The sequence below is a fragment of the Picrophilus oshimae DSM 9789 genome (assembly GCF_900176435.1).
GTDB lineage: Archaea > Thermoplasmatota > Thermoplasmata > Thermoplasmatales > Thermoplasmataceae > Picrophilus > Picrophilus oshimae.
Genome location: NZ_FWYE01000002.1, coordinates 230686 through 288356 on the forward strand (window position 1 = coordinate 230686; position 57671 = coordinate 288356).

60 protein-coding genes and 1 tRNA gene (1 of these 61 running past the window's edge) are annotated in these 57671 nt (G+C 35.2%); 25 read left to right on the forward strand and 36 right to left on the reverse strand.

All coding sequences use genetic code 11. The features are described from left to right. The 3 genes in view from B8780_RS04725 to B8780_RS04730 are tightly spaced (at most 9 nt apart) and all read right to left on the reverse strand, a layout consistent with a single transcriptional unit that may run on beyond the window. A protein-coding gene (locus B8780_RS04725) for a sulfocyanin (RefSeq protein WP_236719390.1) crosses the window boundary here: on the reverse strand, nt 1-37 show its start. It extends 575 nt beyond the left edge of the window; only the first 37 of its 612 coding nucleotides appear in the window; it begins with the start codon at nt 35-37; the stop codon falls past the left edge of the window. Beyond that, the gene (locus tag B8780_RS08115; RefSeq protein WP_153274219.1) at nt 25-246 is read right to left on the reverse strand and encodes a hypothetical protein; all 222 of its coding nucleotides are present in this window, start codon (nt 244-246) and stop codon (nt 25-27) included. Before B8780_RS08115 ends, B8780_RS04725 begins: the two co-directional genes overlap by 13 nt. 9 nt (nt 247-255) lie before the next feature. After that, nucleotides 256-2781 (reverse strand): cytochrome c oxidase subunit I, encoded by a 2526-nt coding sequence (locus B8780_RS04730; protein WP_084272837.1) that lies wholly within the window; start codon nt 2779-2781, stop codon nt 256-258. 324 nt (nt 2782-3105) lie between these two features. Here B8780_RS04730 and B8780_RS04735 point away from each other — a divergent pair, with 324 nt between their 5' ends. After that, the gene (locus B8780_RS04735; protein WP_084272838.1) at nt 3106-3858 is read left to right on the forward strand and encodes a DUF929 domain-containing protein; all 753 of its coding nucleotides are present in this window, start codon (nt 3106-3108) and stop codon (nt 3856-3858) included. 13 nt (nt 3859-3871) lie between these two features. Here B8780_RS04735 and B8780_RS04740 read toward each other — a convergent pair whose 3' ends face one another. Continuing rightward, a complete protein-coding gene (locus B8780_RS04740) occupies nt 3872-4054 on the reverse strand; it encodes a hypothetical protein (protein ID WP_084272839.1) in 183 nt (60 codons plus the stop codon). A gap of 103 nt (nt 4055-4157) precedes the next feature. Here B8780_RS04740 and B8780_RS04745 point away from each other — a divergent pair, with 103 nt between their 5' ends. Then, nucleotides 4158-4376: a hypothetical protein gene (locus B8780_RS04745; protein ID WP_153274141.1), complete on the forward strand. Its 219-nt coding sequence runs from the start codon at nt 4158-4160 to the stop codon at nt 4374-4376. 2 nt (nt 4377-4378) lie between these two features. On the opposite strand, the gene B8780_RS04750 is transcribed toward B8780_RS04745, so the two are convergent. From B8780_RS04750 to B8780_RS04760, 3 genes are read right to left on the reverse strand one after another with little or no spacing between them, the layout of a single operon-like run. Beyond that, the gene (locus B8780_RS04750; RefSeq protein ID WP_084272840.1) at nt 4379-5554 is read right to left on the reverse strand and encodes an MFS transporter; all 1176 of its coding nucleotides are present in this window, start codon (nt 5552-5554) and stop codon (nt 4379-4381) included. A gap of 1 nt (nt 5555) precedes the next feature. Next, nucleotides 5556-6341, reverse strand: a complete 786-nt coding sequence (locus tag B8780_RS04755; RefSeq protein ID WP_011178101.1) for a hypothetical protein — start codon at nt 6339-6341, stop codon at nt 5556-5558. Between the two features lie 9 nt (nt 6342-6350). Next, nucleotides 6351-8537 carry a 4Fe-4S binding protein gene (locus B8780_RS04760; RefSeq protein WP_011178100.1) on the reverse strand — a complete coding sequence of 729 codons (2187 nt, stop codon included), beginning with the start codon at nt 8535-8537 and terminating at the stop codon, nt 6351-6353. 91 nt (nt 8538-8628) lie between these two features. On the opposite strand from B8780_RS04760, the gene B8780_RS04765 reads away from it, so the two are divergent. Beyond that, the gene (locus tag B8780_RS04765; RefSeq protein WP_084272841.1) at nt 8629-10122 is read left to right on the forward strand and encodes a hypothetical protein; all 1494 of its coding nucleotides are present in this window, start codon (nt 8629-8631) and stop codon (nt 10120-10122) included. An 11-nt stretch (nt 10123-10133) separates the two neighbouring features. Here B8780_RS04765 and B8780_RS08120 read toward each other — a convergent pair whose 3' ends face one another. Then, nucleotides 10134-10286, reverse strand: a complete 153-nt coding sequence (locus B8780_RS08120; RefSeq protein ID WP_153274140.1) for a hypothetical protein — start codon at nt 10284-10286, stop codon at nt 10134-10136. 97 nt (nt 10287-10383) lie between these two features. Here B8780_RS08120 and B8780_RS04770 point away from each other — a divergent pair, with 97 nt between their 5' ends. Further along, nucleotides 10384-11310, forward strand: coding sequence for a pyridoxal phosphate-dependent aminotransferase (locus B8780_RS04770; RefSeq protein ID WP_084272842.1), 927 nt, complete (start codon nt 10384-10386; stop codon nt 11308-11310). Nucleotides 11311-11355: 45 nt separating this feature from the next. Continuing rightward, nucleotides 11356-11907: a Rossmann-fold NAD(P)-binding domain-containing protein gene (locus tag B8780_RS04775; RefSeq protein WP_011178097.1), complete on the forward strand. Its 552-nt coding sequence runs from the start codon at nt 11356-11358 to the stop codon at nt 11905-11907. On the opposite strand, the gene B8780_RS04780 is transcribed toward B8780_RS04775, so the two are convergent. Beyond that, nucleotides 11902-14262, reverse strand: a complete 2361-nt coding sequence (locus tag B8780_RS04780) for a M1 family metallopeptidase (RefSeq protein WP_084272843.1) — start codon at nt 14260-14262, stop codon at nt 11902-11904. The genes B8780_RS04775 and B8780_RS04780 overlap by 6 nt on opposite strands. Before the next feature lie 73 nt (nt 14263-14335). Between B8780_RS04780 and B8780_RS04785 the strand changes: the two genes are divergently transcribed. Next, nucleotides 14336-14722, forward strand: a complete 387-nt coding sequence (locus B8780_RS04785) for a hypothetical protein (RefSeq protein ID WP_084272844.1) — start codon at nt 14336-14338, stop codon at nt 14720-14722. On the opposite strand, the gene mobA is transcribed toward B8780_RS04785, so the two are convergent. The 3 genes from mobA to B8780_RS04800 are packed head-to-tail and all read right to left on the reverse strand — an operon-like array spanning nt 14719 to nt 18181. Beyond that, nucleotides 14719-15261, reverse strand: coding sequence for a molybdenum cofactor guanylyltransferase (mobA, locus tag B8780_RS04790; RefSeq protein ID WP_084272845.1), 543 nt, complete (start codon nt 15259-15261; stop codon nt 14719-14721). The genes B8780_RS04785 and mobA overlap by 4 nt on opposite strands. Further along, a complete protein-coding gene (locus B8780_RS04795; protein WP_084272846.1) occupies nt 15258-16973 on the reverse strand; it encodes a molybdopterin molybdotransferase MoeA in 1716 nt (571 codons plus the stop codon). The genes mobA and B8780_RS04795 overlap by 4 nt, the downstream gene beginning before the upstream one ends. Beyond that, nucleotides 16964-18181: a molybdopterin molybdotransferase MoeA gene (locus B8780_RS04800; protein ID WP_084272847.1), complete on the reverse strand. Its 1218-nt coding sequence runs from the start codon at nt 18179-18181 to the stop codon at nt 16964-16966. The genes B8780_RS04795 and B8780_RS04800 overlap by 10 nt, the downstream gene beginning before the upstream one ends. Nucleotides 18182-18281: 100 nt before the next feature. On the opposite strand from B8780_RS04800, the gene thiD reads away from it, so the two are divergent. The 6 genes from thiD (at nt 18282) to B8780_RS04830 (ending at nt 22928) form a co-directional block, all read left to right on the forward strand. Continuing rightward, complete coding sequence (gene thiD / locus B8780_RS04805; RefSeq protein ID WP_084272848.1) at nt 18282-19052, forward strand: bifunctional hydroxymethylpyrimidine kinase/phosphomethylpyrimidine kinase; 771 nt, start codon at nt 18282-18284, stop codon at nt 19050-19052. After that, entirely contained in the window at nt 19049-20053 is a 1005-nt protein-coding gene (locus B8780_RS04810; RefSeq protein WP_011178090.1) for an AIR synthase family protein, read from the forward strand. The genes thiD and B8780_RS04810 overlap by 4 nt, the downstream gene beginning before the upstream one ends. Further along, nucleotides 20050-20664, forward strand: coding sequence for a thiamine phosphate synthase (gene thiE, locus B8780_RS04815; protein ID WP_084272849.1), 615 nt, complete (start codon nt 20050-20052; stop codon nt 20662-20664). Before B8780_RS04810 ends, thiE begins: the two co-directional genes overlap by 4 nt. A gap of 21 nt (nt 20665-20685) precedes the next feature. Next, nucleotides 20686-21459, forward strand: coding sequence for a DUF7839 domain-containing protein (locus tag B8780_RS04820; protein ID WP_084272850.1), 774 nt, complete (start codon nt 20686-20688; stop codon nt 21457-21459). Between the two features lie 168 nt (nt 21460-21627). After that, the gene (gene speD / locus B8780_RS04825; protein WP_011178087.1) at nt 21628-22020 is read left to right on the forward strand and encodes an adenosylmethionine decarboxylase; all 393 of its coding nucleotides are present in this window, start codon (nt 21628-21630) and stop codon (nt 22018-22020) included. A gap of 89 nt (nt 22021-22109) precedes the next feature. Next, the gene (locus B8780_RS04830; protein WP_161939679.1) at nt 22110-22928 is read left to right on the forward strand and encodes a hypothetical protein; all 819 of its coding nucleotides are present in this window, start codon (nt 22110-22112) and stop codon (nt 22926-22928) included. On the opposite strand, the gene infB is transcribed toward B8780_RS04830, so the two are convergent. The 7 genes from infB to B8780_RS04865 form a co-directional block, all read right to left on the reverse strand. Further along, on the reverse strand, nt 22910-24652 hold the full coding sequence (gene infB, locus B8780_RS04835) for a translation initiation factor IF-2 (RefSeq protein WP_084272851.1): 1743 nt from the start codon (nt 24650-24652) through the stop codon (nt 22910-22912). The genes B8780_RS04830 and infB overlap by 19 nt on opposite strands. A 2-nt stretch (nt 24653-24654) precedes the next feature. Further along, nucleotides 24655-25077, reverse strand: a complete 423-nt coding sequence (gene ndk, locus B8780_RS04840) for a nucleoside-diphosphate kinase (RefSeq protein ID WP_011178084.1) — start codon at nt 25075-25077, stop codon at nt 24655-24657. Continuing rightward, nucleotides 25074-25274: a 50S ribosomal protein L24e gene (locus B8780_RS04845; protein WP_011178083.1), complete on the reverse strand. Its 201-nt coding sequence runs from the start codon at nt 25272-25274 to the stop codon at nt 25074-25076. Before B8780_RS04845 ends, ndk begins: the two co-directional genes overlap by 4 nt. 4 nt (nt 25275-25278) lie before the next feature. Beyond that, on the reverse strand, nt 25279-25488 hold the full coding sequence (locus tag B8780_RS04850; protein WP_011178082.1) for a 30S ribosomal protein S28e: 210 nt from the start codon (nt 25486-25488) through the stop codon (nt 25279-25281). Between the two features lie 5 nt (nt 25489-25493). Continuing rightward, nucleotides 25494-25883 carry a 50S ribosomal protein L7Ae gene (gene rpl7ae, locus B8780_RS04855; protein WP_192805736.1) on the reverse strand — a complete coding sequence of 130 codons (390 nt, stop codon included), beginning with the start codon at nt 25881-25883 and terminating at the stop codon, nt 25494-25496. A gap of 66 nt (nt 25884-25949) precedes the next feature. Next, nucleotides 25950-26774 (reverse strand): dihydrodipicolinate synthase family protein, encoded by an 825-nt coding sequence (locus tag B8780_RS04860; protein ID WP_048059513.1) that lies wholly within the window; start codon nt 26772-26774, stop codon nt 25950-25952. Nucleotides 26775-26813: 39 nt separating this feature from the next. After that, nucleotides 26814-27980: an MFS transporter gene (locus B8780_RS04865; RefSeq protein ID WP_011178079.1), complete on the reverse strand. Its 1167-nt coding sequence runs from the start codon at nt 27978-27980 to the stop codon at nt 26814-26816. 114 nt (nt 27981-28094) lie between these two features. Here B8780_RS04865 and B8780_RS04870 point away from each other — a divergent pair, with 114 nt between their 5' ends. Together B8780_RS04870 and B8780_RS04875 are read left to right on the forward strand one after the other, a co-directional pair. After that, nucleotides 28095-28880 (forward strand): NAD-dependent epimerase/dehydratase family protein, encoded by a 786-nt coding sequence (locus B8780_RS04870; protein WP_084272852.1) that lies wholly within the window; start codon nt 28095-28097, stop codon nt 28878-28880. Between the two features lie 4 nt (nt 28881-28884). Beyond that, complete coding sequence (locus tag B8780_RS04875; RefSeq protein WP_011178077.1) at nt 28885-29397, forward strand: hypothetical protein; 513 nt, start codon at nt 28885-28887, stop codon at nt 29395-29397. Here the strand turns inward: B8780_RS04875 and B8780_RS04880 are convergent. Together B8780_RS04880 and B8780_RS04885 are read right to left on the reverse strand one after the other, a co-directional pair. Further along, entirely contained in the window at nt 29387-29848 is a 462-nt protein-coding gene (locus tag B8780_RS04880) for a hypothetical protein (RefSeq protein WP_011178076.1), read from the reverse strand. The genes B8780_RS04875 and B8780_RS04880 overlap by 11 nt on opposite strands. A 57-nt stretch (nt 29849-29905) precedes the next feature. Next, nucleotides 29906-30193 (reverse strand): YunC family protein, encoded by a 288-nt coding sequence (locus B8780_RS04885; RefSeq protein WP_084272853.1) that lies wholly within the window; start codon nt 30191-30193, stop codon nt 29906-29908. A 69-nt stretch (nt 30194-30262) separates the two neighbouring features. Here B8780_RS04885 and rnz point away from each other — a divergent pair, with 69 nt between their 5' ends. Beyond that, nucleotides 30263-31192 carry a ribonuclease Z gene (gene rnz, locus B8780_RS04890; RefSeq protein WP_084272854.1) on the forward strand — a complete coding sequence of 310 codons (930 nt, stop codon included), beginning with the start codon at nt 30263-30265 and terminating at the stop codon, nt 31190-31192. Here the strand turns inward: rnz and B8780_RS04895 are convergent. The 4 genes from B8780_RS04895 to B8780_RS04910 are packed head-to-tail and all read right to left on the reverse strand — an operon-like array spanning nt 31189 to nt 35917. Continuing rightward, entirely contained in the window at nt 31189-31575 is a 387-nt protein-coding gene (locus B8780_RS04895; RefSeq protein WP_048059512.1) for an SRPBCC family protein, read from the reverse strand. The two genes, rnz and B8780_RS04895, sit on opposite strands and share 4 nt — an antisense overlap. Nucleotides 31576-31604: 29 nt before the next feature. Next, nucleotides 31605-32813, reverse strand: a complete 1209-nt coding sequence (locus B8780_RS04900) for a 2,3-bisphosphoglycerate-independent phosphoglycerate mutase (protein WP_084272855.1) — start codon at nt 32811-32813, stop codon at nt 31605-31607. Nucleotides 32814-32843: 30 nt separating this feature from the next. After that, entirely contained in the window at nt 32844-34070 is a 1227-nt protein-coding gene (locus B8780_RS04905; protein ID WP_084272856.1) for an adenosylhomocysteinase, read from the reverse strand. A gap of 32 nt (nt 34071-34102) precedes the next feature. Further along, entirely contained in the window at nt 34103-35917 is a 1815-nt protein-coding gene (locus tag B8780_RS04910) for a CBS domain-containing protein (RefSeq protein ID WP_084272857.1), read from the reverse strand. A 113-nt stretch (nt 35918-36030) separates the two neighbouring features. Between B8780_RS04910 and B8780_RS04915 the strand changes: the two genes are divergently transcribed. From B8780_RS04915 to B8780_RS04930, 4 genes are all read left to right on the forward strand, one after another. Further along, nucleotides 36031-36348 carry a hypothetical protein gene (locus B8780_RS04915; protein WP_084272858.1) on the forward strand — a complete coding sequence of 106 codons (318 nt, stop codon included), beginning with the start codon at nt 36031-36033 and terminating at the stop codon, nt 36346-36348. A 46-nt stretch (nt 36349-36394) separates the two neighbouring features. Then, nucleotides 36395-37624, forward strand: a complete 1230-nt coding sequence (locus B8780_RS04920; protein WP_084272859.1) for an MFS transporter — start codon at nt 36395-36397, stop codon at nt 37622-37624. 27 nt (nt 37625-37651) lie between these two features. Further along, nucleotides 37652-38149, forward strand: coding sequence for a DUF2250 domain-containing protein (locus tag B8780_RS04925; RefSeq protein WP_011178067.1), 498 nt, complete (start codon nt 37652-37654; stop codon nt 38147-38149). Between the two features lie 12 nt (nt 38150-38161). Next, nucleotides 38162-38234 (forward strand) — tRNA-Gly (locus tag B8780_RS04930). A gap of 18 nt (nt 38235-38252) precedes the next feature. On the opposite strand, the gene B8780_RS08125 is transcribed toward B8780_RS04930, so the two are convergent. Then, on the reverse strand, nt 38253-38426 hold the full coding sequence (locus B8780_RS08125) for a hypothetical protein (RefSeq protein WP_153274138.1): 174 nt from the start codon (nt 38424-38426) through the stop codon (nt 38253-38255). Between the two features lie 89 nt (nt 38427-38515). Here B8780_RS08125 and B8780_RS04935 point away from each other — a divergent pair, with 89 nt between their 5' ends. Beyond that, nucleotides 38516-39076 carry a zinc ribbon domain-containing protein gene (locus B8780_RS04935; RefSeq protein ID WP_011178066.1) on the forward strand — a complete coding sequence of 187 codons (561 nt, stop codon included), beginning with the start codon at nt 38516-38518 and terminating at the stop codon, nt 39074-39076. Here the strand turns inward: B8780_RS04935 and B8780_RS04940 are convergent. The 3 genes from B8780_RS04940 to B8780_RS04950 form a co-directional block, all read right to left on the reverse strand. After that, a complete protein-coding gene (locus B8780_RS04940) occupies nt 39061-39990 on the reverse strand; it encodes a hypothetical protein (RefSeq protein ID WP_011178065.1) in 930 nt (309 codons plus the stop codon). The genes B8780_RS04935 and B8780_RS04940 overlap by 16 nt on opposite strands. 64 nt (nt 39991-40054) lie before the next feature. Beyond that, nucleotides 40055-40654 (reverse strand): ribonuclease HII, encoded by a 600-nt coding sequence (rnhB, locus tag B8780_RS04945; RefSeq protein ID WP_011178064.1) that lies wholly within the window; start codon nt 40652-40654, stop codon nt 40055-40057. A gap of 1 nt (nt 40655) precedes the next feature. Beyond that, on the reverse strand, nt 40656-41120 hold the full coding sequence (locus tag B8780_RS04950) for a hypothetical protein (protein ID WP_084272860.1): 465 nt from the start codon (nt 41118-41120) through the stop codon (nt 40656-40658). A gap of 141 nt (nt 41121-41261) precedes the next feature. Between B8780_RS04950 and B8780_RS04955 the strand changes: the two genes are divergently transcribed. Further along, complete coding sequence (locus B8780_RS04955) at nt 41262-42809, forward strand: aldehyde dehydrogenase family protein (RefSeq protein ID WP_084272861.1); 1548 nt, start codon at nt 41262-41264, stop codon at nt 42807-42809. Here the strand turns inward: B8780_RS04955 and lipB are convergent. After that, complete coding sequence (gene lipB / locus B8780_RS04960; RefSeq protein WP_048059636.1) at nt 42777-43433, reverse strand: lipoyl(octanoyl) transferase LipB; 657 nt, start codon at nt 43431-43433, stop codon at nt 42777-42779. The two genes, B8780_RS04955 and lipB, sit on opposite strands and share 33 nt — an antisense overlap. Nucleotides 43434-43472: 39 nt before the next feature. Here lipB and B8780_RS04965 point away from each other — a divergent pair, with 39 nt between their 5' ends. After that, a complete protein-coding gene (locus B8780_RS04965) occupies nt 43473-44834 on the forward strand; it encodes a family 1 glycosylhydrolase (RefSeq protein ID WP_011178060.1) in 1362 nt (453 codons plus the stop codon). A gap of 30 nt (nt 44835-44864) precedes the next feature. Continuing rightward, nucleotides 44865-45494 carry a TenA family protein gene (locus B8780_RS04970; RefSeq protein WP_084272862.1) on the forward strand — a complete coding sequence of 210 codons (630 nt, stop codon included), beginning with the start codon at nt 44865-44867 and terminating at the stop codon, nt 45492-45494. Here B8780_RS04970 and B8780_RS04975 read toward each other — a convergent pair. Together B8780_RS04975 and B8780_RS04980 are read right to left on the reverse strand one after the other, a co-directional pair. Continuing rightward, nucleotides 45479-46705, reverse strand: a complete 1227-nt coding sequence (locus B8780_RS04975) for an ORC1-type DNA replication protein (RefSeq protein WP_011178058.1) — start codon at nt 46703-46705, stop codon at nt 45479-45481. The genes B8780_RS04970 and B8780_RS04975 overlap by 16 nt on opposite strands. Nucleotides 46706-46752: 47 nt before the next feature. Then, entirely contained in the window at nt 46753-48060 is a 1308-nt protein-coding gene (locus B8780_RS04980; protein WP_084272863.1) for a bifunctional folylpolyglutamate synthase/dihydrofolate synthase, read from the reverse strand. Between the two features lie 79 nt (nt 48061-48139). Here B8780_RS04980 and B8780_RS04985 point away from each other — a divergent pair, with 79 nt between their 5' ends. Beyond that, nucleotides 48140-49045 (forward strand): YrhK family protein, encoded by a 906-nt coding sequence (locus B8780_RS04985; RefSeq protein ID WP_084272864.1) that lies wholly within the window; start codon nt 48140-48142, stop codon nt 49043-49045. A gap of 34 nt (nt 49046-49079) precedes the next feature. Here the strand turns inward: B8780_RS04985 and B8780_RS04990 are convergent, their stop codons facing one another. Together B8780_RS04990 and B8780_RS04995 are read right to left on the reverse strand one after the other, a co-directional pair. Next, nucleotides 49080-49925: a hypothetical protein gene (locus tag B8780_RS04990; RefSeq protein ID WP_153274220.1), complete on the reverse strand. Its 846-nt coding sequence runs from the start codon at nt 49923-49925 to the stop codon at nt 49080-49082. A 32-nt stretch (nt 49926-49957) separates the two neighbouring features. Further along, nucleotides 49958-51874 carry a 4Fe-4S binding protein gene (locus tag B8780_RS04995; protein ID WP_084272866.1) on the reverse strand — a complete coding sequence of 639 codons (1917 nt, stop codon included), beginning with the start codon at nt 51872-51874 and terminating at the stop codon, nt 49958-49960. A gap of 130 nt (nt 51875-52004) precedes the next feature. On the opposite strand from B8780_RS04995, the gene B8780_RS05000 reads away from it, so the two are divergent. Then, nucleotides 52005-52940 carry a deoxyhypusine synthase gene (locus tag B8780_RS05000; protein WP_011178053.1) on the forward strand — a complete coding sequence of 312 codons (936 nt, stop codon included), beginning with the start codon at nt 52005-52007 and terminating at the stop codon, nt 52938-52940. 11 nt (nt 52941-52951) lie between these two features. Here B8780_RS05000 and B8780_RS05005 read toward each other — a convergent pair whose 3' ends face one another. Then, entirely contained in the window at nt 52952-54274 is a 1323-nt protein-coding gene (locus tag B8780_RS05005; protein WP_084272867.1) for an MFS transporter, read from the reverse strand. A gap of 42 nt (nt 54275-54316) precedes the next feature. Beyond that, nucleotides 54317-57637 (reverse strand): hypothetical protein, encoded by a 3321-nt coding sequence (locus B8780_RS05010; RefSeq protein ID WP_153274221.1) that lies wholly within the window; start codon nt 57635-57637, stop codon nt 54317-54319. Between the last annotated feature and the right edge of the window lie 34 nt (nt 57638-57671).

Sequence of the window (57671 nt, forward strand, 5' to 3'; positions counted from 1 at the left end):
CTATTGCAGCCTTTTTTACATTGCTTATGAGAACCACCTCCCCATAAAGACGTTCATGAAGAGCCAGAGCGAGAACCATATTGCTATGATTATAATTGCCATGGCATATGGATTCTTCCATATGCCAATTTCTCTGTACTCTATGTCATCCTCGTCAAGATATTCGTCTATGTTCTCCTCGACGTATTTTACATTCTCTATCTTTTTATTTACATTCTCAACATTCATATTGTTATTCTCTGTCATTTTATCACCTCAAACAAATATATATCCTATGCCTGTAAACACAGCCGTAAGAAATATCATTGCAAGGAACCACATTGCTATGTCTATGCCTGTTGCCGTTCTGCCCCAGAGAACCCTGTCGCGTTTTGTTACCTGAAGTGCATACTTTACAAGAACTGCAACTATGCCTATCATGAAGGCTATCTGTATGAATGTTATTATATAGTACATTGCTGAAACAGGGTTGTTATGAACTGATGAGAAGTTTACTGATGTATATGGCCCAAGATACAGTAATGATAATATAGTTGTTATTATGAATATTATCGATAGTATTATTGATATAACCATGTTTGTTCCGCTCTTTGTTCTGCTCTTTGATATTGCACCCCTTAGGGACATCCAGGCGAAGAGTGCCGCAAGGCCTATCGCTATTATTGATATTATTAAGTATATCGTTGATGTTGACGGGAAGAACCATGTAACAGGATCTGGTGAATAACCGCCTGAAACATAAGGTGATACAGACTGTAATTTTAACCATTCAACGACACCGAACATTGTGGCAATGAATATCATGTTTCCTGCAAGGAACATTAGCATGCCAAGCCTCATGTTGTTTAGACCCTTCATAACCGGCTCGTCCTTGAATGTTGGTGATATTGTTGGAACCTTTATCTTGTAGTCATCGTATAACCAGCCTACTCCACCCCAGGCAAATACTGCTATGCCAACGGCTATTATTACGAATCCGAGGTATCTATATAACGTGCCAAATGCGTATGGTGGATAGCCCATTAATGCAACGACTGCACCAAATATGCCTATGAATGAACCTATTGTTAATAACAGTGGTCTTGATGATAGCAATGGCTTCTCTATCTTTGTTGGCTTGTTCTTGTCTAAAAGCAGATCCCTCATATCACTGCCGCCAACATATGGCTCATAATCAAAGTTGTAGTATTTGGGCGGGTTTGATGTAAACCATACAAAACCTGCGCTTGCTCTGTATGGATTATCATCCTTGAGTTTTTCTCCATACTTTAATGACCATGCAAAGTTGGCAAACATTATCAGGAATGATAAACCGAATATGAATGCACCAGCGGTTGCTATCTCATTGAATATTGTGTAACCGAAGCCTGACTGATATGTATATACCCTTCTTGGCAGATCATACAGGAAGAACATCGGGAAGTATAGTATATTCACTCCTGGATATGCAAATGCCCAGTGGATTCTGCCAAGCTTTTCACTGTACATTCTTCCAGTAAACTTTGGGAAGTAATAGTATAGATTGCCCATTAATCCCATTACCGCGACTCCGACCATGAAGTAGTGGAAGTGTGCAACCACATAGTAATCTCCATGGACTATTGTATCTATTGCCAGCGATGACTGTGTAACTCCAGAAACACCGCCTATCATAAAGGACGTTGATGCGGCCAGAGCGAATAGTATCGGTGTCTGGAATTTGTGCCTGCCGCCTATCATTGTTGCTATCAAACCGACTATAAGCATGGATGTTGGTATTGATATCGTTTCAGTGAATATGCTATCTGCCATTAACCATGCAAAGACTATACCGGTCATGAATGTGTGGTGCAGGAAAACCATGACACTATCAACGGATATTGCACCCATTGCAGCTATCATCCATTTCTTAAGATATGGTGGCCTGTGGTTTAGATTTGATAAATAATCGAACATTGCCCCTGTTCCAGGTAATAGCAATAGGTAAACCTCTGGATGGCCAAAGTACCAGAACAGGTTTTCCCACATTAATGCACCACCATAGTTTGATATATAGTATGATGCATGCATTAGGTTTCCAACCAGTAACAGGAAGAATAAACCTGTTATCTCAGGGAATACAAACCAGGATATTGCAGCAACCCAGAAGACAGCCCATACAAATAATGGTAAGTTCATCATTCTGTAGCCTTTTGCCCTGGCCTTGAATATTGTTGCAAGTATCTCCGTTGAGGCTATTATTGTACCGATACCTCTTAAAACAACTGCTGCGGCAGCTGTGTCAGCCCCAAGATATGGTGTGAATTTAAATGAGCTTAATGGCTCATAGACTGTCCAGCCTGTATCAAGGTTTCCACCAGGTAAGAAGAATCCAGACCATAGCATGATACCGCTGAAAAGGAAAAGCCAGTAACCAAGAGCATTCATTCTTGGATATATCATATCCCTGGATCCTATAGCCAGCGGTATTAAATATATACCAAAACCTGTACCTAGAGGCCCAAGAAACCATATAAGCATGGTTAATCCGTGTATTGTAACCAGCTGATTGTACTGAAGTGCATCGAGAAATCTTCCTGAAAAGATGCTGTATTTCACAAGATCATATCTTGGTATCGCAAGCTGCACCCTCATGAGCAGTGCCATTACACCGCCGCCTATGAAGAAGAACAGAGAGGTAAGTATGTAAAGAAGGCCTATCTGCTTGTGGTTTGTTGTAAAGATCCAGCCCTTCACTGAATTATAGATACGGTTGTATTCCTCATACTTACCGTTCGGATTTTCAGAAGTTTCCATACTCATTTAATTTCATATTAATACTTTAATGTAATTGTAGAAAATATTCTATTTTTAACATTTTTAACAAAATTCGAAGATATTGTAATATATTAATACATATAATTAATGAATATAAATATTTTATATCGTTTTAATTTATTTAATAAACTATTTCTGAATAAATTATATATATTTATTTTTAAACGATTCATACTTTTATAAGATAACCGGTGAAATTAACGATTTCAAAAATTGAATAATTATTTAAAAGATGATAATTTAATATCATTAATTGAAGGATTTAGAAATTAATAATAATTAAATATTAATTTTATATAATCTAATAAAATGGCAAATATCAATTATAAACTCCTCGTGTTGTTCATAGCCGTTTTTGTTGTGATAGCGTTTTTTGCTGTGGATTATGACCTTTACCATGCATCTAAACCAGAGTGCATTGAGATAAACAACTACTGCAAGGTCTCGGATAATGATCTTCTAAAAAATGGTTCCAATGCAATATATTTTATAACATGGGATAAAAGCCCAATAGGTGCGGCAGACTCCTGGGCCATGTATGAACTATTGCTAAGACATGGCATTAACATAAATAATCCATACTTTGATAATTCAACCTCACTCTTACAGTGGCCTGGAACGCCGGCACTGATATTTAATTCAAGTTACACATTTACATACGATAAGATAAAGGTTGAATTTTATCCTGAGTACATTTACAATGATATATCGAATAATAGCAATTGCATAAGTTCAGGGTTAAACAGGTTAAAGTCCATGGTTCCTGAATCAATATACAATGTTGTAAAGACATATACAACAGATGTACTTATTTCAGGAACACATTACACAAGTGCAAATTTCAGTGCAATACCGCATATAAACACGGTAATAATTATAACAGGGAAATATGGTTCTTACATATACAATGGATACATAATAGATCCGGATGATTTTATAAACAGCACATCACATTCCACTTATTCTCCGGAATATGTATTTAATCTCACAAGAAACAATGATTTTGAGGCAGCAAATGTTGCAACGGCAAGCATACAAAGTTATCTGGCAAAAGTAATTTAATTTTTTTATAGATTTAAGCACTCTTCTTTTTTCTGGTTAATATCACAAGTGCAGTAACAAAGCCTATGCCAACAAGCAGCATCACAACGTCTACAGCATAACCAGCCTGATAAAAGCTGCTTATAATGCTGCCCGTACTTAGCATAACTGGCAAAAAGCCGAGACTGAACATTTTATTAACATTTTTTGAAGCCATGAGATTATATTATTTAAAAATATTTAAATTTTGTTTTTTTGTATCATAAACATTCATAATGTAATAAAAAATATTTATATAGAATAGAAATATATTATATCTGGTGAGTATGGACAGGCTATCAGAATTAATGATTGGTATGGGATTTCTCTTTGCTGGCGCTGTACTTTTATTCCTTGGGATCTATAACCAGCTTTATCCAAAAATAATCATTGAGATGCTGGGTGCTGCGATCTTTATAATAGGTCTTGGCATAACATCAGTGCTCGTTGTCATATGGGGCACACCACAGAGGCCAAAAAACAGGGGTTATTCAAATTAAATTTATGGATTTTTTTTATATATCTCCCTGAAGCCGGTTGTTTTATAGAGCACAATTATTGAGATCATTATAAATAATGATATTGTTATTGAAATATAGTCAATGTTCTTTATATTTATATTCACCGAGATCAATCCAGGTATAAGACCGCCAAAAAAGACACCGGCATGCTGCATTGATGTGTAAAAGCCAAGGTTTCCACCGTATGAGTCCCTTGAGGCAAGCCTTGTTATTAAGGTTGGAAAGACGATCTCACTTATTATATAACCTGTGTAAAATGCAAACACACCGAGTATAAAAACAATGTTATTATTCATAAAATAATCCAGATAGAAATATACAGGTGCACTGATCAAAAGTATTATTAACGATATTAGTGAAAAACGTACTGTTTTATCCCTGTCAGCCGGTTCTGCAAGGCCAACGCCTATAATGCCAGCAACAACCACAACTGGTATAAGAAACTCATAAAAATTGCTTACTTTATAGTACCTTGTGGCCAGGAATGGAAGATAAAAATAGAATGTAATCATATATAAATATATAAAAAAGCTTATAAACGATATTAATGCCAGTCTACCAGGTATCCGTGATTTTAAAGGTTTTTTATTATATTTTGATCCTTCATGAACAAGGCTCACAGGAACTGCCGATATTATTCCAAGTATGGAGGCTATTAAAAATACATATGAGTAGCCAATAAATGATGCAAGAACCGGACCTATAAGAACGCCAAGCATAAATGACGCGCCAATGCCTATACCTATTAATGCGTCTGAAACGTTTCTTGTATTTTCAGGTACATTTTCATGAATTAGTGCTATTCCTGCGGCGCTCACAGAGCCAATACCCTCAAGAAGTCTTCCAGTTATCAAACCGTATATATTATCTGGAAATGCGCATATTAGATTTCCTATTATAAAAGTGGCTATACCCATGTATATTACATTTTTTCTGCCTATTTTATCTGATAGCATGCCAAATGGCGTCTGGGACAGTGCCATTGTTATACCATATGCGCCAAGGGCAATGCCCGATAGCAAAAGTGATGATGTAAATTTATGGCTGTAAATGGAAAAAATTGGAAGAACAAGAAAAAGCCCCATTGTTCTGAGGCCAATTGTTGTTGTTACAAGACCTATTGTTCTTCTCTGTGATTTATTAAATTTTCGCATCATTTTAAATCACTTTGAACAGGCTCAGCTGGAAGAATATTGATATCACTATTAGTATTGTCATTGTCTGATGTAATGGTACTATAAAGCCTGGTCTTGCAGCATTTTTATTAACAAAGATAAACACCATTATCCCAACAAGTATTTGAATTGCAAGTATAAGTATTGCAACGTTGTAATTATAGAAATATATCGATAGTATTATTATAAACAATAAGACGCTTATTCCATGCAATGTCCATATGTACTGTGATTTTGTCTTTGGAAATTTAAAGTAACCTATTGGTTTCTGGAAGCCGCGCTGGCCTGTTGTCATACCGCCCATGAATATTACAAGGAAGAAGAAGTATATTGGTATTGTATTTAATATAAATGATCCAAGATTTGAATAGTATCCTGTAAACCCTATTAAATATGTAAGCGCTGTTGAGTAAGCAAGTATATCATGAAGACCCTGAACCACGGATGGCGCCTTTCCTGCCAGTGTGTAAAGCGTGGCCATGCCAAGCAGGGCTGTTCCAACTATTAATACAAAGCCCGTTATTGTAACTATATCAAAGTGAAGAATAAGAAGTGCAAGAGAGTTTAGGCCAAGCAGTGTTGCAAGTATCCTGTGCCATACCTCTGGGTCTCCTGTCTTTGCCTTTTCAGGCATATCCCTTGTGTATGGCCAGTTTGTCCCAAGGGACAGGCCATAGCCGTATCCCTCAACGGTACCGCCAACGATAATTATCATAAAGGCAAGAACGGTTTGAAACAAAAAATCATAATGTATTATATTTGATAACATATTAACACCTCATTTAAATCCAGCCTTCACATCTTCCTGTGATGCATGTGTTGATTTTAATATTTTCTCTTTTATGAACGTTCTAAAATCATAAAAGTATATATTATTGTAAGGGCAGGCACGTATGCAATCACCGGAGCCGACGCATTTTGAACTCTTAAAGTATCCATTTTTTATAAATTCTCCGGGCATCTCTGCAAGCCCAGTCTCACATGATACGGCGCAGGCCTTTGTCTCACATGTTTTGCATAGATTTTTATCATGAACCTTTAATTTAAAGAATCCCAGGTAGCTAAACAATCCTACAAACGTTCCTGTACTGCAGAATCCATAACGCCTGCACGGACTCATTCCGGTGAAAGGTATTGATATAAAGAATGCATAGAATAGTATATCCCAGAAAACTATTACATATAGATACGCCGGGTCTATTCCATAAAAGCTAAATCCAAGACTGCCTGTTCTCATGTAATAATATGAAAATATGGAGCCAAATATGGCAAACACCCATGACACTGAGATTACAGGATAAAGATAGTCCTGGAACTTCTTACCAATGGTCTTTCTGCTAATCCTTGATTCATAATTATAGGGTATCATTGCCTGGGCTATGCTGCTACCGTACATTATTGTGTATGGACATAGTGTTGAACAGTATGCTCTTCTACCAAATAGAGAGGCAAGAATGGCATAGAGCACGTATGATCCAATCAATGGTATAACAAGGTATGGATATATACCAGCCTCGTATCCGGTTGTTGGCCATAACGGTAATAGATTATACCATGCAGGATTCAAAAAGTTTGGGCCAAGTACTGTGTAAATTGCATATGCGGCCAGTGCAATACCAAGGTTTACCCTTTTGCCAAGATCCTTTATCTTTTTCATCTGGAATATTACAAGTGCACCCATTTCAAGGCCTGTTATAATAAGAAACTCGGGTGAGTTTATTATCTCGCCTACAAGGTATATACCTGCAAGGAAGTATGAAAACGGATTCTTAAAAACGTATATTCCACCAAAGCGTACAAGGTAAAATATAGAAAAATTTGATACCCCGTAGTTTGCCGGAACATAAACATGATAAAAAAGCTTTGAAAAGGCATATATGTACTTTGAATTTACAAAATAAAGCGAGTAATCTCTATATGTGTTATAAATATCAAAATATGGCTTGAAATTAAATATTGAAAAATTCATGGATGCTGCCAGAAGCCATTCCGATAAAAATGAAAGTAAAAGAACAAGGGCCATAAATGGTCTTGTGTCCTTCAATGCATATTTTTTTATTACTACATGTTTCTGAACCAATGCAGAGCTTATGCTCTCACGGAATATACTGTCAAAATAATAGTACATGCCAAAGATTATGGCCATTGCGAGCAGAATCCATGCCAGTCCAAACGGTCTAAGCACAATTGACCCAACAAATGTACCTGCGGCCATTAAAAAATAATCTATAAAAACCATTCTTATGTGATGCGCATCATCCCTTGGTAGAAGCATTTTATGATCTGCTATGTACTCAAGTGTGATTATCATAAATATTATCATTATAATGGTTTCGCCAAGTATACCTATAAATATAAACTGATTATTTCCGAGAAGTGTTGGTGAGAACATATCCATAAGAAAGATTGATATCGATGCGTATTTATGCATCCTCTTTGGTTTATAAACAAAGAAGATTACAATCATCTCCACGCTCATGGGTATTAAAAAATAGAATGTGTTTATGCCATAGCTTAATGGCGTTACAAATGCAAGTGAGTAAAGTAAATGATAATAATCAAAGTTTACTATTGTAGGATTGAAAAGGTAATAAAGGAATATACCCATTGAAACCTCGTTCCATATTAAAAGAAATGTAAAACCCTCACCGATGCCCCTTGTTAAGCCCTTTCTTCCTATACCACCATGGATAACTGCTATAAATGTTGCCACCAGGGGCTGTGTCATTAATGCCATGCCTATTGCAAATGATAGTATGGTATCAAGCATGCCACGTTTTGTTGTTATGTAAAATGTAATTGAGTTTAGCATGCTTGCCATCATCGCTGTAAATATTCCTATTGCTGCAACCTTTGCAAATGAAACAACATATCTATATTTAACTATGTATGAGAAAACGACTGTAACATATAAGGTCATCAGTACTGCTGTAAGCAGACCGATGATAAAAGTTACCTCATTCATAACAATATGTAATTTTGATCATTGTTTTATAATTAATTATAGAACATTTTCTACAATTAGATTTATTATGCAATGTTAAATTGGAAATTGAATGAAAAGAGACGTTATAGACAGTATAATAATCTCGGTTTTCACGTTATATTTATTTATATATTCAATGTACTCAGGTATAATATATATTTTCAGCAACAGTTTATACCCTGCTGAGTATCAATCATTCTTTGTTTTTATACCTTACATAATGCTTCCATTGCTATCAATATGGAAAAATAATAAAATGATTGAGCGCGTCTATGTATATTTCATGTTTCTTGGATTTGTATCTTTTATTATACTTTTAACAACATATATATATGAACCAATGCTGGAGATACTCGATATTGTTATTATAGCATTCTATACAGATGTTCTAGATCAGTACTTCCAGAATAATAGAAATCTCTTCTACCGTGGTGTAACATTCGTTGCGATCTTCTTTATTATGTTTTCAATAGCAAGGTTCTTTGTCTATGTTCCGGCAACGGATCCAAGCAGGATAGTTATAGATTCAATATATGCAGATTATGCAAGATCACAGGTCCCATTCTTTTTCTATTATGGAATAATTATAAGGATAGCATATATAAATATAACAACATCGATCCAGGCAATAATATTATATATTGTTCTTTCAGTACTTCTTGCCGAGAACTATTTCCTGATCTTTGGTATTGTTAAGGGAAATTCAACGGCGTCTATGATAAATCCAACACTTACAGGCGGAATATCCGCATTAAGCTGCCAGTGCGAGGGACTTACGGCAACGCTGCCAACAGTTGCAGCCGTTGTTGCCAGTGTTATATCCGAGGCCCTTTTAACAGAGAGCATAGTACTTTTAATAATGAGCAATATAATATTAAATATATTCCTGAATAAAAGGTCAAGAATAACACTGGTATCAAGTGTAAAGAATATAAGGGATAGCAACATTTTTCCAGTGCTTGCACTGTTCTTTGTTCTTGTATTCCCTGTGGCGGAAACCATAGGAATAATTTTTAAACTTGAAAAAACATCGATGCTGTTCTTCTTTGGCATGAACCTTTTAACATTTATATCAGGCATATTTTTAATATACGGTATTTACAGAATAGGAATTAATATAAAAATAAGCAACATTGTTAACAAGGGTATATACATATTCATCGCATCATTTATAATGTTTATATGGTTCATACCCGGAATGGCATTATATGCATACACAGATTATGGCATTTTTATTTTAATGAACATTATTTCATTGATATCTGGAATAATAACATACATAGTTTATATTAACATTGAAGAACTTAAAAGGGCATACGTTGAATTTATATCAATGATGTTCAGCATGACAGGCCTTGTTATATTTTATATATCAACAATATCAAAGATTACAATATATCCTGAATTCGGAATTGCACAGCAGCTATACTTCGCTGCAATGCTCTGGGCCGTATCGTTACCATTCATGTGGTTAAGCACCATAGATACAATGTACATGTATTCAATACCAAGGGATGCAATTAAAAATAAAAATAAATCAAATAAAACAGTGGTTTCAGATTAATTTATAAAAATTTATTTTCTCATTATAAACTCCTTTACCATGATTGTTGCACCGATTGCCACCAGGGCACAAACCGCAACGGATACCTCTATGAACAGTGTGGCCGTGTTTGGATTGTATGCTGCTGGATGCAAGGTCAGGAAGTTTAATATCTGTGTAAGCATGTTATTAAAAATAATACATAACTATAAATAAGTTATTGTAGAAGATGTTCTACATATTAAAATGCATAGGTTAAATACAAACAATAAATAATGTTCCATGATATTCCTTGATAAGAATGAAAACCCATTCGATGTTCCTGAAAAAATAAAGCAGGATTTCATTGAATTTGTAAAAAGGGCTGGTTTCAACAGGTATCCAGAAAGGGGATTGCCTGATCTTTTAAATGCAATATCCGATTTAACGGGATACGATGCAGATAATCTAATTGCCGGAAATGGCAGTGACGAGCTCCTTGAGAGGATAATATCAAATTCTGAATCCATATTAATAAGCACGCCGACCTTTGAGATGTACTCATTCTATGCAAATAATTACAATAAGAGATTAATTAATGTACCATTAAAAAATGATTTTAACATTGACGCGGAAAGAATTGTTGAATCAGATGCAGAAACCGTAATAATATGCTCGCCAAATAATCCAACTGGAAATCTACAGAACATCGATGACATAAAGTATATACTTGATTCTGGCAAGAATGTTGTAATAGACAATGCCTATTATGAATTTTCAGGATACGATTATAAAGGCCTTGTTGACAGTTATGATAATTTAATACTTTTAAGGACGTTTTCAAAGGCCTTTTCAATGGCAGGCCTGAGGATAGGATATGGAATCTCAAAATCCAGTATTATTAAGGACATAAAAAGGAAGATGCCACCGTTCTACATGAATATATTATCAGAGGGTATTGTAAGACTGGCCGTTGACAATTATAAGTTAATAGAGGATAGAATAAATTATATAATAAAGGAGAGGTCAAGGGTTTACAATGAAATATCAGATATGGCATTTAAAAGTGATGCAAACTTTCTGCTGCTAAAAAAGGATCTATACGATTACATGATGAAAAATGGTGTTATGATAAGGAAGCTGCCACTTATGCCAGGCTACTCAAGGATAACCATTGGTAGTGAGGATGAAAATAACGTGGCCATAAAGCTTATAAAAAATATTAAATAATTATTTCAATAAGCAGATTAAAATACAAAAAAGGAATAAGCCCACATGAATCTTAAGGGAAAAAGGGTTTTGATCACCAGCGAGTCTGGTGTTGCAGATAAACTTTGCGAGGCCTTTGCAAGAAACGGTGCCATGGTATACCTGGTTTACAGCAACCATGAAAGGGCTGAGAACATTAAAAGGAAGATTCAAAACATGGCGAGGTTCATAGAGATAGGAAAAAACATAGATGACTTCCATGATTATGATGTTTCAATAAACAACATATTCATAGATACAGAAAATGATAATGAAATTTACAGATTCCTGGAGCATGGCCTTGGCAATATTAATAAAATAAAGTCAAATTTTATTGTAAATGCAGTATATGCAAGAAATGATAGCTATTTATACCGTGTTATAAGAGATGTCTTCAATGACGTTTCAATTGAGATGAAAAACAAAATTTTAAAGACTGTTGCAGGACATAAAATAGATCCGGAGTATATTATAAAGGCCCCAGGCAATTCAAAGGAGGAGACAAAAAACCTTGACTTTGTTAATGCCGTTCTCTTTGCAGCAATAGAGGATTATAATATAAAGGAAATAGAATTATAATTTTATATTTTTGTTTAGGTTTTCAAAGACATTTAAGAATTCTAGGCCCTTCTTTATTCCGCCATCTATGTCAATATTTTTTATTTTTGAGGCTTCCCTTCTTGCTCTCTCCGGATCATACAAACCTGCATATGATATCATTGTCTGAACAGTCCTGTTTATTCTAAGAACGCTGGCCTTTATGTTCATTAATGTATCTATTATCTCAAGCATGTTCTCTATTAAAAATTCCCTTGCATCCTTGTTGTATGACATTGCTATGAAAAATGAGTTTGCATCCTGCTTTTTAACCCTGCCTGATGAGACCAGATCCATGATCTTTTTGTAATTATCATTGCCTGAGAGCATTGAAATTGCATATATTGCCTTTGTTTTATCCTCGTCGTTGCTTGCCTTTAACAGTATATCTGTTAAATAATCAATGTTGTTCTCTATCCTTGCCCTTGCTATTAGATATGATAGCCTGAAGTTTGAATCCGTTTTGTAATAATCATTGTATTCTGAAAGCAGCTTTCTATCGAATTCTAAATCGTAATGTGCAAGCCTCTCGTAAATGGAGGCCAGTACTATGGTATAATTAAAGTCATTCTTTTTATTTTTCTCTATGAATTCCATTTTTTCCTGCGCATAGAATTTTAATTCATCTAGAAAGTACTGGTTCATTGTTATGCTATAAAGATTGAAGAACTGCTTTGATATCTCATCTATTATTAATGCATCATTTAATTTTTTCAACGATTCAATTCTGTTTGAATATGTTTTTAAATCGATCTTTCCTGAGAGCAAAAATGCATAGAGATCGTTTGCAAGACCCCAGCGTTCCAGTGAATTTATTTTATCTATGTTCTTTATAATATTCTCATATGTTGTATCATCGTATAATACCCTGTAGAATCCATTATGATTATAATTTAATGATAGAACATCAGAATCAAGCTCGATCTCCTTTGAATTAAACAGTAATGTCTCTGTTCCGGACATGCGGTTTATGAATAATGGTATTGGCCATGTTTCATCCCTATCTTCAAGGAACAGAAACTGCGACTGCCTTAATTTTAATCTTTCGCCGGATTTTACCTCTATGTATGGATATCCCTGCTTTGAGATCCAGAAATTCATCATTCCAGAGATATCCTTTTTCGATGAGGCGTCCATGGATGCCCAGAGATCGGAGCCTGCAGCGTTGCTGTATGAGAACTTCTTTAGATAGTTTCTAAGGCCGTTCATAAAGAGATCGTCACCAATGTATGCCTCAAGCATCCTTAAAACGTTTGCGCCCTTGCCGTATCTTATCTCATATGAAAGCCTGGAAACGCCCTGGGGATCTGAAACCTCTGCATTTATAGGATGTGAATTCACAATGGAATCCATTGTGTATGCACCGTCTGTCTGATCCAAAAGAAAATCTTCATAGAAGTGCCATTCCGGCTCTGTATCATTCACTGTTTTAAATGCAAAGAACGTTGCAAAGCTCTCATTTAGCCAGAGATCGTTCCACCACTTCATTGTAACAAGGTCGCCGAACCACTGATGCACAAGCTCATGTGTAATTACCTCGGAGGTTCTTTTATAGCTTTTGTTTGAACTTGACGAGTCTATGCTTAACAGTATCTCCCTAAAGGTTATTGCACCCCAGTTCTCCATTGCACCTGCTGCGAATTCAGGAACTGAGATTAAATGCAGTTTTGGCAGCATATACTTTATATTTGTGTAATTTTCAAGATAGCTCAGTGATTTCTTTGCAACCTCTATAGGATAATCCGAATGGGCCAAATGACCCTTCATTGCAGTTAAATAGATGCGTTTTCCATCATAGAGATCGGAGCGTTCATCGAACCTGCCAACACCTATGTAAACGAGATATGAGGACATTCTTGGCGTGTCATTGAAATCTATAATTTTTTTGTCTTTCTCAATGCTTTCTGATCTTATCGGCATGTTCGATATTGCATTTAGTTCCTTATCTATTGAAACTTTTAAATGGAATACTGATTTATATGCAGGATGGTCAACGCATGGAAATGCACGTCTTGCATCTGACTCCTCGAACTGCGTTGAGAGTATGTATTCATTTTCGCTTCCAGCAAGGTATAGGCCTTTAAGGCTTCTTGATACATTTGCAGAGAACTTTATATGGAATTTGCCTGAGCCTGAAACGTTGTTTATTGTAAAGCCATTATCATCATTATTTATATTACATTTATTACCATTAAATAGAATCTCATTTATTTCAATGTCAATGGCATCAAAATGTATGCTGTTTTCAAGATTATTTACAGTAATATCCTCCTCTCCTGTATACCTTTTTCCATAAAAATCAATATCAAGGTATATATCATATCTATTAATTTCCATGCAGGGTAATTATAAATATTTAATAAAATTTTTCCATGAAAAGTAAATATATATATTAATAATATTAGCAGATATGATAAAATTCAGCAACATAAATCTTTACAGAAGATACATAAGCTATGGCATAGCACTGGCACTTCTGGTGCAGTTTATATTTGGCATCTATATAAATCTATATGTAAATATAGCATCCGGGAAGCTTAATAATCCTGTACTAATAGTGCACATACTCATCGGCTTTATTTTACTGGTATTAACATTTATATTATTGATACTATCATACCATGAAAGATTGTATTTAGTGCTTTCGCTGGTTTCGTTTATACTTATAGCAGTTGCAGGTTTATCCGGATTCTTTTTTATCATTGTAAATTCATCTTTATACTCATTTATAATGGGTGTTTCATTCGCAATTGTATTTTTTTGCCAGTATCTTTACATATCAATGTTAAAGGATTAACAGCCAAGGTAATAATTTATTTCTTTTAAATCGTTTAATGTGTTCACACTCATTGTTTTAAAAGTATTGATGTTTAAAATCTTAAAATTGCTCTTCATTATAAATTTATAAATGCTTTTGCTGCCAGACAATATATATTTATCAAGATCATTTATTATTGATTTATTATAAATTGAAAGCAGTGGCTGGATAAAGCCATATGAAGATACGGCCAGAGAACGCCCGTTGTAATTATCCATTAAATATTTTAATATATTATAATCCAGAAGTGGCATATCACCACCGACCGCAAGGAATTCACTGTATTCTTTTAAGCAGGACATTAATGAATCTATTAAAGTCCCTTTGCTTTTATCGATTACAATATCGCAGTATTCTGAGTAAAGCGTTTCATCCTTGGTGTACAATATTATTTTATCAAAGAGCATTGATTCGTTTATTATTCTTGATATTCTTTTTATCATCTCCTCACCGCATATCATTGCATGGTGCTTTCCAGGAAACCTCTCGCTCTTCTTTGCAAATATAATTGATATCATAGTTTTTCTATTTCATTATATATAACCTTAAAGTATTTGCTGTTCCTTGATATGTAAAAATTAAAATCAATGAATCCGAGACTTTCAAAAGGCATTTTATAAAGATCAGAATATATTTTGTATGTTATTCCCGCATCGCATCTTTTTTCATTAACATAATATGAGACCGTGTATGGGTTCTCCATGTAAAGCACGGATCTGAAATTTTTTAGTAACGGTTTTGATCTCTCATAAAGCCCGGAACCGTTGTAAAGCACTGCAATGATATCTCTTTTATCAGAATTTTTGCATAAACCGTATTCAACGGATTTTTTTATTGAATAATAGTCCTGATGATCTATATCTGAATAATTTGATATATATACATCGGCCTCATGGTTTTTCATGGATTCAATTATATTGTTGTATCCAGCCTCAACAAATGCATAATTTAAATTAATATTAAGATATGGATAGTACTGACCATAAAAAAGTATCTCCGGCACATCGTTGTTGAATAAATGTGCTTCCAGTGAAGATCCCTTTTTGAGGTAATCATTTTCGGATCTTATTATTGAAAAACCATTTGCCCTTTTTATCCTTGTTATTGATCCGGAATCACCTGGAACGGGATAAAAAACATATAAATTATCACGCTTTACAGCCCTTACAAGCATTAAATCTGTGTATCCCCTGTGAAGTCTAAAAGTGCTGCCTGTTATACCATTAACGGTACATATTTTATAATTATAATGAAGCATGTTAAACAATGCTGGTATAACAAGTGAGTAAAGAAGCATCATTGATGAAACTGGAAATCCTGGCATTGCCAGTATTAATTTATCTTTGTTTATTCCAGCGGCCATTGGCTTTCCTGGCTTTACCCTCAGCCCATGAAATATTATCCCTGGACTAATGTTTTCCAGTATTTTATAAACCATGTCCCGGTCACCGGCAGATGTGCTGCCTATTGTTACTGTTACATCATTTTCATTAACTGATCTATGTATCGCATTTGATATTTCATCGTATGAGTCCTTTGCTATATTATATTTTATAACTGAAAATGCCGGGTATTTTTTTAATTCAGAGTACATTGATGCACTGGAATCATATATCTTTCCAGGAATGTAATCATCGCCTGGATTTATTAACTCATCACCGGTTGGTATTATGCCTATACTTAGTCTTCTCAATACCTTTAATCTGGACTGGCCTGTTGATGCCAGAACTGCTATATCACGCTCATCAATCATCTTGTATTTATTTATTATAAGTTCGCCGGAGATTAGATCCACACCGGCATTTGATATTTCGTTAAAAATTTCAACTGGTTTAATGAATTTTATGTAATCTGATTCATTCTCGGTATCCTCAAATGGAACCATGGCATCGGCGCCAATTGGTATTATGCCTCCTGTTGGTACCTTAATACAGTAGCCGTGGCCTGGATGTTTTACAGCCTTTTCACCGATGTATGTTTCACCGGCAAGCTTTAATCTTACAGGTTTATTATAATCCGCATTTAATAGATCATCGTGAAGAACTGCATAGCCATCGACCTGCGATCTTGAATAAAGTGGCAGGGGCATTCTGCTGAAAACATCCTCTGCAGATATTCTGCCGATGGCATCATTTATATTTATAACCTCAACATCATCGATCTTCCTGATATTATTAAGCTTCAATGATGCCTCATTTATATCAATTAAACTGTGAAATATCATGCCCATTTTACATCACCGATAAGGTATGCCATAACAATTGAGTTCATTGCAATACCCTCAAGGCCATCATTTATTATTATAAATGAATTGCCTTTTATAACGCTTGAGATCAAACCAGAACCTGTTGTCTTCAATGGCTCTATTATTACATTATTATCCGAGATGTATGTCCTGCAGATCTGAAACTTTGTGAATCCTATCCTGTTTGAAACGTTTGATGAAAGCCTTCCAGATATGGGTTTTTCAATGCTTATATTAAAGGTATTCTTAATGATCTTTGATATTATAAAATATGATGATATTAATGCCGCCACAGGGAGGCCAGAGCATGATATAACCGGCCTGCCATTTAAATTAAATAGTGAAACCGTTCTCCCAGGTTTTATTGAGACACCGGAGAATATGCATTTTCCAAGACCGGAGAGCACATCTCCTACAAGATCATAGCGGCCTATACTGCTGCCACCGGTTATTATCATAATATCACAGTTGTTTATATTTTTATTAATTATATTCATTATCTCATTTTTATCGTCCCTGGAGATAAATGGACCGATTACATCAATGTATGGCATTGAATAGAATGATTTTAGCATGTAACCTGTTGAATTCCTAACTGAATTATAATAAACCTCGTCCCCGGTGTTTATAATGCATAGTTTTATCTTTTTATAAACGTCTATTTTTTCTATTTTTACCGCTTCCATTGCCGCAATGTGCTGCGCCTCTATTAATGAATCCTTTTTGATTATGTTAAATCCAGGATATAGATCCTCGCCCATTTTAGAGATGTTCTCATTCATATTTAAATGCCTGTAAACCATTATTGAATCGCCGTGGTTCTCCGTGTCCTCGGCCTTTACAACAGCATTTGAATTTATTGGAATGTATGATCCTGTGTACACCTCGGCACATTCACCATGGTCTATTGATCCTGGCACCTGCCCCGGCCTTACAGTATATTTTATATCCAGCCTGGCAGGATTTTCAATTGAGGCATTCATGGTATCATCAGATATTATTGCATAGCCATCAACAGCGCTCTTATCATTATCTGGAACATATTCATTTGATAATACATCTGATGCCGAGATCCTGTTTAATGCACTGGCAATGCACAATGTTTCGGTTTTGATTTTTAATTTCATGCTTATTTTTCCCAGGGCATCGTTATAACTTATAAAATTTTCAAATCCCCTCATTATCCTTTTCATTTAATTTATTATTATTCAATAAAATATTACCTTTTTCCATTTTTACCTTAAAAAATTTTTAAATAGCATTGAACGATTTAATATTACGATACCAAGGGTAATGACTGTTGCCTCCACTGATTCCGGTGGTGGTGCAGGTGTAATGGCAGACCTAAAAACAATGACTGCGCTCAAGGTTTTTGGAACGGCAGTTATAGTATCATTAACTGCCCAGAACAGCGTATCTGTAAGATCTATATATGAGCTCCCTGAACAGTTTATACGGGATCAGTTCTATGAAATACTGAGCGATATCGGAACAGATGCAGCAAAGACAGGCATGCTTTTTTCTGAGAATATAATAAACACGGTTTATGATGAGATGAAATCATATAATGTAAAAAATATAGTTATAGATCCCGTAATGGTCTCAAAAACCGGTGCCAGATTACTAAAGGAGGACGCAATAAAGGCACTTGTAAATAAATTAATGAAGATAGCAACACTTGTTACGCCTAATATACCGGAGGCTGAGGTAATAACCGGCATGAGGATATCGGATCTAAATGATATGAAGAATGCCGCATTAAAAATATATAACATGACCGGCGCATCAGTGCTTATTAAGGGTGGCCATATGGAATCAAGTGTATCAGAGGATGTACTTTATAACGGTGAATTCTCATTTTATTCTGATAAAAGAATAAACACAAAGAACACGCATGGAACAGGCGATACACTTTCATCTGCAATAGCATCATACCTTGCAATGGGAAAAACACTTGAGGATTCCATTTCAATGGCCAAGGAGTATATCGAGGGTGCTATTATAAATTCATTTCCCATGGGCAGGGGATACGGCCCATTAAACCATTTCTGGAGGATACCATGACAGGAAAGATATCAAGAGAATTTTTTGAAAGCAATATAATAAAAAGGCTTGGTTTTTTAAGAGATGAGGTTGTAGTACCGCCTGAAAACGGTGTTGATGTTGGCATTGTAAGGCTTGGGAATGGCTACCTGGCCGTTACAACAGATCCGTTTTACATCGATCCTGTTTTTGGTTTAAAAAAGGCCGCATGGTTTGGGTTTCATATACTGCTTTCAGATATTTACACATCTGGCATACCAGCCATGTACATGAGCATAGACCTTAATCTGCCACAATCAATGAGCGATGATGAGTTCAATGAGATCTGGACGGTAATAAACGATGAGTCAAAAAAGTACAATGTTATGGTGGTCACGGGTCACACTGCCAGGTACGCAGGCGTCAGTTATCCAATGATTGGCGGTGTTACATTAATGGGCTATGGTGATAGATATATAACAACAAAAAATGCAGGTGATGGCGATATAATAATAATGACAAAGACATGTGCACTTGAGGCATCATGCATATTATCTTACACATTTCCAGAATATATAGAAAAACATCTTGGCATGGATACATTAAAAAAACTAAATGATCTATTTTATAAAATGACATGCGTTAACGAGGAGATTTTATCCATTGATTTTGGTCTTGATAAGATAACATCTATGCATGATGCAACCGAGGGTGGAATAATAAATGCATTGTATGAGATAGGAAAGGCTTCCGGTCATGGTGTAATCGTGAATAAGAATAACATAAATATAGATGAATCAGTTTCAAGGGTAACAAAGCTTTTCAACATAGACCCGTTGAGATCCATAAGCGAGGGCACTCTGTTAATAACCGTAAAGAGGAATTTTGCAGATGAATTATTATTAAAACTTAGATCTGCCGGTATAGATTCATACATAATAGGCGAGTTAAAGGGTGATGAGATAAAATTCGATACGGGCGAGATGATAAAACCAGGTGATGACCAGATCTGGGATGCCCTGTCAAGGGATGATTTAAGATGAAACTTAGTGGCCTTTATCTGGTAACAAAGGATTATTACAATAGAAACTTTTTTAACATTGTCGAGGAAAGCCTCTCGGCAGGGGTAAACATATTGCAGTACAGAGATAAGACGAATCCATATAATATAAAGATAGAGGCCGGAAGAAGATTAAAGAATCTGGCCTACAAATACAATGTGCCATTTATTGTTGATGATTCGCCGGTGCTTCTGGACATACTTGACGCCGATGGCATACATATAGGAAAGGACGACCCGCCATTTGAATACATAAAAGAAAGGTTCCCTGGCAAAATCATAGGCGTTTCAACATACGGTGATATTAACCTTGGAATTAAATATGAAAGGCTTGGCGCAGATTACATAGCCTTTGGATCATTTTTTAAAACGAGCACAAAGGATGATGCGGAAATGTGTGATATCAATATTCTTAATAATGCATCAAAATTCAATATACCGGTCTTTGCCATAGGTGGAATAAACACCAGAAACGTTGATGAGCTTTTAAAATACAAAATAAGCGGCATTGCGGTTGTCTCGGCGATCTTTGATGCAGCGAATCCAGGAGAGGCCACAAGGACATTTCTTGAGAAACTAAGAAAAATATTATAAATACATTTATATTTTCACATCATGAAATTGGAACAGGCATTTATAACGCAGATAATGATACTCATGAGCATAAGGAATGGCAAGAGAAGGCCATCCGAGATTGCCAGAGATGTTAATATTACGCTTCAGGGTGTAATATATCATTTAAAGATACTGAGATCAAATGGATATATAGATGATGATAATAATATAACATTAACGGGTTTTAATTATCTTTACAATGGATTAAGCGATATGGAGAATTTTTTCAAATCAAATCTAATGGAAATGGATTCAATAATGACATGGGAGGCAATAGCCGCCTGTGATTTAAACAAAGATGAAAGGGTTTACCTTTACATGGACAATGGCTATCTATATGCCAAAAAGGATAAAATGGATGGTGCAACAGGTATTGCCGCGATTTCAACAAAAAAAGGTGGATGCACCGGTGTAACATCAATAAACGGCATAATAAAGCTCAACGTTGGCTCTGTTGATATAGCACAGATAAGCAACGTTGAGGAGAATGTTAATTACAAAATTTTAACGGATAGATTAAAAAATATAATAGAGAGTAAAAAATATCATTTTAAAGGGGTGCTTGGCGAGTATGCCTTTACGGTTCTAAAACAGTCAAATATAAGGCCTGATTTTGAGTATGCCCCAATAGAATCCGGTTACGATGCCGCCCGCAGGGGTTTTAGCACGATAATAGTAACGTCTAAAAGAATGATGCACTTTTACATGGACAGAATAAAGGAAATGCAGAAACAGTATCCTGAAATAAACATAAACATGTTTACTATTGATTAATATATTTTTAATAATATATCATTAAATAAATAGTTATTTTTTATCAGTGCTTACAATTATTATAATGAATATGAAATAAAAAATTAAACGCCCCATTTTTATAAATATTTAAATACAACATTCATATTATGAGTGATTGTTAAGAGGTGAAAAAGATTATGGAGGACGATGAAAGTGGCAGTAGGGGTACATATTATTGCGGATTTATACGGTGTAGATGCAAGGTTAATATCTAGCTCCGAGGCAATATCACCAATAATGGAAAATGCCATTCAGGAAGGCCATTTAACAAAGATCTCATCTGAATATTATCAGTTCCGGCCGATGGGTGCAAGTGGGATAGCCCTTCTGGCTGAGTCCCATCTGTCTTTTCATACATGGCCTGAGTATGGGCTTGTAACCCTTGATATATACACCTGCGGCGATAGAAGCAATGCAGACAGGGCATTTGATTATATTATAAAGGTTTTGAAACCGACATCTGTTGATTATCGCAAGATGGAAAGAGGATCACAGATAAAGGAAGATGTAAGGATTACAGATCCACAGATGATGCTTTGAGGCCCGGCCCATTTTATATATTAATCTTGTTTAATTTAATCTTCTTTGTATTTTTCATATTTAATTATGAATATATTGATTATTACCTTTTGATCCCCGGGATAATATTACCAATAATAACGTTTGATTATGCCGGCGATATGCTTACTGATTTTGCATATGCAATAGGAAATAAATTAAATTTTACAGGCGGCATGGTCGGTATATATATAATATCATTTTTCTCTGTTATAGATGAGCTTATAACAGCATCTATGGCTGCCTTTTACAGGTATGGCAGCATAAGCTTCGGAACGATTGAGGGATCAAACTTTATAACGCTGCTGTTTTTCATTTTTATTATACCATTTTTAAAGGATGATAAAAAGGGCTATTTAATAGATATATTATTTCTTATATTTATATCATTAATAATCCTTTTAATATCATTATATTTATCATCGATAAACATAATATTTTCAATAGTTCTTATTGTAATCTTTGTAATTTACATACTTGCTGTTAACAGAAATGAGAAGAAGAATGACGTTGTTGAATATTATCCAGTTGATTATCTATCAATTGCAGCCATCTTTATGGTTTTTACGTCATCATACATGCTTGTTAAATCAGTTGATATTGTCTCATATGTTTTCAGTATAAACGGCTTTTTATCGTCATTTATAATAATAGGAATTGCAGGATCGATACCTGAGCTTGTTTTAACCTATATGGCAATAAAGAAAGATATGATTGCATCGTCGAGAATACTCACAGGAAGCACAGTTTATAAGTTCAGCCTTGTTCCTGGAATTGCGGCAATGCTTGGAACAGTTTATATAAGTCACTCATATTATTACACGTTATCAATAATATTTATGGGCCTTCTTATTGTTATCATCTCGATGTTTCAGAAGCCCCAGAACTGATTAATCTTTCTCTTTATCTTTGTTATTTCATCGAGCGTCTTCATTATATTATCATCAAGCTTTTCAGACCTTAACTGCTTTGCAACGTTTTCAGGTATATCGACGTACAGTGTTTCCCCAGGGAATATATGCCTGTTAAGAACAACACCGTCTATGGCGCAGGATACCTCGGCAGGTGCATCAACAAACTGCCTGCTGACATCTCCGTCCCTCAGACTTTTTATTGTTCCTGCATATTTATTGTTATCATCTATTAATGTATCGCCAACCTTTACGCGGCCTGAGAGAACCTTTATGCCAACGATAACTGGCTTTGCAGCTCTGAATATATATTCTGGCATTATTACAATCTTTGATGGAACTGGTATGTTGCTTTTTCTCTGCTCCTCTAGATCGTGCTTCCTTTTTGCAAGCCACTTCTGTGCATCATCAACAAGAGAATAAATGACATTGCCTGTTATTATGCCTATATCAGATGATGCGGCCTCCTGAACGGCATCGTCAAGAACTGAAACATTAAAGCCAATAATAATCCTATCAAGGGGATCGTTCAGTGTTGAAACGTCGGTTACATCATGTTTTGTTATATCGCCTATCTCGGCTGATCTTATATTTATCGATGCCTGCTCAAGCTCATAGGCAATGGCCTCAAGTGAGCCCAAAGCCTCGGCCTTGACCGTAACACCATGCTCAGAAATTTTTATATTTGGCTTTGATTCGTTTATTATTGTTTTAAAGGCCTCATCCTCGCTGGTGTTTTCATCTATTTTTATCATGGACGTTCCGGCTATTACAGGTATTTTATCGGTTATAAGCACCCTTATACCGGCAGCCGCCACAACCTTTTCACTTTCCTTCAGGCCCCTGTTTGAGTTTACAAGTATTGCCTTTACCCTTGTCCTTGCCGGACCGTTTGACGTGTTCACCGCGATGGTATCGCCCCTCTTAAGCATGCCCTGATAAAGTATTGTGTCCAGTGTTATTCCTATTGATTCCTCTATTTTTACCTCAATAACTGTTCCAAGTGTCTTTTCGTATGTAAGCCTTATCTCGTTCTCAAGGAACTTCTGGGCAAGACCTGATAGAACCATTAATATATCTGCTATTCCAATCTTCAATTTTGCACTTACCGGGACTATGGCAAAGGTCTTTGAAAAATCACTTATTCTGTCATAGCGATCGGCATTTATGCCGTATGTGTAAAGGTCGCTTATTAATTTATATATTCTGTTGTCAAGCTCCTCTATGTACTCCCGCCTCTGCATTTTTATGGCATTTGCAAATGATGTATTCGAGGTATTTACAAAATATGGAACGGCATCTATTTTATTTGCTGCTATTATAAAAGGTGTTTTAAATTTCTTTAATATATCTATCGATTCGATGGTCTGTGGTTTTAATCCCTCGTTAACATCAATAACCAGTATTGCTATATCTGCAAGTGCACCACCCAGGGAACGCATGTTTGAAAATGCCACGTGACCCGGCGTATCAATAAATAAAAGCCCGGGAATCTTTATTGGTATGTTTTTAAAAGCTGTTTTTATTTCCCTTTCAAGTATATTATATGATATCTCGGTTGCGCCAATTTTTTGTGTTATTCTTCCAGCTTCCTTTTCGGCTATTGATGTGCCCCTGATATCGTCTAACAGCGTTGTCTTTCCATGGTCAACATGACCAAGCACGCATACAATTGGTTCCCTGAGGCTTTTTATTGCTTCCATAATCAATCCATAATCTCATTTTCATTAAAAAAGATTTTATACTCATGCTCATATGATTCCAATGAATCCGATGCATGAACTATGTTCCTTTCAATATCAAGTGAAAAATCACCGCGTATTGTTCCTGGTGCTGCCTTTGAACCGTCCGTTGCACCGGCGAGCATTCTTGAGGATGCTATGGCGTTATTTCCCTCGACAATCATGGCCACAATGGGGCCTGATGTTAGATAAGAAACGAGATCGTCAAAGAATGGTTTTAATCTGTGAACGCTGTAATGATCTTCTGCCTGCTCTCTGGTTACACGCATCATCTTTAATGCCTTTATCGCAAGGCCCTTCCTTTCAAACCTTGATATTACCTCGCCTATTAAGTTCCTTTCAACACCATCAGGTTTTACAAGTATTAAACAGCGCTCCATAATCATGCCTTCTTTGTCATTGCCTTTATTCTATGATACTCGTTCGTCCACTTTACCTTTCTTGGAACCCTCTTGAGCTTTACCATATTCTCCTTGCATTTCCTTGAGCAGAAATTTAGTACGCTTCCGTCCTTCCTTACATAAAGAAATCCGGAGGCGGGTTCAATGGATTTTCCGCAAAATGAGCAGTTTCTAACATCCATGATATCACCTTATAGATAGCTTCCTTGCCTCTCTTGCAGTCTCCCTGAGCATGAGCACGTCTCCGACCTTGACCGGGCCAAGGACGTTTCTTGCGATGATTCTGCCCTGGTCCTTTCCGGAAAGGACGCGGACCTTAACGGTTGTGGCCTCCCCGGTCATGCCCGTACGGCCCATGATCTCAACAACCTCGGCTGGCGTTGCATCGTCTTCCATTTAAATCACTCCTTATTCTCTGATTTTCCGGACTTTGCATCGTTTATCTGTGAAACTATCGATTTGTATGCATCATCATTTTTTCCATAGTCAACTATTGATACCGATGCCGCAGATGCAATGCCAACCTTGAGTCCAAGATCGGATTTCTTTTTTACATATACATATGGTACCTTTCTTTCCTCACATAATGTTGGAAGATAGTAAACAACCTCTGCAGGTGATACATCCTCGGCTATAACAACAAGCTTTGATTCTCCCCTCTCTATTGATTTTACTACCTCATTGGTACCCTTTCTTACCTTGCCCGTCTTGTATGAATTTTCAACCATATCCAGAACTGCCTTCTCTAGCGTTTCGGGAGTCTGAAATTTTACATAAGATTCCATATTTATTCCTCCTTCATGTTCTTAAAAGGTATTGTATTCAATGATATAAAGATTAGTAATTAAAATATTAATTTATATTTCAATGCCTACCCTGTACATTGGAGGCCTGTATCCACCATTTATATTATTCTTTTTGTAGAAGTACTCATAGTATGCATTTGGAAACTGGTATTTTCCAAGCTTTTTCATTAATGGTATTACATCATTTTTTTCTATTTTAAGTGCCATTTCCCTATTGTTTTTATACTCATGGTAAAGCCTTACTATACCATCACTGAAATTTGTGGTTCCGCAGACCCCTCCTGAAGCACCCAGCTCAAGAGATGTAAAAAGTAGATCGTCCTGGCCCTGGAAAACTGCAAAATCATCATCTGATAATGATAGCATCTCCATGAAGCCTCTTATATCGGCAGAGCTGTCCTTTACGCCTTTTACAGATGAAAACTCCGATTTTAGGTTCTTAACAGTTTCTGGATCGATTTTATTTGTAAACTGCGGTATATTATATATTAAAAGGTCCATATCGTTTGATGACAGTATCTCTTTATAGTAATGGTATATTGCCTCCTGGTTTAGCTTAATATAATATGGCGGCATTAAAACGGCAGCCTCTATGCCTATATCCATGGAGAATTTCATTAGCTCATTAACCTCATTTATTGAAGAAGAGCCAACGCCTGCCATTATGGGTTTTTTTGAATTCTCCCTTACAAACTTCAAAAAATCCTTTCTTTCCTTTAATGTAAAATATGGAAAGACTCCTGTGGAGCCCATTGGAAAAAGATAATCAACGTTTATGCCCTCCAGGTATTTTATAAGAATGTTTGTTGCATTGTAATCTATATTTCCATGGGCATCAAGAGGCGTTATCATGGGACATACTATACCCTTGTACATATCAATTCATTTTATTATTAAATAAATATTTTATGGATATTACATTGCCTTTGGCTTTGCAACCATTATGCTGTTGTTTCCATATTCCTTGAATAGCAGTATGGTTGAAAGAATAACCGGAACAACTAGAACCAGAAATGTCATAGAATAGCCTATGTAATCCTCTATGAATCCGAAGAATACAGGTATTAACATAAATAGTATGTTATTAAAGGCCATGAAGTATGAATTTGCGGCGCTCCTCTCCTCAGGTGTGGTACCCCTGGATATTATTATTGTTGATATTGGAAATATTGATCCGTGTGGGATTCCTAGGGCCATCATGATTACAACAAAGAAGGCAAAGGCAGGCACAAATGGGAACAGGATCAGTGCTGATACTGTTATTAATATCGATATTATAAGCGGCAGTCTTATGTTCTTAAAGGGCCTTATGCTCATGTAAAGCCTTGTCATGAACGATACAGAGAAGAAGTATATATAAGATGAGTATGCAAGTGATCTGCTTATATGAAAATGTGATATTGCAAATATCGTAAGGAAAACTGTTATTGCCGCAAACGGTACATTGTACGTTGTTATCGTTAATATTCCAGCCTTTAGGCCCTTTGATCTTATTGCTGATTTATGGTTTTCATTCTTTATCTCCGGGAATTTCATAAGCATTGATATGAAAAGACCGGTTATGGCTATTGGTAGAAAGTATATGAATATTAATCTGTAGCCTATGAATGTTAAAAGGTAATCCTCCAGGCTTGGTCCTATTATAAGGCTTAGACTCAGGCCCACCGAATAAACTGCAAGAAGCCTTTCCCTTGATTTTTGATCGGCCATCAGCGATGCTGCATTTATCATGTTCGGCATTATTATACCGTATGCAAGACCGGCAATGGCAGATGCTATCCATACAGATATATCATTTGCGTAATAGTACATTATTAAAACAATGACAACGGCAAGGTTTGCAATAATAAACGATGTTCTCCTCTGTTTTGAGTTTAATCTTGGATTTACCATTGAGGTTACTATAAAGGTAAATAGATAAACACTTGCGGATATTATGCCAACAAGCACCGATGAAAAGTATAATACCTTGTTTGATAAAAGCGGCAGGGTTGTAACAATCATGTTATTAACAGACCTCATGGAGAAGGTCATCAGTATTGTAATGAATATGACGTATATGATATTATTATACTTATTCATGAAAACGATATTACATATTAATATTTAAAATCTTACCAGTAAATTATTTATTAATAAATATTGCTGTGGTTAATGTAATGATTAAGCTTTTATCTCTTTTATAAATGCATTTACATGGAAAGAATACTTGTTTTAAATGGCCTTGAGAGCTGTGGCTTCAGGTTTGTAAAATCTTTCCAGGGAAAATATGATATAAAATTCCTAGAACCACTTGAATTAAAAAGATTCCTTCACGATCTTACAATGCTTGATGATGTCTATGACGTTGTTATAAACAATATGGAGATAGGCTTCTTTAATACAAGAAACTATGATTACATGAACGATATAAATGTAAGATTAAATGAATATATATCAACAAGATTTAAAAAGGCGAAGATAATATTAATGTCCAGCCAGTTTGTTTATAAATCATCAGAGGCTTTAAAGGATGAGGATTATACTACACAGCCTGAAACGGAGTATGGTAAAACGAAGCTTGAGGCAGAAAAAATAATAAAAAAACATGATTCTTACATTATAATAAGGCGCGGCTTTTCATACGGTAAATGTACAATGAACCTTTACATGGATATAATAAATGCCCTGAGGTCACACACGCCAATCAAGCTTAACAGCAATGTTTACATAAATCCTGTTTTAAACAGCGATCTTGCTGATATAACAGAGATGCTTATTGATGATGATAATGATATATACAATGTTGCCGGGGATGAATACATGACGCTTTACGATATGGGAAATATTATATGCAACTATCTTAAGGAGAGCTGTAATTTTATAAAGATATCATATATTAAGAATCTAAACTACGCCATAAGCTCTGAAAGAATAAAGAAAAAGTATAACTACAAATTTTTTAACATATCTGATGATGATATTTTAATAATGCAGAGATGATAACATGATTGTTGTGTCGACAATAGGAAAGATGCATGAAAGCATACCAGGATACGACTATAAAGAACTTGTGAATTACATAAAGACATTTAATAAAAGGGAGGTACTCGTATCATATCTAAAAGATGATCCGGGAAAATACGATGATTTCACTGAAATATCTTACCTGAAAAATGCAGGATTTGATCTATATTTCATCGGCGAGGAGCTTTACAGGCCGGTTACAGTTATAAACAGCCCTGAAAGCCTTGTTAGAAGCAATTTAATTGATATGATAAATACCATGGTTTACTCATACTTAAAGGGCTACTGGAAGGATGCTGAAACTGTCAATTCAGAATTCACCGACAGGATATTCAGTGCAAAGCATAAATTTATAATGAGCGTTGAACCAGATATTGAATTAAAATACTGGGTACCAATGCATAAAAAAATAATGGAAAAAGCTGAAAATAAAGACGCAATACTTTTATCGGATGTTGAGAGCGCCTACTTTTATCGTGGTTTTAACCAATAACATTTATTTTATCAACGAAATTGCATTTTACTATTACCTTTGCCTTGCTAAGCTTCTTTGGTATATTTAAATTTTTTACCTGGATTATGCCAGAAACGTACCTGTCAAACGAGTCGTTATCAAGATCTTTTAGCGTTAAATTATCTATGTTTCTAAATATAACCTTTCTGTTTAATTCCTCAAGATCAACCTTTGAGATCTCAAGCTCCTTTATATTCTCTATGTACTGTGAGGAACCCTGCTTTAACCCATCCATAAAGCTCTGAGATATTGTCCTTGCGTTTTCGACCGAACTTATAAAATTCTTATAGGCCTCGTCTGTTATCTGGCCTATGGTTTTTCCAGTCTCCATGGCTATCTTGTGTATCTTCTTGTATATATCTGAGCTAACACCCTTTACAGATATTGTTCTTATTTCAATCTCATCCTTCTTCTCATCATTGTTTGCCATAATACATCATCCCAATCAGCTATTTAAGTTTACTGGTTTACCGGTTTACCGGTTTACTCATAGTTTATCTATTATATCCATTATCCTGTCTCCTGGTTTTATACCAAGGCTCCTTGCCGCATCAGTGCATGCATTTACTGTTGTGTTCAAAACATCGTTTACATCATTGACACCGGTTACACGTACTGCAACATCATTCAATGAGTTCGCAACATCTATGTTAAGGTACCCACACATGATGTAGCCTGTTTCGCCCTTTAGTATGACCAGGGGGGCCTTTTTGCCCAGCATCTCATTTATGTAATGATATTTTTTATTCTTTATTAATATTTCCTTTTCTATCATATTAGTTAATATAGAATAATAATTTTAAACTTTCGTGATTTTAATATATTATTTAGAGATACATAATAAATGGCATCAACATTTAAAATTACATTTTTGGGAACTGGTGGTTCTGTACCAAAACCTGGCAGGGGCCTTCCAGCAATAGCCGTCCAGGTTGATAATATAGTAAATCTCTTTGACTGCGGCGAGGGTACACAGAAGCAGTTTATGAAATCCGGGGTTTCATTTATGAACGTAAAAAATATATTTATATCACACTTCCACGGTGATCATTTCTTTGGTCTGCCAGGCCTTCTAAGCACGTTTTCATTCAATGGCAGGAGCGATGATTTAAACATCTTTGGCCCGCCCGGAACAATAGATGAGATAAAAAAGGTTTTGTCCTTAATAGATTTTAAAATAACATATAATATAAAAATTGCCGAGATGGAGGAAAATAAAAAATATGATTTTGATCTCTTCGATGTGTACGCAATAAAAAATGATCATACAAAGTATGGTTATTCATACAAATTAAAGGAGAAGGACCTTATAAAGATAAATAGAGAAAAAGCAGATAGCATTGGATTCCCAAAAAACAAACTCGAGTTATTAAGAAACAATGGTGAGTACTATTACATGGGTAAACGCTATTCCATATGGGACGTTGCAGATGGTATAAAACCAGGACGTTCAATTGTCTACAGCGGTGATACAAGACCATTCAATGACATGTTAAAATTTGCCAGCAATTGCGATGTGCTTATACATGATTCTACTATGGACGCATCAATAGAAAACCTTGCAAATGAATATGGTCACAGCACTGCAAGGCAGGCAGCGGAAATAGCATTAAAGGCCAATGTAAAAAGGCTTTTTTTATTTCATTATAGTTCAAGATACAATGATTTAAACCTGCTATTAAACGAGGCTAAAAGTATATTCAATGATAGTTATCTCAGCAGGGAGATGCTTGAATTTAATGTTGACAAGAAAACAGAATTGATTAAAATCTAGGCGTTCTTTATCCTTTTTAATGCGTTCTCTGTCCCGGATTCAAAATGCCTTTGAACCCTTGATGAGAGTATTGAATATATAAATGATAAACGAACATTCCATATTGATTCAAGATAATATTTATCATTATTTTTTATAATTCTATTCAATGTGTAACCCCTTATTGGTCCCTTTAAATATTCCTCGTAGACTGCCATCCTTTCATCGTCTATTCTAAACCTTACCTTACCTGTACCGCCGAATGCAAATTTTATTATGTATGAATCACCAGATTTTGTTATGCTGGATGTTCCATGCCAGAATTCCGGTATTCTATCTATATCTTTTATTATTGACCAGATTCTATCAGGATCATCTATATCAATGGACTTTTTAAATTCCATGAATGAATAGTAAAAAAATGTATAAAAAATCATGCACCGTATTTCTCTGATCTGTTACTCAAAGAAAGTGCGATTTTCATTACATCAAGACCACGGATTCTTAATGAGCCGTTCCTAACAGAGGTCTCATCAAAGAGCATAACATTATCGGATCTTATATTATTTGATGAGAACATTATAGGTACAGGATCGCCTGAATGATCGCCCAGGTTACATGGTGTGCTGTGATCACCTGTAACGATGATTAATAGATCATCAAGATCATTAATTATTTTTGAAATTGCAGAATCAACGTTTTCTATAACAGATCTTTTTATATCAGGCCTCCTGTCATGGCCGGCTATATCAGTACCTTTTATATTTATTATGATAAAATCATATTTTTTTGCCAGTTCATGGGCCTTTTCAAAGATTCCTGAATAGTTCTCATCAACACGTCCTGTTAAATTATCCATGTTTATAATATCCATGCCTGCAAGCCTGCATATTCCTTTTATCAACGGTGTTCCTGAGATGCATGCGGCTTTTAGGTGATATCTATCATAAAAATCCTCGAGATCTGGTACCATGCCGGCACCCCTTATTAATATCTCATTTGCTGGCATCAGCCCCTGGTTCATTCTTTTTATGTTTACCGGATGTTTATTTAATATCTCCCTGGATTTCTTTATAAATTCATTTAATATTCTGGCTGTTTTTTCAGCTTTTTTATCCAGGGGCCTTATCTCCATGGGTCTTTCGTTTTCCCTGTGCGGATCTGAATCAGAAACCATGCTTGAAAGACCTGGACCATGCATAACGATTGCCGCCCTGTGCTCCGTTCCTGATTTTACGGTGATCTTTACATCCTCTATTTCCATTGAAACTGCCCTTGATAGTTCACAGGTGTCACTTATTCTGCCGGCACGCCTGTCCAGAACGTAGCCATCTGATACATATGCATAGTTTGCACGGAATGCCACATCGCCAGGATAAAGCTCCATGCCAAGACCAAGCGCCTCAAATGGCCCTCGGCCATTGTAATATCTTTCAGGACTGTATCCAAGTATTGACAGATGTGATGTGTCAGATCCGGATCTGATGCCAGGACCCACGGGATCCATTAAACCGCAAATTGATTTCCTGCAGAGTGCGTTAAGATTTGGCCTGTACGCTGCCTGAAGTGCGGTTTTTCCAAAAAACTCTGGATTTGGGTTATCCCCAAGACCATCCATGATTAATAATACAATATTTTTCATTAAAAGAATATCATTAAAAACTTTTAAAGGTTACGTTCCCTCTTTAAAGGAGTTCATGTACATTATCTGCTCATCTGTTAACTTATCTATCTTTATGCCAAGGGCATTTAACTTTATCTCCGCAACGTTTTTATCTATATCTTCTGGAACGGGATAAACCCTTTTTTCAAGCCTGTCATGGTTCTTTACTATGTACTCTGCTGTTAATGCCTGTATTGAAAAGCTGAGATCCATGATTTCAATAGGGTGACCCTGCCCTGCTGCAAGGTTTAGAAGCCTGCCGTCAGATATAATATTTATTCTATTTCCGTTTTCCAGCCTGTACTCTGTTATATAATCACGAACCCGCTCCTTTGATATATTTTTTGACTCTATTGATTCCATGTCTATTTCATTGTTAAAATGGCCGGCATTTCCAAGTATTATTCCGTTCTTTGCCTTTAATAGTGCACTGTATGGAACAACATTTTTCATGCCGGTTGCAGTAAAAACGATATCAGAGTATTTTACAGCGTTTTCAACGGTGTCAACTGAAAAACCATCCATAAGTGCCTCAACAGCCTTAACGGGATCGACCTCTGAAATGGTTACTATTGCACCAAGGCCCTTCAGACGCATTGCTATGCCACGGCCAACCCAGCCATAACCTATTACACAGATCCTCTTGCCAGCTATCAGTATGTTCGTTGCGTTCATAAAGCCATCAAGCGCGCTCTGACCTGTACCGTATCTGTTATCAAATAAATGCTTCATCTTTGCATCGTTTACATCAAACATTGGGAATTTCAATGCGTTGCTTTTTTCCATGGCCTTTAATCTAACAACGCCCGTGGTTGTTTCCTCGTTTCCGCCCATGATGTTTTTGTAGAGCTTTTCATCTGAGCTGACCAAATTTGTTAAATCGCCACCATCGTCTATTATTATATCAGGTTCTGGATCGACAATCTTATTTAAATAATCGTAGTACTCCTCCTGGGTTTCACCCTTTCTTGCAAAGACCGGTATATTATAATCATTTTTAAGTGATTCAACAACATAATCGTCTGAGCTTAATGGATTGCAAGATGCCATTTTTATATCGGCACCGCCTTCCTTTAGTAGTATTGCAAAAACGCCTGTTTTCGCCTCAACATGAAGCGCCATAGCAATCCTTATGCCCTTAAAAGGCTTTTCCTCAATAAACCTCTGCCTTATATTTGATGTTATATCCATGTGTTCTCTTGCCCATTTAAGCCTCAGGTAGCCTGTATTTGCCATATACAAGTATTATTAACAGATTAAAAATATTTCTAATCCAGTGCAGGCTTTTGAACCGACCCTATTCTTAAAAGGACGTCACGCTCTGTTATCATGCCAATACATTTTCCGCTATCATCTGTAACAGATAGAACCGGTACTGTGTTTTCCTTTAAAAGCCTTACCGCATCTGTTATATCATCATTTACATTTATATTTACAGGCTTGTATATCTTCATATGATAGACCTTGCCGTTATCTATTTCATACTGTGGAAGGAGCAGTATATCAACAAGGTAAAGTGTTCCTATGGCCCTTGAATAGCTGTCGACAACTATTGCGGCAGAAACGTTCTTGGATATCATCTTTTCCATTGCACTTTTTAGTGTGTCACTTAACCTTAGTATGCATGAATTCCCTGGTATAAGTGCATCACCGACACTCACCTTTAAAAGATTCTCTGCAACGATCTTCCCCTCCTTTGAAACGTCCGGCATGTATGGCGTCTTTGTAACTATGCTTTTAACCTCTGATAGGATAAAGCCTATTACTATCCATGTTAAAAAGATCGTTGTATAATATGGCACTGTTGAGTATGCAGAATATATTAAAACAACGGCACTTATCAATGCACCTGTAATTGCAAGTATAAACTCATCAAAGTATTTAAAATATGAAAAAAAGCTGTTAGCACCGCGCATGATCAGGCGCCTGCCGCGCCTTAAGCCTATTCTTATTAACGATGAATCCGTTATAAGATGTATAAAAAGGCCGGCAAGCGATGATATTGTACCAAGAACTATGAATGTTATCTCAGCTGATATGAAATGAAACATGGCCAGTGGTATCAATATAAAAATTATGCTTGTAAATGCCGTTGCTATTACAGGATTGTCCTTTATTCTGAATGAAAAAAACGATGGGAAGCTCTTATCGTAGCCCATTCTGAATAGAGTCCTTGATGTTGCCGCACCAAATGACAGTAATGCAAGAATTCCGTCGTTTATTGTTGCTATGGCGGCACCATAGTAAAATATGTAACCATACCTTGAAAAGTTATTTTTTAATATTTCTATTACAGGAAGCTGGTAATTAACCGGTATTATAATATGATTCTGAAGAATTAAATTTGAAATTGCATAAACCATGACTGTTGCAAGTATGCCGCCGCCAAGTATCACGGCTATAACGCTTCTGCCAACTGTCTTTTTTGCATCCTTGACCTCACCCGAGACAGGTGTTATTGAGCCGTAGCCTGTTGGTATTCCCATCGCAAACAGTATGCCAAGGAAGAAATCACCGGCACCAATATGATAAATTCCGGGATTGGGCAGGTAAACACGCCCGTGTGTCAGGAATAATGAATATACAACAATTGCAATCATGAAGGATACCTCTATGGCAACAGCGTACAGGGCATACTTTGATGAGAGCTTAACACCAAGCATTAGAAATATGATCGATGGTATCATAAGTATGGCAAAAACCAGATATGGATTTATTCTAAATACTGTTGATATGATAAAAACCGATCCGGATAGGTATGCAAGGCCAAAGAGTGTTGAATAAAAGATGTAAACCCAGCCTGTATCAAAGCCAAGCCTCTCTGACAGCGTTTGAAATGCATAGGTGTAATAACCACCTGATGATGTAAATCTCTTTGACAGCTGGGTAACTGCAACACCATTTATTAGAACAAGCAATGTTCCAATGATCATTACAAGAGGTGCATCGTAGCCGGCAAGGGTTATTGCAAAGGCACCATAACTTAAAATGCTTAAAAGCGGGGACATACCGCCAAACGACAGAAAGAAAAGATCCTTAAATGACAATGTTCTTTTTAATTCTCCCTTTGCATTACCGCCCATGAAATCAGGATAAGTATATAACCACCTGTTAATAAATTTTCCATGTTGTATCTTAAAATTATGTTTTTATTAATAATACAAAAACAATATTTAAATTAAGTTTATGTATATATATGGATAGGCTATTAATTATTATTGTTTCCGGGGATAAGGAAAGGGCCATGCTTGGCATGAACTTCGCAATGCATACAACCATTGATACGAAGCTTGTGCTTTTCGGTCCATCCGAGAATCTTGTTACAGAGGATGACGATGCAAGGAACATGGCATCAAAGCTGATTGAAAATGGTATTATAACAACGGCCTGCATTAACTATGTAAAAGATAAGCCTGCTGAATCAAAATTAAGAGAGATGAGGATAGTGCTTGAGCCTGTTGGTAAAATAATCTCGGATTATATAAAGGATGGCTATGTACCTGTAACATTTTAATAAATTCATTTAAAAAAATTTATTTAGGTATTCCTAATATTGTTTCATGAATAAGGATGCCAGAACGATTTTTGCAAGTAATTTTGCGACTGCCATACTGGGTTTTGGCATCTTTATAGCAACCTACGACATAGCCGCCATTTCAATATCAATTCTTGTTCTTGAAAGAACATGGCATATAAGTAAATTTCTTGCAGGATTTCTTGGAGCATCCACACTGATTGGTGCGGCCTTTGGCGCTTTAATCGGCGGCCACATGGCGGATCTTTTTGGAAGGCGTGGTCTTTTAATATATGATTTTATAGGTTACTTTCTGGCATCGATTCTAAGCGCCGTTTCCATAAATTACTGGATGCTTTTTACATTCAGATTTTTTATAGGTTTAACAATAGGGGCAGATTACGCCATAGTCTTTCCATACATATCAGAGATGAGACCAAAAAATAGGGTAAATAGGGATATGGCAATTGTCATGCTTGCAGCCAATTTTGGAATGATCATAGCATACGGTTCTGGAGGGCTCTTTTTAGGCCTTGGTAACTATGGCTGGAGGTACGTCCTTGCCCTTGGCGGTTTTATTGCGCTGCCTGCGATTTTCCTTAGATATAAAATACTTGAATCAGGGCACTGGAGAAGATTAAAAAAGCTACCGTTTAGATCCTTTTCAGACCATGAGAAAAGAAGTATAGTATTTTCATCTGCAGCCTGGTTTGCATATCAGGTTGGGGATCAGGGCCTATCAATATTCTTACCAACAATAATGGCCTTTATTCTTGGCTTTGGATTTGTAAATTCATCATACTACAGTTTAATTGTAAAGGCAGTTACAATACCCGCGGCACTTTTAACTGTTTACACAATAGATAAACTTGGTAAAAAATTTTTGCAGGCGTATGGTTTTCTTGGAAGATCAATAGCACTGCTTTCCCTTGGTTTTATAATAATATACGGGCTTGATATAAGATACTATGGTATCGTGCTATTATTGCTGGCATACTTCTTCGGCGCTGCTGGCCCTGACAAGACTGTTGTTATAAGCCCTGTGGAGAACTTTAGATACGAGGTCAGATGCACCGGTGAGGGTATATCTGAATCCTTCGGAAGGATTGGCGGGATCTTTGGTGTTCTTGTCTTTGGCTTTCTTGCAACGTACACGGGCATTGGTCCGGGAATACTTGTTTTTGGAATACTGGATCTATTCGGCTTTATAATAAGCGCGTTGTTCATGTCAGGCACGATAAAATACAGGGAATACATTAATAATGTAAAAACATAAATATGTTGCTTATATTTTACATTTATAATGGAAGACGAGGAGATAAAAAGAAGACTTATAGAAAACAATGAAATGTTAACGGTTTTGGAGCATTTTCAGGTGGCAAAGGTTGATTATGCAAAGAATATTATGAGGTACACAGAGATACCAAAGATGAAGATAAGCCATTATCTTGGAATACTTTATGACATGGGTCTTTTGGAAAAATACACGAATACATCCATAAAGAGGACCGATGCAAAATTAAAGAAGAGTGCCGAGGTTCACAAGCACCATACATACTATCAAATGACCAATAAGGCGCACTACATATTAAAAGACCTTGATGCAAGGGAGTACATAAAATATGTAACACCGGAGGATTTAAAAATATTGAAGTACAAAAAGGCCAGGGATGAATTTTCAGATAGCAGGGAAAAGCTTGTTAAGATGGGCCTCCTGACAAAAAAGTATGAGCTAACAGAGATCGGACAGCAGGTTCTTGATCTCGCATTGAGGAGGCAGATTAAAATACCAGAAAATTAATACAGTATAGATGCGACTGTGGTGTAGCCTGGTATCACAGTGGCTTCCCAAGCCACTAACCCGGGTTCAAATCCCGGCAGTCGCATAAAAAATGATTAAAAAATTATGATATTACCTCAAGATTCTTTATCCTGGCTGCAGAGATCTCAATGTTCCGGTCTGAAATAATAACATAATAGCCATACCTGTTTTTTCTAACAGTTCCATAGATCCTTGAACCTGTTATATTATCTGTAAATGCTATTCTCTTGTTATTATAATCCTTTATGTTTATCATAAATGCATAATTTTAATGTATTATTTAAATTTTGTTTATTATGATTAAACAACAGAAAAGCTTTAAATGTAAATAAACATCTTTTAACAATGCCTGTTTATGAAACGAATGAATATGAGATTATAAACGGACCGGCCAAAAAGGTTGACGGCGAAAAATATGGAACGATGTATTTAACCAATTTCAGAATAATATATGAAATATCAGGAAGAAGATCATTCTTAAAGGCCGTACCATCAAGAACAGATTTAATATTAAAATTAACGGACGTTGTAAACGTATCATATGCAAGCCCGAGGCTTAAACTAAAATCCAGCCTGAGAATAGAATATAATTCAGACAATTCAATAAAGGCCGTTGATTTTTACGTAAAGGATGCAGTAAGATGGTTTAACGAGATAAAGAAGGCATCTGAAAGGGCAAAAAGGGAGGAGTTTGAAAATATTCAGAGAATGGAAATGGAGAAGCATTTAAGGGAAATGGAGCTTGCAAGGGCAAAAACGCCAAACGTGGGTGTTGCATTTATATCAGGAAATAAATCCATGAACAGTCATTCCACGATGCCTGCCCTGCAGTACTGCCCGGTATGCAATCATGAGCTGTCAGGAAATGAGAGGTTCTGCCCTAACTGCGGTTACAGGCTCTCCTGAAGTTCTACAATCTCATCTATGTTTGATTTTATCCTGCTCCAGAGCCTGCTGTGCTTTTTTAAATATGTTAATTCCTTTTTACTTATCTTTATCTTTTCAACTGCGTTTTCAACAGTGTAAAGCTCATAATCCTTTATAATTATGGATTCAAGTATTGCCTCCATAACAGCAACATAGTTGTTTCTTGCCCTTGTTTTGTATGGTTTTATCCTGGAGAATTTGCTTAAAATATATGATATAATAACAAGAAATGGATTTTCATCTATTAAATCCAAGGAATCCTTTAAATTGTAGGAGCCGCCTATGATTAGATCCCTGGTACCAAGCAACCTTTCCAGTAAGCCGCCAAGGCCTTTTAATCCAGGGTAATCATGATCCGATATTATTTCAAACCTGCTTGATGGATAAACTATGAAGCCATAGCTTGCGGCCAGCCTTGCAAAGAGATCAAGATCCTCGCCATTTCTTAGCTCCTTCCATGAGCCGCTGGTCTCCAGGGTTTCCCTGCTTATTATTATAAAATCAGATATTAATGCCTTCTTGTTCCTTGATGATATAAATTGTGATATTATATCTGCCTTTTCAATGTTGTATTCTATTAACGGATTGAATATTATTATGTAATCTCCAGAGCTGAAGCTTGATGACTGCCTCTTTCCCTGACCATAGTTCCTTGATGCGAGCCTGACATTTTTAAATCTTGAGCTGTCATAATTTATGTCTATGTCAGAGCTTAATATGATCTCATATTCAAGCCCGATCTCCTCGCCAATGTTTTCAATACTCCTTATGGATCTTATTACCTCATCACGGTGGCCGATAAGGGCGGAGCAGAAAGAGATCTTCAACGTGTGCCTTGGAACCTTAACATCTATTATCCTCTTAGGTCTGAGTTCCAGATTTTTGTCTGGCATAGAACAAACACCATGTTATTAATTATAATATAAACTGACTCATAAAGTTATTGTTAAATTAATTTTATATGTGCCCCTGGACAAGATTTTTGTATGTTTTCCACTCCTTTCTAACAATATTATCTATATTATCATGATTTATAATTGAATGTTCAAGGAATCTCAATGTTTTTGGATCCGATGGGTATCCGGAACCAAAATCACCGTAAATTGACTTAAGTTTTTCTATTTCATTATCCCTTAAAACCTTTGCAATGATTGATGCGGCAGACACTATTTTAATGTCGCGATCAGCATGGTGTCTGCATATAACCTCCTTACCTGTTCTATCCTTTAAAATCCTTTCAAGCCTGGATTCATTTACATCAAAACAGTCTATGTATATTTTTTCACATTCTGCTTTTAATATAAGTTTTTCAGCGTATTGTTCCTCAAGATTGTTTAATGAATGCTTTTTAACGGCATCATCGATCTCCGCGGGATTTATTATATAATATTTATGATAAAGCCCTGAAACATCATTGAATATCAATGATCTTTTATTCCTTGTAAGAAGCTTTGAGTCATTAACATAAAAATTTATATCATCGGCGCAAACCATGGCCATGACCATTGGACCTATAACAGGTCCACGGCCGGCCTCATCTATACCGCATACACACATTTTAAGCCTTTATTAGATTTGAGGCCCTCTTATAAAGTATGTGCCTTATCAATAGATACGCATTGAATAGATCCGGGGTAAACCTGTGCATATAATCATCCTTTCTGGACAGCCTTTCATAATAGTACATCGTGTTAACAGCATCAAGGCATCCCTGGAATGCCGTTATTGCAGCGGTGTTCCCACTCTTCAGTATTTTATAATCGTCCTTCCAGCCCTTCTCATTTTCAATTTCGTTTAAAAATTTATAGTCGGGCTTGCTTTCACCGGTTATTATATAATTCTGAAGCTTTTCGAGAAGATCTAAAATCTTTAGATAGTTTTCCCTGTATTCACCATCAATCTTTGAAAGAATGGAAAGCCTTGACGCAAGGCTGTAATTACCTGTGAAAAATAGCTGTATATCAGAATCGTATGGCTCATCCTTATCATTTATAAGGCAGTGAAACGTTGGAAATTCTGTCATATTTCTTTATCTAACAAAAATAGATAAATTTTTTTATCATCAAAGGTAATCGATACTATTTTCTTTTTAATTTTTCTAAAGTTTTAAGGATACGATATGAACCATTAAAAAGGTTTATTTATCTCCTAATGATTTTTAGCTATGTTCTATAATGAAAACACATACATAAAAATGAAGGCCTCTGGAAAAGAGGATGAATTTGATAAAAAGTATGAGGAGGCACTTGAATCTGTAAAGGGCTATTTTGGAAAGGAGTATCCAAATATAATAATAAATGACGTAAATGAGGAGAAAAAAATAAAGGACATATCACCAATAGATGAGAGCGAGCTTGCAGAGTTTCAGCTTGCATCAAAGGAGAGCATTGAAAGGGCCATAGATATTTTAAGCTCTGGTTATAAAAAATGGTTTCAGGTACCGTATGATGCAAGGGTGAATATAATAGAAAAAGCTTTGAGGATGCTCCAGGAAAGAAAATTTGAATTTGCCGCATTGCTTACATATGAAAACGGAAAAAACAGATACGAGGCCATGGGCGATGTTGATGAGGCAATAGACTTTATGAAATATTATTCTATGAGCATGATAGAGAACCACGGGTTCATAAAATTTACAGGAAAGGCATATGAAAACGAAGAATCAATGAGTTTTATGAAACCATATGGTCTTTTTGCAGTTATATCCCCATTTAATTTCTTTTCCATAGGTGTTGGCATGACCACCGGACCCTTGATAACAGGCAATGCCGTGCTGTTAAAACCAAGCAGCGATATACCATTATCGCTTTATCTATTTGTAAGATTATTAATCGAGGCGGGCGTTAATAAAGATGCAATAGCCTTTGTCTCTGGAACAGGAAGCCTCATAGGCGATATAATAACAGAAAATAAAAAGGTCTCCGGTGTGGTTTTTACAGGCTCAAGGGATGTTGGCCTCAGAATATTTAAAAATGCCACAAAGTATGGCCCAAAGCCTGTTATAACAGAAATGGGAGGCAAGGACGCCGTTATAATATCAGATAAGGCTGATTTAAAAAAGGCCGTTGAGGGCTGTGTAAGATCATCCTTCGGCTTTGCAGGCCAGAAATGCAGCGCGTCATCATTAATATATGTCCATGAAAAGATCTACGATGAGTTCATTGAAAAATTTGTTGAGAGAACAAAGAGTATAAAGGTTGGTGACCCAAGGGAGAAATCAACGTTTATGAACCCTGTTGTTAACAAAGATGCATATGAAAAATACAAGAAGATGTGTGAGACATACTTCAAGGAGGGGAAAATATTAACAGGCGCAAGAATCATGGATAGAAAGGGTTACTACGTTGAGCCCACAGTAATCACAGATTTAAAACCGGATTCTTACATAGTAAGGAATGAGATATTTTTACCTGCAGTTGCAATTATAAAGGTAAAATCCATAGATGACGCGATAAATGATATAAATTCTATGGACTATGGGCTTACAGGTGGAATTTTCACAGAGGATCCAGAGGAGTACCAGCATTACTTTGAAAGTGTGGATGTTGGCGTTGTATACGCAAACAGGGCAGCAGGTGCATCAACCGGCGCAATGGTGGGCTCACAGCCATTCGTCGGCTGGAAGCTAAGTGGAAGCACTGGCAAGGGAACTGGATCATTTTATTATCTAACGCAGTTTTTAAGGGAGCAGTCCATTACCATAGCCCACTAAATCAACATTTTTGTATATGTTTTTTTCTTTTATATCAAATTCTTTTTCTATTGATTGAATAAGCCTTTCCCTTACAGAATTTATATTAAATGGCCTTCCGGAGATTCTCTCCATTGATGTCATTATGTCCGGTGAAAAGTTGCATGGCATGATTCTGTTAAATTTTGAAAGATCTGTATTAACATTTAATGCCATGCCATGAAAGGTGGAAAATCCCCTTATTGCTATGCCTATTGAACATATCTTTCTATCTTCATGCCATACGCCTGTTTTTTCATTAAGCATTGGATAAGATTCAATATTATAATATTTAAGCGTGTTTACAACAGAGTTCTGTATTTTTTTTATCAGGTCAAGGGCATTCATTTTTCTTTCCCTTAGATTTATTATAAAGTATACAACAAGCTGTCCTGGCCCATGGTATGTTTCGTAACCACCACGCTCAACCCTTATAATGTCGTCATTGCCCCTGTAATGAACACCGGCAGTGTATACATCGTTGTGTTCTAAAAATATAAATGTATCATCTATTTTATCGTTGTTTCTTAGATCAACAAGTTTTCTTTGAAAATAAAGTACAGGTTTATATTCCATTGGGGTTTCAAAGATTATAAAATCTGGCATGTTCATAAATATTATTATAGAATAAAAAATTAATGAGACATGCATATAAGATTTATCAATGGTTTTATGTCCGGCTTTCATTTGGGCTATTTACAGAATAATAAAAATTTACCAGAAAACAGCGACTGGTACCAGTGGACACATGACAAAAATGTGAGAATGATGAACTATATCAGGGACGGATACCCGGAGGATAATAAAATTGAATATCTCAATGATAATGTTATAAGGGATCTGCATGATAATAATTTTAATTTAATAAAAATAGACATGGACTGGCCATCCCTATTTCCGGACGGAACCGGCGATATAAACTGCGATGTGAAATTTAATGACAAGGGTGACGTCATAGATATATCAATGAACGACAGGCTTTTTAATGATCTAAGGAGGGCCGCCGATGATGGTATTGTTGAAAAGTATTATAATTTCATAGAAAATGCAAGGTCACATGGCATTAAAACAATGGTTACACTTTACGATGGCGTTCTTCCATTGTGGCTTCACGATCCCCTTGATACAAATAAAAATATCTTTAAATCAGAAAGATCGGGCTGGCTAAATAAGAACATTGTTGCTGAATTTGCAAAGTATGCATATTATATATCAAGAAGAATAAACAATGCAGATTTTTATATAACAATAAACAATGGCAATGATATTATAAATCATGGATATTTATACGGAAATCTTGATGGCTATCCACCAGGGATATCAGGCTACGATGCATCGATAATTTCCATGAGGAATATGGCATATTCGCATAATATTGCATATAAGATTCTATCAGGGATAAATAAAACAGGCATATCGGTATCATATAACAATTACATACCATACGATGAGGCTTCCATTGAAATTGCAGATTACACCGGTTATTTAATGAATAAATTGATTTTATTTAATTCTCTCTACGGTCTATTTGATAATGATCTATCAAACAGATTTGATGAGAGGAGAATAAATGAATTCCATGGTTCAGATTTTATTGAGATTGATTACTCAGGAAACATTTGTACAAAATACACAGGCCAGGATGTATTGCCCTTGCCTTTAAGATTTACATTCATGCCTGTCTGCCCTGATAATAATGTTGAGCCCATGATGGAAAGGGCCATTTACGATTTATATTCATCATTTAAATTCGATCTATTTACAGGTGAAAAGTTTCCTGGAAATGATGATAAAAGATTGGAATTTATTAAAAGATCACTAATTGATGTTCATAAATCAATGAATTTCGTTAAAATCATTGGGAATATCTACTCAACGCTGTATGATGGCTATGAGTTTTCAAAGGGCTTTGCCGAACGCTGCGGTATGATTGACATAAAAAATAATAAAAAGGATTCATTTTATCTTTATTCGAAAATAATCAATGACGGAATAGATGAAAAATAAAAAATAAATAAATATTTTCAATTAAGATTTATGAAATTATCTGATGTTTTAAACGATAAATACATAAAAAGCACTGTTGCATCAATAATGAACCATCCGTTTATAAACGAGATGTCCTATGGAACATTAAGCGATGAGAAATTTAAATATTATTTAATACAGGATGACATATATTTAAAATACTATAAGGAAGCGGCATCTGTTATATACAAAAACACCGGGAATGATGATATAAAAGAATTATATGAGATGATTGGCATGGAGGAGCCTGAATTCCATTTAAAGATGCTTGAGATGTTTAAAATAAACAAAGAGGATATAAATGATTCGATGCTAAATTACACAAATTATTCATATATAAATCATCTTAAAAGGTGGTCAAATGAAAATGATGTTAAGGGCATGCTTGCAATGTTCCCGTGCCAGTGGACATACGATTTAATAGCGCAAAACACAAAAATAAACGATGATAGATTCAAATTCTGGTTCGATTTCTATAAAAATGATAGATACCATGAGATCACAGAGAAGTACCTTTCAATAATGGAAAAACTTGATTTCGATGATTTATATCTCATGATAATAAGATACGGCACATTGTATGAATTAAGATACTGGGACGATGCATATTATTCTAAAAGCGATTATATATCATCATAATTTGTCCTTAGCTTTGACTGCCTTACAATCCTTGATCCCTGAAAGTTTTTAAAATTTTCATCCTCCAGTATATAATTTTTTATGGCCACCGGCTGTGAAACCTTTATCAGCTTTGTTCTTCCATACCTGCCCATGCTCCTGGTTGTGGTTACTATTAATCCTAGATCATCCAGGGATGACATTAAATCTGATATTCTTCTTGTTGATAATGGTTGAAGACCTATCTCGGCGCATATGTTTTTATAATTTTCATAGATTTCACCGGTAACCGCTATATCTGAGCTGACCTCCTGGGTTAGTATTGCGCTTAAAAGCACCATCTTCGAGTGGATTGGCAGTGTCTTCACAGATTCCTTTAATATGTTCATTTCAAAGCGCTCCCTTGCCATGTATATATCATCTATCGTTACCCTTTCCCTGTTTTCTCTAATACAGTATTCTATTGCTATTCTTAATAGCTCTATGGCCTTTCTTGCGTCTCCATGTTCCTGGGCGCCAATGGCAGCGCAAAGATTTATTGCCGAGTCTTCTATGAAACCATTCTTTATAACGCCGTTGATCCTGAATTTTAATATATCGCGGAGCTCGTCTGCATTATACGGCGTAAAAATTATGCTCTCGGCGTTGAGCCTGCTCCTAACACGCATGTCAAGCTTGTTTATAAACGACGAGTCGTTTGTTATACCTATAATTGAGCCCTCTGTATCCCCCAGAAGCTTTAAGATTACATAAAGTGAGTCGCTGCCGTTCTTTGATAAAAGCCGGTCTATCTCATCAAGTATTATTAATGTATACAGGTTTCTTGATTTTATTCTTTTAACAAGCTCGTAGTATATCCTGTCAAATGGCAGTCCAAGATTTGGTATCTGCTCCTCCCCGATAAAGGAATTCACCATATGAACCATAATTGAATAGTGAGAATCATAGATCTCGCAATTTATGTAATGAATTGAAACGCGGTCGCCGGCCGCACTCCTGAGCATGTTCGTTACATTAATTGCGGATGATGTTTTTCCAGATCCTGACTGGCCATAAAGTAGAATATTCGATGCAATGCCGCCATGCATGATCGAGCTCAGGGATCTTGCCATAAGCTCAATCTGCTGCTCCCTATGGGGTAGATTGTCAGGTATGTATGAACTGCTAAGCGTTTTTAAATTACCGATAATATAATCATCAGACCTTGAATATTTAATAAAGGGATTGTCCATAGGCACCAGCGGTTATAAGTTATTAGGTCAATATACTAAAATATTTTTTAACCAATTTCTTTACTGATTTTTTTACCAATATCTATAAATGGAAGGATGCCAACCTTTTCCCTTGACATTATATCGCCTATTAAATACATTGATCCACAGACAAGAATGCAGTCACTGTTTTTTAATGAGTAATCATATGCCGATAAAGGGTCCTTTATTATCTTTACATCCCTGTATATTGATGATGCAATATCCTTTATATTATCCGGGTCCAGGGCCCTGTCCGGCTCATTCGGCATTGTTAAAACTATTTTATCTGATAGCTGCCTCATAATTGTTAAAAATGAAAAGACGTCCTTGTCAGAAAGCATGCCAATTAACAAAAGCGGCTTCTTTTTTATGAATTTTTTGAACGATGGTACCAGATTGCTTGCTGCCGGTGGATTATGTGCAGAGTCTATTATTACCAGCGGGGATGCCCTTATGATCTCCATCCTGCCATGCCATATGGCCTTATCTATACCGCTTTCAACATCATGCTTATTTATACTTGTATCCATGTTTTCCAGTGCTGCAACGGCCGTTTTTATATTTTTTACCTGGTAGAGCCCCAGATTATTTGATTCTATATGATACTCGTTTAACGGCGTTTTTAAATCAAAGACCATCTTAAAATTGTATAGCTCAGGCTCCGTGCTTTTTGAGTAATCCTCGGATAGTATCAATTTTGATTTTCTCACCTGTGATAATTTTTTTATCTCTGCCAGAACCTCAGGCTTTTTATCCTGCAGGACAACGGGTATTCCGGGCTTTATTATACCACCCTTCTCATATGCTATGGATGTAAGCGAGCAGCCAAGCTTCTGGTAGTGCTCGTAACCTATCTGGCCTATTATGCTTATCTCCGGAATTATAATGTTTGTTGAATCAAGACGGCCGCCAAGGCCAACCTCTATTGCAGCATAATCAGCATGCATATCATAAAAATACTTAAAGGCCATGACCGTTGTTGTCTCAAAAAATGTTGGATTCATTTTTATTTTTGATAGCTTATCTATATATTCCCTGTTTTCAGAGATAAAATTTATTATATAATCATCGCTGATCATTTCCTTATTAAATATAATTCTCTCGTTAAATTTTATAAGATGTGGTGACGTGTATAATCCTGTATTATATCTCTGCCTTAATATATTATATATGTAGCTTGATATTGAACCCTTTCCATTGGTTCCTGCAATATGTATCTTTTTATATTTATCCTGTGGATTGCCAAGATGTTCTGCAAAGGCCCTGGTTGTATCAAGGCCAAGCTTTATACCCTCACGCTTTAATTCGTAAAGATAGTTTAAAATATCGTCCATTGAATGCTAATGTTTATTCAATATAAAATTTTAATCTATTTAAAGATTTAATTTAAATACTGTTTTTAACTACTTTTCCATGGATGATATTACAAACCAGATAATAAAGATAATAAAAAATGGTTACTACACTTACAACCTAAAGGTTTCTGATATAATGGGCATGGTATCATCTATAACAGGCATGGATAGGGATTTGATATTGCAGGAAAATAAATGGAGCATGGATCAATCAATATATTCAATAGAATATAAAAATGTGGATATAACAATATTTAAATTGATAATATCGTATTTTAAAGGAAATCCATTTATAAATGATTTAATGATACTATCTTATTATGATAGAAAACTCTCCATGATAATCCTTGATATAATAAAGCAGAATGATTACAGAATAGGAGAAAATGATATCAGGGCTGCACTCCCTGTGCTTTCAAACAGTGATTTTTTGAATTCTGAAGAGCTTGCAGATTATTATAATGATCTTAATTTATCATTTTCCCCTGCAAATTATAAAGATTACATTCAAATGGACTGGTTCATAGATTTAATAATTATGCTAAAGGATGGCCTCTATGGATCAAACTACAATTACATAGAATACCTTCAGAGCTCAATTAAGGAGAGCTTTTATCTTGGCGTACTTGAACTTATTAAAAAACAGATGCTGGCAGGGCTTGTTATAAACATAAGATCATTTTTGAATACCGGCTGGGTGAACAAAAAACTTTACGAGTATTCATTGAAAATAAAGAAGAGGGAAAAGTTATCATCATTTTATTCAATGCTTTCCATTGGAAATGATATAATGATAGGCCTGGAATTTATAATAGGCAGCTTTGAGTTTCTCCCGGCAGGAAATTACATACTTGGTGTTTATTTATTCATAGCAGGAAGTTCACAGCTGCTTATTAGGCCTGGCATAACAATAGCCAGGAATATACATTTAAACATGATACACAGAAAAAAGATACGCATATAAAGAATTTTTGAAGTTTTGAATAATGATATAAAAATCATTCAAAAAGGCCGAAAACGATCTCAAAGTATAGCAACATTGATATAACCATGCTTGCTGCAAGAATTAACCATGACAGCCCAAATGGATGTGATATCAAAAATGGCTCTATTATGCCTGCAGCAGATATTGCTATCAGCGTAAATATCCATAAAACAAGCCGTTTATTATTGTATGAAAGGTTCTTCCTGTTTTTAAATATATAAACAACAATAAGATAAAGAACAATAAACATAATAATTGAGTATGATATAACAAGCGGGAATTCAATAAATCCATGGAACATTGCAGGATCAGATACCTGCATTAATAATAAAAGTATGCCGGCAAAACGGCTAAACGCCTTTAATTTTACTATTATAAAAAATAGCATTTCAGTAACCATTGGTATTAAAAAAAGTATGTATGTTATCGATGAGCCAAAGAATGATACATATTTTATGTAATTTATATTATTAAAAAGATAATTCCCGGAAAGCGCAAAAAGAAGAAGTGCCATGGATATTTCATTCCATGTTAACAGTATTGAACCATTGATCATGAGCTTTCTATCATATTTTGCTGTTTTACGCCTTATGTATCTTACAAGTATGTATAAAAGTGCTACTGTCGTTGTATCCATTGCTATATTAATGGCTATTACGGCATCAACCAGGTTTTTATATGTTATAAAATAGTAAAGAAGTGCATCAAGCATGCTGGCCATCATGACAAGTATAATTAATGATATTGAATGTGATAAAAATGACATGTTTTTTGATAAAGATACTGAGTATTCAAGTATCCATATTATCAAAGGCGTCATTATGACCTCGGTAAGTATTATATATATTAGATTGTGCATGTGCAGCACCATATTATGTTTTTATATAAATTTCACTTTGTTGCATCAAGGTTCTCATTCTTTGTTATTTTTTTCCTTAAATATTGCCTTACATCGTAAAAGAATATATTATCGTTTGGACATGCTTCAAGGCAGTCCCCAATGCCAATGCATCTTGAATCTTTATAATAACCATTTTTTATAAAACTGCCTGGCATTTCATGGTTTCCAACGGGACATGCTGTTGCGCAGTCCTTTGTTTTGCATGTAAGGCACGCTGACGGATCTTTCACCTTCAATCTGAAGAAGCCGAACCTTGAAATGAATCTGTTGAAATTGCCCCAGTGGCAGTATCCTGTATTTATGCATGCATATGAGCCGAGAACGGGCATTGTTATAAAGACGAGATACCATAAAACACCGAAATAAAATATGTAAAGCATGTATTCCGGGTCTGTACCATATATATAAAGCGATGTTGCATGTATTGAGTCCAAAAATGATATAACTGCGGCCATGCCTATCGATGAATAGACCATCAATGAGATTATTCTGTAAATTAGCTTCCCGGATCTGTTTGACAGTGTTATTGATTTTGATATTTTCCCGGATCTGTTAAACTTTTTCATTGAATCGTAGAATGTTCCCTGGTACATAACAGGTGCCGTGCAAAATACAGAGCACATCTGTCTTGATCCAAAGAAAAATGATAATAAACCGCTTATAACATATGTTAATACTATTGGTATGATCAGATCAGGGGCAACAGGGCCGCCAGAGCCAATACCCATGCTCCAGCCTATAAAAGGTATTTTGGAATTGTTCGGTATAATAAACGATGGTATTAACACACTGTAAATGGCATAGGCACAGAGCATTAATATTAATCTTATTCTGTTTTCAGGATGCGCGCTCTTAAGCCTGAAAACAACAAGGGAGCCCATCTCAATGCCCATCATTATTAAAAACCATGTTGATAGTGCTGTTATCCCAAAAAATGCTATAAAATCGTATAATGACGATGCCATTATATTATAAAATGTACCTGATACCGCTGCAAGGTTCATTGAAGATATAAATGGTGTCGCGCCATAGTACTGTGCATCGAAGGTTGCACCCATAAAGAACTCTGAAACAAAAACCATGATCATGTATATTAATGACCATCTTCTATTGGCTATCCAGAAGAACTTTTTATCGTTGAAGCTGTATCTAAGTATGCCGTTAAGATATATTGACATGTAGATTATCATAGATATTGATATCAATATCAATGATCCATTGTACTGCCATAGAAATATCGAACCCATCATAAGGCTGTAACCTGTCAAAAGCCATATTATATACCTTCCAGAGGAACTGCTAATTGATTGCTTTCTGTAAAGGTGCTCGAACATGTATATAAAAAACCCGGTCATTATTGCCCCTGAAAGGTATATTGATACTGGAACCCAGAAACCGGAAAAGATAACAGGCATTAAAAGCATTACCGCGGCCTGCACGGAAAAAACAATGATCATAAATTTATTTATATCCTTTCTTAAAAGAAACGCGCTGAGAAACATCTCAAAGGCCATTGGAAAAACAAACCAGTAGCTTGATAATGAATATATTACAGAATATAAATTTAAAGAGTTTTGCAACCCCGATATAAGATTAAAATCAAGACTCATTATTATTTCATCAAGTATTACAAAGATTCCTGTATAAATGTAAAGGAAGGTTTTTGAACCTGATCTTTCATTCATTACATCAGATAAAAATTTTCCAAGGAATGGTATAACCTCAATCATCATTGCAAATGCTGATACCTCGGCGGCCCTTACAATTGAGATTTTAAACATATAATAGAAAAGCGGACCTATGAGCATGCTGTTCATCATGGACAATAAAAGATAAACAATGAACCTCTGAAGCTGTGATGATGCCTTCCTTGCATAGGCTATTGCATAGGCCATGGCCAAGGCCATAAGGGCCGTAAATAACCACAGAATATATAACATAATAACAAAATTTAAAACGGGCGTTTAAAAGTAATTGTAGAAAATCTTCTACAAAAGACTTCTACAAATATTTATATTATTTATATATAAAGGTACAATGGACAGAAATGAACTTCTTAAGGAACCTGTAAAGGATATATCAATAAAATCAGAAACAACAATTTCAGAGCTAATAGGCATGTTTGGAAGGAGTGGCGGTTTCACTGCAAAAAAGATTTATGAGGGCTATGAGATAATAAAGGAAATGTTTAATGATGATGAAACAACATTTTTGTCCTTCCCGGCAGACATTATATCTACTGGTACCAGGGGCATAATAAATGAGCTTGTAAAAAGGAAGCTTGTTGATGTTATTATAACAACAAACGGCACACTTGATCACGATATAGCTAGAACCTATAGAGATTATTACGCAGGTACATTCAATTTCAGTGATGCCATGCTCAGGGATCTTGGCATAAACAGGCTTGGCAACGTCTTTGTACCTGATGAAAGCTACGGTTCAATAATAGAGGAAAAGGTCATGCCCATTCTTGATGAACTTTACAAGGAAAAGAAGGAATGGTCAGGATATGAGCTTATATGGGAGCTTGGAAAGAGGATAAACAATGAATCATCGATAATCTACAATGCATATAAAAACAGGATACCGGTTTTTATACCCGGTATGACTGACGGCTCCGTTGGCTCACAGCTATGGTCATTCTATGAAATGAACAGGGACTTTAGAATAAATCTTTTAGAGGATGAGCACAAATTGTCTGATATAATCTTCGATGCAAAGAAGACCGGTGCAATAATGATCGGCGGCGGTATTTCAAAGCATCACACAATATGGTGGAACCAGTTCAGGGATGGCCTTAACCAGGCGGTGTATATAACAACGGCACAGGAATATGATGGTTCTTTATCCGGTGCAAAGCTTGAGGAGGCCATATCCTGGAAGAAGGTCAGGGAGGATGCAAGGTTTGTTAACATATATGGCGACGCCACGGTTATACTCCCATTGATTGTTGCGCCATTCTTAAAATGATAAAAATAATTTTATTTTAATGGTGTATTTTTTGTCTCAGGCGCAAGCAAAAGAGTTATAATCAGACCTATGAATTCAAAGGCTGCAAAGTATATTACTATTGCCTTAAGACCAAACAGCGCATCGATAAATGGAAATGAAAATACGGCAAGTATTGATCCGAGCCTTGAAAATGATGTTGAAAAGCCCATGGCACTTGCCCTTATTCTTGTCGGAAATATTTCAACAGGATAATCATACGTCATTGGGCTTGGTCCTATATTATGGAAGAAGTGAACCAGTCCGAAGGCGCTGAATGTGAATAAAAACGTTATTGATATAAATTCATTTATAAAAAAGAATGATATCAGAACTATCAATGAGCCCAAAAAGCCAATTATTAAAAGCGGCCTCCTGCCGATGCGCTCAACATAGTATATGGCTATTATAAAGCCGATAAAAACAGGAACGGATTCTGCCATGCCTGAAAAAACAACGTATAAATTGGTGTAAACAGAGCTTATCTGCGTTGAGAATATTAAAGGTGAATATGTCCATATACCATAGCTGACAACATCATATGAGAACCATGCTATTGAAACAAAGATTGTCATTAATATGTATTTTTTGCTGAATATATCGGATAATTTACTTTTACCCTTTTCCAGCTCCGGAATGCCCATGAAATGGAAACCGGTTTCGCTCTCTATTTTTTTGTCGAGGTTTTTAAGTGCATTGTCACCGAATTTTTCCTTCAGCCAGTACGGCGTCTCCTCAAGACTGTTCCTTGAGAAGAGAACTATTAATGGAAAAACAGCACCTATAATATACATATAGCGCCATGCATATGGGCCGGTGAAAAGCACAAGGGGTATTGCAACTATTAAAAATATTAAAGAGCCTATGGAGAATGAAAATATATTAAAGACAAGGTATTTGCCACGTTTTTCCTGCGGTGAATATTCAGCCTGTATTGATGAGCTCACAGGATAATCCGCACCTATGCCTATTCCGGCCAGAAACTGGAAAATTGAAAACTCTATGTAATTTACAGAAAATCCTGTTATGAAGATAAATATGGAAACAAATATTAAATCGTATAAGTATATTGATTTTCTGCCATATTTATCTGCAAGATGGCCAAATATTACACTTCCAACAAAGACACCCATTATTGATGATATACCCATTATTGAGATCTCATAGCTGGATAGATGCATCTCCGGTATTAAATATAAAAGGGCATATGAAAAAACGGTTAATGTATAACCATCCATAACTATACCCATTGATGAGAGTATGGTTATTCTTCTCATGAATTTTACAGGATTTCCATGATAACTAACATATTCCATGAAGGTATATCGCAAAATAATATAAAATATTTTAGTAACTACTTATTTTTGAGTTTTAATAACCAGGTACTTTTTGCCATCCATATCCTCTTCAATTTCTATAATGCCATTTAATCTCAAATTTTTGATCTCCTTTTTTAATGCATGCCTTGATATGCTGTGCCTTCTGCATGTTTTATATATAACGGAGAGCGGTTTTCCATTCATTGAATTTATAAAATCGCCTATATTTTTATTTTTGTATCTTAATTTATAATATGCAATAAAAGATGCCAGGATGATTAATATTATTAAAATGTAATAAACCGGAGACCCTGTAACAATAATGTATCTTGTATAATAAACTGTTTTGCCGTCAAAGCTTAACCTTGCTGTAATGTTGTTGTAACCCAACGGCATTTTATATTTTATAATGCTGCCGGAACCAATGTATTTTCCATTTAAGAACCATGAAATAGAAACGTTTTTTGTATTTATGCCATTAAGAATTAAACTCAAAATGCCATTGTTATAATCTATACTGTATTTGTATATTTTAATAAAGTAATTTATGCCTGCATTGATTTCAACTCTCGATTCCGTTTTAAACAATGACTCTGCTGTTATGTTTATCCTGTAAAGACCGTTTTTATTAAATGTTATATTAAAATATGTGTATCTACCAGGATTGACTATAATTCTTGTTTTATTCATGTAATCTATTATTAATTTATATGGTTTTACCGGATAATGTGTGTATATCCTCATGTACAGTGTGTTGTTTGAAATTCTATGGTAAACCGTAATAATTGGCGTTTCAGTAAAATAATATACAATAATATGAAATGAGTTGTAATTACCTGTTTTTGAATAATACTTTACATTGAATTCATAAATTTTGTTACTTAATGTTAAATGTATTGAGCCATTGAAGTATTCATTGTTTATATAATATTTATAATCTTTATTTAGGCTTATGTTAAGGTATGGTTTATTAATATAATATGTGCAATTTTTATAAACTTTGGGTATTGAATTATTAACGTAGAAATAATATGTATATTTTGATTTTAGGCCATTTATTCCTGATAAATTTAATATCAAAATATAAATCCCGTTTCCATGAAAATTTCCAGAATTACCTGTTATATTTATATAATAGCTATTTGTAAAATTTTTAGAATTGTATGTAAAAATTGTTTTATTATTAAAAATAATTGATGCATTTAACTCTGCAGGCATGTTCACCTTTATTGAGATGTTCATTGTATTGTTATCTGAATTGCCATAGAATGATAGATTGTCTGTATTTACATGATATATTATTCCTGGTTTGTATGTTATCACAGTTATATCATATTCAGGGCCTTTAACCGTAATATTTCCTCTTAAAATTATGTAAAATGATACATTGTACAATCCATTTTTCAGTGATACATTTATATAATCATTGAATGTTTTATACGTATTATTATTTATTTTAACAATATATGATGTTGCATTTTTTATTTTATTCCATGTGATGTTTATTTTACCTGAATTAAAGTATTCATTATTTTTTATGTTTGTTTTCATCACCGGAATTGCCATTACATGGTATGTTACATTTTTGTAATAAAGTAAATTATATTTATCCAGTGTTGTAAATCTCAATGTAATATTTCCAGTGTAATTGCCAAGGGATAGATTAAAGCTTGAATTTCCATTAAAGGTTAAGTTTACATTTCTGTATTTAACATTAATGTATTTTAAATTAAACTCAGAAACATAGAACCTTACCGTCTGATTGTATATAACATATGAATTGTTCTCTGGATAAACATAGATACCGGGATACTTCAATGAATAGATCTTTAATGATCTTTCACAGGTATAACCTGCGGTATTTGTTACATTTATAAAGGCATTGTATATACCCTGGCCCACATTGCTAAGATTTAATTTCATAAATTTATTTATATTAAATGATCTTGAATTAAAGCTTAAAACTGATCTATAAGGAAGGTATGATGATACGTTTAAGTATATTAAATTGTAATCAAAATATTTTTTTACGGTTATATTATCTATCTCTGGATGATATGCAGATAGATAATCATTCTTATAATATATATAAAATGTGCTGTTTTTAAATGATAGAATCGCGCCCCCATCAATTGATATATTTTTATAAATCTTCGTTTTGCCGGAACTTGAATAAAGATATGAATTGTAAAAAAATGATGTGCCATTATATAAAATCAGTGGGCTGACTGAAATGTATGGCATTTTTGGAAGCATGTTTATGTATATTCCATTGGATGATATTAACGGCCAGAGTGCACTTCCGTCGTTTATATATTCTATTGTTGATTTTGAGACGTTTATATAATAAATATTAACGATCTCATTATTTAAAAATTTTGATAGATAAATGGAGCCTCTTGATTTGTATATAATAAACAATGACTTATCATGGTACGCTCCTATGACGGTGCCGTTTATATTTATTATATTTTCATTATAATATATGGCTGTTTTATTTATAAATATAATATTGTTTGAATCACGGTATGCGTATATATATCCATTATTTTTAAAATACCTTATTTTAAAGGCTGCATTTGTTTTTGATATCGTTACCATTGAGATGTTATTTTTTATTAAAAACAGGGTTATGTTCCCTGAGTCCTGATAGAATAAACTGCCAGATACATTATTTAATTTACCATAATAACTTTTATTATAATAGTTATATGCAATTAAACTTTTATTGTTTATATAAAAAACAGTGTTCAATGACCTTGCAAGAAAGGCGTTTTCAATATTTTTATCCACATTAAATGAGATGCATTTATAGTCATTTAAGCTATTATTAAATATATTATACGGTATGGATTTATAATTGTATATCGTTTGATCCGAGTACTGCCCGCCAAACATTATTGAAAGGTTGCCTGTATATATCTTTTTTAATTGAATGTTATATACATCATTATTAAATGCAAGATATACATGTTTTGAATTGTTTGAAATAAATATTTTAAAATAATAGATATGATTCATTTCTGACAGGTTTATTGAAGCATAATCTGAATTGCATATTAATGTGTTGTAGCAGAGATATGGACCGTATGATATATTTAATAATGTTTCATTGTTTTCTGAAAGCAGGATCGAATTCTCTGTTCTGCCATAATCATAGCAGTTATTCCATGATATGCCAAATGAATATTCTGTATAATTGCCAGATGGATAGTCAAACCTTAAATATGATGGTTTTTGGCATTTTGTCATAAATGTAATTGAATTATTATTACATTTAATGATATCATTTTCATTTTTATTTACTATTGATACATATGGACTGCCGGCATGTGAATCGTGAAGGCTTAGAGCAGGCATGCACATAATTATTATTATGGCAAATACAAAAATG

Coding starts and splice junctions, on each gene's coding strand:
- B8780_RS08115 (WP_153274219.1), bottom strand. CDS start 246: ATGACAGAGAATAACAATATGAATGTTGAGAATGTAAATAAAAAGATA.
- B8780_RS04730 (WP_084272837.1), bottom strand. CDS start 2,781: ATGAGTATGGAAACTTCTGAAAATCCGAACGGTAAGTATGAGGAATAC.
- B8780_RS04735 (WP_084272838.1), top strand. CDS start 3,106: ATGGCAAATATCAATTATAAACTCCTCGTGTTGTTCATAGCCGTTTTT.
- B8780_RS04740 (WP_084272839.1), bottom strand. CDS start 4,054: ATGGCTTCAAAAAATGTTAATAAAATGTTCAGTCTCGGCTTTTTGCCA.
- B8780_RS04750 (WP_084272840.1), bottom strand. CDS start 5,554: ATGATGCGAAAATTTAATAAATCACAGAGAAGAACAATAGGTCTTGTA.
- B8780_RS04755 (WP_011178101.1), bottom strand. CDS start 6,341: ATGTTATCAAATATAATACATTATGATTTTTTGTTTCAAACCGTTCTT.
- B8780_RS04760 (WP_011178100.1), bottom strand. CDS start 8,537: ATGAATGAGGTAACTTTTATCATCGGTCTGCTTACAGCAGTACTGATG.
- B8780_RS04765 (WP_084272841.1), top strand. CDS start 8,629: ATGAAAAGAGACGTTATAGACAGTATAATAATCTCGGTTTTCACGTTA.
- B8780_RS08120 (WP_153274140.1), bottom strand. CDS start 10,286: ATGCTTACACAGATATTAAACTTCCTGACCTTGCATCCAGCAGCATAC.
- B8780_RS04770 (WP_084272842.1), top strand. CDS start 10,384: ATGATATTCCTTGATAAGAATGAAAACCCATTCGATGTTCCTGAAAAA.
- B8780_RS04775 (WP_011178097.1), top strand. CDS start 11,356: ATGAATCTTAAGGGAAAAAGGGTTTTGATCACCAGCGAGTCTGGTGTT.
- B8780_RS04780 (WP_084272843.1), bottom strand. CDS start 14,262: ATGGAAATTAATAGATATGATATATACCTTGATATTGATTTTTATGGA.
- B8780_RS04785 (WP_084272844.1), top strand. CDS start 14,336: ATGATAAAATTCAGCAACATAAATCTTTACAGAAGATACATAAGCTAT.
- mobA (WP_084272845.1), bottom strand. CDS start 15,261: ATGATATCAATTATATTTGCAAAGAAGAGCGAGAGGTTTCCTGGAAAG.
- B8780_RS04795 (WP_084272846.1), bottom strand. CDS start 16,973: ATGGGCATGATATTTCACAGTTTAATTGATATAAATGAGGCATCATTG.
- B8780_RS04800 (WP_084272847.1), bottom strand. CDS start 18,181: ATGAAAAGGATAATGAGGGGATTTGAAAATTTTATAAGTTATAACGAT.
- thiD (WP_084272848.1), top strand. CDS start 18,282: ATGACTGTTGCCTCCACTGATTCCGGTGGTGGTGCAGGTGTAATGGCA.
- B8780_RS04810 (WP_011178090.1), top strand. CDS start 19,049: ATGACAGGAAAGATATCAAGAGAATTTTTTGAAAGCAATATAATAAAA.
- thiE (WP_084272849.1), top strand. CDS start 20,050: ATGAAACTTAGTGGCCTTTATCTGGTAACAAAGGATTATTACAATAGA.
- B8780_RS04820 (WP_084272850.1), top strand. CDS start 20,686: ATGAAATTGGAACAGGCATTTATAACGCAGATAATGATACTCATGAGC.
- speD (WP_011178087.1), top strand. CDS start 21,628: ATGAAAGTGGCAGTAGGGGTACATATTATTGCGGATTTATACGGTGTA.
- infB (WP_084272851.1), bottom strand. CDS start 24,652: ATGGAAGCAATAAAAAGCCTCAGGGAACCAATTGTATGCGTGCTTGGT.
- ndk (WP_011178084.1), bottom strand. CDS start 25,077: ATGATTATGGAGCGCTGTTTAATACTTGTAAAACCTGATGGTGTTGAA.
- B8780_RS04845 (WP_011178083.1), bottom strand. CDS start 25,274: ATGGATGTTAGAAACTGCTCATTTTGCGGAAAATCCATTGAACCCGCC.
- B8780_RS04850 (WP_011178082.1), bottom strand. CDS start 25,488: ATGGAAGACGATGCAACGCCAGCCGAGGTTGTTGAGATCATGGGCCGT.
- B8780_RS04860 (WP_048059513.1), bottom strand. CDS start 26,774: ATGTACAAGGGTATAGTATGTCCCATGATAACGCCTCTTGATGCCCAT.
- B8780_RS04865 (WP_011178079.1), bottom strand. CDS start 27,980: ATGAATAAGTATAATAATATCATATACGTCATATTCATTACAATACTG.
- B8780_RS04870 (WP_084272852.1), top strand. CDS start 28,095: ATGGAAAGAATACTTGTTTTAAATGGCCTTGAGAGCTGTGGCTTCAGG.
- B8780_RS04875 (WP_011178077.1), top strand. CDS start 28,885: ATGATTGTTGTGTCGACAATAGGAAAGATGCATGAAAGCATACCAGGA.
- B8780_RS04880 (WP_011178076.1), bottom strand. CDS start 29,848: ATGGCAAACAATGATGAGAAGAAGGATGAGATTGAAATAAGAACAATA.
- B8780_RS04885 (WP_084272853.1), bottom strand. CDS start 30,193: ATGATAGAAAAGGAAATATTAATAAAGAATAAAAAATATCATTACATA.
- rnz (WP_084272854.1), top strand. CDS start 30,263: ATGGCATCAACATTTAAAATTACATTTTTGGGAACTGGTGGTTCTGTA.
- B8780_RS04895 (WP_048059512.1), bottom strand. CDS start 31,575: ATGGAATTTAAAAAGTCCATTGATATAGATGATCCTGATAGAATCTGG.
- B8780_RS04900 (WP_084272855.1), bottom strand. CDS start 32,813: ATGAAAAATATTGTATTATTAATCATGGATGGTCTTGGGGATAACCCA.
- B8780_RS04905 (WP_084272856.1), bottom strand. CDS start 34,070: ATGGCAAATACAGGCTACCTGAGGCTTAAATGGGCAAGAGAACACATG.
- B8780_RS04910 (WP_084272857.1), bottom strand. CDS start 35,917: ATGGGCGGTAATGCAAAGGGAGAATTAAAAAGAACATTGTCATTTAAG.
- B8780_RS04915 (WP_084272858.1), top strand. CDS start 36,031: ATGGATAGGCTATTAATTATTATTGTTTCCGGGGATAAGGAAAGGGCC.
- B8780_RS04920 (WP_084272859.1), top strand. CDS start 36,395: ATGAATAAGGATGCCAGAACGATTTTTGCAAGTAATTTTGCGACTGCC.
- B8780_RS04925 (WP_011178067.1), top strand. CDS start 37,652: ATGGAAGACGAGGAGATAAAAAGAAGACTTATAGAAAACAATGAAATG.
- B8780_RS08125 (WP_153274138.1), bottom strand. CDS start 38,426: ATGATAAACATAAAGGATTATAATAACAAGAGAATAGCATTTACAGAT.
- B8780_RS04935 (WP_011178066.1), top strand. CDS start 38,516: ATGCCTGTTTATGAAACGAATGAATATGAGATTATAAACGGACCGGCC.
- B8780_RS04940 (WP_011178065.1), bottom strand. CDS start 39,990: ATGCCAGACAAAAATCTGGAACTCAGACCTAAGAGGATAATAGATGTT.
- rnhB (WP_011178064.1), bottom strand. CDS start 40,654: ATGTGTGTATGCGGTATAGATGAGGCCGGCCGTGGACCTGTTATAGGT.
- B8780_RS04950 (WP_084272860.1), bottom strand. CDS start 41,120: ATGACAGAATTTCCAACGTTTCACTGCCTTATAAATGATAAGGATGAG.
- B8780_RS04955 (WP_084272861.1), top strand. CDS start 41,262: ATGTTCTATAATGAAAACACATACATAAAAATGAAGGCCTCTGGAAAA.
- lipB (WP_048059636.1), bottom strand. CDS start 43,433: ATGCCAGATTTTATAATCTTTGAAACCCCAATGGAATATAAACCTGTA.
- B8780_RS04965 (WP_011178060.1), top strand. CDS start 43,473: ATGCATATAAGATTTATCAATGGTTTTATGTCCGGCTTTCATTTGGGC.
- B8780_RS04970 (WP_084272862.1), top strand. CDS start 44,865: ATGAAATTATCTGATGTTTTAAACGATAAATACATAAAAAGCACTGTT.
- B8780_RS04975 (WP_011178058.1), bottom strand. CDS start 46,705: ATGGACAATCCCTTTATTAAATATTCAAGGTCTGATGATTATATTATC.
- B8780_RS04980 (WP_084272863.1), bottom strand. CDS start 48,060: ATGGACGATATTTTAAACTATCTTTACGAATTAAAGCGTGAGGGTATA.
- B8780_RS04985 (WP_084272864.1), top strand. CDS start 48,140: ATGGATGATATTACAAACCAGATAATAAAGATAATAAAAAATGGTTAC.
- B8780_RS04990 (WP_153274220.1), bottom strand. CDS start 49,925: ATGCACAATCTAATATATATAATACTTACCGAGGTCATAATGACGCCT.
- B8780_RS04995 (WP_084272866.1), bottom strand. CDS start 51,874: ATGGCCTTGGCCATGGCCTATGCAATAGCCTATGCAAGGAAGGCATCA.
- B8780_RS05000 (WP_011178053.1), top strand. CDS start 52,005: ATGGACAGAAATGAACTTCTTAAGGAACCTGTAAAGGATATATCAATA.
- B8780_RS05005 (WP_084272867.1), bottom strand. CDS start 54,274: ATGGAATATGTTAGTTATCATGGAAATCCTGTAAAATTCATGAGAAGA.
- B8780_RS05010 (WP_153274221.1), bottom strand. CDS start 57,637: ATGCCTGCTCTAAGCCTTCACGATTCACATGCCGGCAGTCCATATGTA.